The organism is Kitasatospora sp. NPDC088160 (assembly GCF_044741445.1).
GTDB lineage: Bacteria > Actinomycetota > Actinomycetes > Streptomycetales > Streptomycetaceae > Kitasatospora.
In genome coordinates, this window is the sequence record NZ_JBIUSS010000021.1 from 28,865 (window position 1) to 83,770 (window position 54,906).

The following is a 54,906-nucleotide window of genomic DNA, read 5'->3' on the forward strand; positions in this document are numbered from 1 at the left end:
GCCGGGCGCGCGCGGGGGGGGGGCCCCCGCCCGGGGGGGCCGCGGGGGGCCCCCCCCCCCCCCCGGGCGCGCCGGGGGGGGGGGCGGGGCGCCCCCCCGGGGGGCCCCGCCCCCCGGGGGGCCCCGCGGCCGGCCGGGTGCAACGCCCCGCCGGCCGCGGGACGGTCAGTGCCGTCCGGTCACGAACCCGCAGACCTCGATGTCCTTCGCCGTCCGCAGCAGCGCCGTCACCAGCGCGGCACGCTCCCAGCCGATCGGCCCCTCGGCCACCACGGCCCACAGCAGCACCGGCACCACCAGCACTCCGCTGAGCCGCGCAGAGAACCCGACCGCACACAGCCGGGGCGTTCCGTCGCCCAGCCTCCACACCCTGCTAGCGTGGAGAATCATCGCGGGCATGATCGCTCGGTCCCGAGCGGGTCGTTCAAGCATTTCTCAGTCCTTGCTTCGATCGGCCCTTCGTCGTGGTCGGTGTTTGCCCACCGGCCACGACACCCCCACCAGTACGGTGGGTTGCGGCCTCGATGCGAAACGCTACCCCCGCTCTCAGGGTGGACCGCGCCAAAATCGGCCTCGTGCAAACGCGGGCAAAAGGCGGCCGAGAATGTCGCGTTTGTCTACCCGTTGCCCAACTTGATCTTCAAACAACAGCCCCGAACGGGCTTGCGAACTTGATCACTCGTATCGGTAACTGCCATACACAGAGGCGGCCTTCGGCTGATCCTGTGCTCCGGCCAAGGAACGCGCAAGACCAGAATGAAGACCTGGGCATGAATGTGCTGACGAGGGTGCCCGTACGGAGGGGGTCGCTGAACTCTCACGCTCCCGAGGTGAGTTCTGTGCCTGTTCGACGCGGCGAGGGATGCGATGTTCGAGATGGCCGACGCGGTGCTGTGCGCCGACGGGCCGGTCAGGTCGCTGGTGGAACCCTCGCTGGTCGGCGAACACCGTCGCGGCCGCGGTGGTCTCCATGATGCCTTGGCCCGCGGTCGCCTCGATGCCGACCGGCTGCGGTCAGGCGCTCGCGGCAGTGACGCTGCCCCCGCCCGAAGGCCGTCTGCCCCGCCGGCGCACCGGCCACCAGTCGATCCTCCTGTCCGAGCACGGCGACCACCGCTGAGTGGAACCGTCCGACCTGGCCGAGTTCACCGTCTCCTGAACGTCCGATCGTCCCCTGGGGCCGGCGCCCGCACCGTAACCGACCTCGCGCGTCGGAGCCCGCGACCACGCCGCTGCTCCTCCTGTCCTGTGCGACGTTCGAGCCCACTTGTTGAAGATCAAGTTAGGCCGGAAGGCTCGCGATGAACGCGTCCAGACCTCCGGCCAGGTCGAGGGGTTGGAGGTCCACGTCGTAGTCGATCCACCACACAACGGGCACCTGCGGCGCGAGGTCGTGCAGCACCTCGTAGATGACGGTCAGGGGCCCGACGGGCGATCCCCGGTCCTCGAACCCGAACACGCCGTGGCGGAGGTTGAACGACAGCTCCGCCGGCCGCCCGGGTTCGACATCCGCCACGATCTCCAGGAAGCCCTCGAACGCGTTGCTCACCGTGGCGTCCGGCCAGTGACGCCGGACGCTGTCCGCCACCTGGTCGCCGGTGAAGGTCCACGGCCCGGCCTTCTCGCGGTCGGCGCTGATGTAGAAGCTGGATCCCACGGGGTGCTCGTTTCTCTGGATGGTGCGGGTCAGGGTTCGATACGGACGCGGCCGGTGACGCCCTGGGCGGTCATGAGGGACTGGAAGTAGGCGGAGGCCTTGGGGTCGTTCGTGATGAGTTCGAGGTGGTTGACCTTGTTGCGGGGGTCGTTCAGGGCCGACGCGTACTTCTCCAGCTTCTTCGACTCGCCTTCCATGGTGTTCTCGTAGGCGAACTCGAAGACCCCGTCGGCGTTGTCCAGGCGGAACGGGGACTTGCAGCTGTTCTGCTGTCCGATGTACTTGGCGTCGATCGCGGCGCCGTCCTCCGGGCGGACACCGTCGGCGTCCATGCCCAGCTCGCGCCCGGTCGCCGGATCCGTCACATCGGTGTAGAGCCGGTACTCCGTGGACCCGGCCACCCTGACCTGGTAGGCCCGCCTCGCGTTGATCTTCGGATCGGCCTTCGCCGGGGGAGCGGGCGCGTGGGGCCCGTTCGCCTGGAACGTACGGCCGTCCAGCTGCATCTGCGCCATCCACGCCCGGACCGCCGCCTGCTCCTGCGGGGGCAGCAGCGGGAAGGGGCTGGTCGGGTCGTGCGGCAGCGGCGGCATACCGGGGGTCACGGTGAACGGCGGCGGCTTGGGGCCCGGTGCCGCCGCGGCGTCGCCCGCACCGGCCAGCACCACCGCGGCCGTGGCGGCCGTCGCGAGGGCCCCGGCCCCCACCGGGATCAGGCCCGCCGCCGCGGTGTCGACCACGGCCGCCGCCTCCGCGAGCACGGCGAGTTCCGCCGCGCCCTCGACCGCCGCGGTCATCGCGACCGCCGCGGTGCCGGCCTCGGCGACGATCGCGGCCTCGCCGGCGGCCGCGGCGGCGTCGGAGGCGCCGAGGGTGAAGACGGTCAGTGCGATCCCGACGCCCGCGACGACGCTGGCGGTGACGGCGAGGGTCTCCAGGGTGTCGCGCAGGTCCTCCACCTCCTTCGCGTACGCCTCGCAGGCCAGCCCCAGCTTGAAGGCGGCGTTCGTGATGCTGTTCAGCAGCGGGCCCGCGGTGGCGCAGCCGTCGTGCATCTTCGCCCAGTTCTGCGCGAAGCCCGTGATGGCGCTGGAGCTGCTGGACGCGGTGACCCGCTGCACCCGCTTGTCGCCCTCGCCGCCCAGGCGGCTGACGAGGTTCGCGAAGGCCTTCCAGCCCGCCGCGGCCCGGCGGAGCTTGCCCGGGTCGCCCTGCGGCCAGAACTTCCTCAAGAGCTTGTGGATCGCGCCGCCGGCGTTGTGGCCGACGGCGGAGTGGAGCTTGGCCCTGGCCACCTCCTCGTCGCACCCGGGAGCGGCCGACGCCGGGAGTTTCTGCGGGGCCATCAGCGAGGCCGCGACATCGGCCTCGGCCTGGAGGTAGGAGAGCGCCATGGTGTACAGGCCGTTGGCGGTGGCGCCGAGTTGGCCGACGGCCGCCGCCATCGCGTCGACGAGCTTCTGCGCGGCGGGGTCGTACGCGGCGGCGAACTTCCTTCCCGCGTCGTCGTCACCGGCCATGCCCGCGACCTCGTCCATGGAGAACACGAGGCTGCGGTAGATCTGCGCGGCGTCGTTGTGCAGGTCGGTGAACCCGGCGGACGAAAGAACCATGTCCGCCGGTGTGACGTGGAAACTGGTCATCGAGCCCCCGATCGTCCGTCCCCGTTCACGGTAGCAAGGGCAGACACCACCAGATTGAATCTCGGCCCCGTTGACCATCACAGGGGCAGGCCCCAGAGACCGCTCACCATCATGTCGCCCCCACGACCGGCAGCCCGCCCCTTCTCGCTCCGTACGGGACTTCCCGAATTCCCGTGTCCGGACAGTGAGAGATTCGTACGATCCCCTGCAGGCGCCCGCCGAGCAGCAGCCGGGGCCGGGAGGAGAGACCATGAAGCCGATGGGCCTGGTTCTGCTGGCCGTTCTGGCGGCCGGCATACTGGCGCTCCGGCTGCGGCGGCGCTACCCCGGAGGCTGGCACTACGCCCTGAGCCCCCGCTACGCCGCACAGCGCCGAGACCTGGACACCGCCCGCAGCGAACTGAACAAAATCCACCGCACGGTGGAGCGCGAGCTTGCAGCCGCCCGCTCCGGAGTCGAAGACGCCGAGCGCGCCCGCGCCGACCGGATCAGCCGGGCCCGCACGCATCTGAACTGGCTCCGTGAGCCCGGGCGGGGGCGGCAGCGCTCGTCTGTCGGAGGCGTCCTGCGGCTGTACGAGCACGTCCTGGTGGTGGAGGCGGACGGGGCCGACCTCGACTACCCGCTGCACGAGGTCTCGGTCATCGACGAGTACTCCGGCAAGACCGGGCACGTCTACATCTCCCTTCCGGGCGGCCGTCGGCAGATGGTGTCCGTCCCTATCGACGAGGAAACACCGGAGACCGAGCTGCGCCGGTTCGTCGTGGCAGTCTTCAACGCCGTCGCGGAGGAGAAGGTCGCCCGGGTCGAACGGCAGGAGCTGGTGCCGCAGGCCGAGGCGGAGTTGAGCGAGGCCCTGGCCGACACGGCCGGCCGGGAGCAGGCCGCGGAGCGACTGGCTGCGGTGAAGGCCAGGCAGAAGTCGGACAAGCGGATTCCCAGGGCGCGCCGCGAGCTCGACGCGGCGTTCGACCGGTGGGAGCAGCTCACCGGCCACCGCCCGCAGTAGTACTCCTCTCCGGCCGGCGCCTCGGCTGCTCCCCGGGCCGGGTTCTGTGATCCTCGGGACGACCGCTCGCTATTCGATGATCATATGAAAGAACGCCACGGAGGTGACGAAGGCGCCGCCTGCGGCGAGGAAGCCGGTGGCCGGGGCCGCCCCCGAGAGCGAGGTGAGGACTCCGGCGGTTGCGGCGCAGATGACGCCGAGGAGGAAGACCACTGCGGCGCGCTGGCCGAGCAGGGGGCCCTGGCTGTTGTTCATGTCGGCTCCCGTGGGACTGGGCTGAGGGGCGGTGCGGCTGGTGCGCGGTGCCCGTGCACCAGGGGTGTAGGTGGCGCGCTACCCACACCCCTCGCGTGACGTGGATCACATGAAGAAGTTCGTGTCGGGGCGAGGGGTGATTCCTGGCCCGGGCCTACAAGTCATGTGGCGGGCCGTCGGGATTCGGCGTGGAAGTGTTCAGGAGGAGTGGGTGTGGCGGACGAGGTTGCTGACCGTGGAGGCCGTCAACCGGCTTCGGCTGTTCCGGGCACTCAGCCTGCCGACGCCGTGGAACGCGGCCTGAGACTGGCCGCCCTCGAGAGCGATCTGGTCCGGGCGGGCGGCGGGAGTTCCCACGGCCGGGAGGCCCGGCTCGCCGCCGACGCGCAGATCGTGCGCCACCTGCGCCTGGCCGGCTTCCGTGGTGAGCAGTACCAGCGCTACATGGAGCAGGTGATGACCTACGGCTGGAACGTGCTCGCCCCCTGGTGCAAGAGCGGCGAGATTTTCAGCCGGGCCCGCGCGTTCGGCCGGCCGGTGCCCCAGGCCGCGATCACCCACACGTGGGAGGAGGACGACCGTCAGGAGGTCACCACCGAGACGGTCATCGCCGGTGAGAGGCTGTTCCGCAGTCACGCCCTGGTCAACGGCATCTGGACGCCCGAAGGCGGCGCGAGCTTGACGACCTACTACGTGGGCGCCTGCATCCTGGCCTTCAAGGCCGAGTACCTGCGCTGGTTCCGCCACCACAAGGCGCTCCGTCTTCATCTGGCCGGGGACGATGCCGCGCAGGCGCTGGCCGCCCTGCCGGACCAGAGGTCCGTCGACCCGCTCGAAGCGGCCGTCGTGAACAGCCGGGTCGCCGAGGCCCTTTCAGTTCTGACCGATCCCAGGGTGCGCGCCGGTGTCATCCTGCGGGCCGCCGGGTTCAGCCAGTCCGAGGCCGCCGACCGCGTCGACCTCAGCACCAAGGCGCTGGAGAGCCGGCTCGGCCGTGCTCGGGCCAGACTGCGAGACCTCAGTGCGTCGGAATCCGTCAACAAGTAAGGGGGGACGATGACCATCCGGAACGATCAGACGCCGGCCGGACTCGCTGCCGATGAGGCCGCCCCCGACCCGGTCCTCGGGTTCGACGACTTGCTGGCCGCTTCCAGCCTGGGTGCGCCGCACGTGGTGGCCATGATGGCGCCTCTGCCTGCGACGGCCGGCGCACACATCACCCGCCACCTCAACGCCGACATCTGCGACGACAGCGCCGAAGGTGACCGCCGCCGGGCGAACTCCGGCCTGGCGCCACAGCGCGCCGCCGAAGGCTGCCCGCACGACGGAGGCCAAAGGCCCGCCACGAGCGGGCTCCCCGGGCTGACGCTCTGGACCAGGAACCACGATGCCCCGTCGAAGCCGCAGCCCCTGGTGCTCTCAGCCCCCAACGGTTCGGGCAGGTCCGCGGTCACCGCCCTGCTCTGGGCCCTGCTCGGCCAGGAGCGTCTACGCGCACGGCCCAGGGCCGGTGTGTCTGCGCACGAGCTCTTCGACGCCGCGGACCTGATCGGCGCGAACCTGGAGCCGGACCTGGCGACGTGCCATGTGTCCCTCGAGCGGGTCCTGGCACGGTGGGAAGACCGCAAGGAACGGGTTGGCACAGGGCAACCACGCGCAACGAAGGCCACCGGACACCCCGGCAGCGGCAGGACCACCGCTGCCCTGTGGGAACTCGTCGACGACCTTCGATGGACCACCGGTGGGCCTGCTGCCGCCGCCAGGTCTGAGGAGCCGTACCGCACTGCCTTCCAGGAGATCCTCGAACAGTGTGCTGCTGCCCCGGCCATGGTCGGCAGAGATCAGATCCTGCACGCCATCATGTCGCTGCCTCCCCTGCGGACCTGGATCCCCACGTCGGCGGGCACCGGCGGACACGAGGGGACATACGCGATTCTGCGGCAAGCACCTGCAGAAAGGGCCGACGGCAGGCCCTGGCCGCACCGCCGACCCGGCGCCTATGTCTTTGACACCCTGCACCTGTCCGCCGGTCCGGCGTTCGCCGACGATGGCGACTGGCATACGGCGACAGACCTGGACGACGGGCAATGCCACCGTCTCTACCACTACTACGGAAGCGAGGACCAACAGCACGCACCACTGCTGGCCGTGGACATGGCGTCGCGAACCCGTCGTGTGGGCGAGGGCCTGTGGTCGTTCAGCCGGCTTCCCTCTGGAGCGTGCGCCAGCTTCCGGCCCCCGCTCGTCGTTGACGGCAGCGGCCCGGGCCAACCTGCGGCGCCGTTCACCCATGGACTCGCCGACCAGGGCGATCTGCTGGCCTCGACGAATCTGGCGCTTCGACTGAACACACTGCTCCGCTCACCGGACGACGTTGCGGCATCCGCCTACCTGCTCTACCTGGGCAGATGCTCACAGCCGCCTGGCACCGCGTTCCTGCCTGCCAGGACGCCAAGGGCGGGACGTCGTCAGGCCGACGCACCCAGGCCCGAGCCGGCAGCCGGCAACCGCCACGGCCTGTCGGCGCGCGATCCGCGCGCGCGCCTGACCACCGAGGTCTCCGACGCCGGCACCGCGCTTCGGATGCGAGTACGCATGCATCTGCTCACGACCGGCGAACAGCACATCGAGGTGCCCACCGAACTCGTCTACCGCTCCCGCGACCCGTATGCCGTGGAACTGGCCTTCACCATGTCCGGAACACCACCGGTGCACTGGACCCTTGCCCGTGACCTCCTGACCGACGGCCTCACAAGACCAGCGGGCGCCGGCGATGCCCGGATCCGGAGCGACCCGGCCGGCGCGTTCACCCCTGCCAGCGACCGCAGGGTCCACCTGAGCCTGGACCCACCCCAAGGCCAGGCCCATCTCACGATGCCCTGGAGCGACCTTGAGGCGTTCGTCACCGCCACCCGCAAGATCGTGGCACCGGGCAGGGAACACACCCAGGTCGCCGCCGCATTGGAGGACTTCACCGCATCCATTCACCTCAGTACCACGCACCGGTGACGTGCCCTGCCATCCGTCCCCAGGCACGAGCGCCGTTGCCAGTCGCCGTCGGCTGGCAACGGCGTACCCGGCTGTCGGCAGCGCGCTGGAAGGCCTGGAGACGGCTCGGCAACAGAGGCGGGACAAGCAGCGCCACCGTGCCGGCCGACCGGTCGACCGCGACCTGGCAGGTGGCAATGACGGCTCCGGCTCTCCTCGGCAGGGGGAATCCTGACGGCGACGAGCTGCCGAAGGGCTTCGCCGCGGAGGGCGGCCTGCTGGCGGGCTTCGCGGATCCAGCCCGCGACGAGCTCGTTGAACGCGCCCCCGGGCCGGCCCCATTTCGGCATGGCCGCATCGAGGGGGAGCGATGGAACCCAGCCTCGGCCGACGTTCTCCTCCACCCTCCGGAGCCGCGTCGACACCGGGAGCATCAGGGGAACTCCTCGACCCCGCCGCCGAGATGTCCTCGACGACAGTCCGCCGTTCCTCGTCCATCTCCGTGAACCCGCGCTCCGAACGACCGCTCTCATCTGGCAGATCACCATGACCCGGCCGGCCCTGATGTTGTGGACGGACAGCCATCCACGAGCCGTTCGCCCGGCATGTGAATCCGATGGCGCTGCCACGGCGGCCATGCCATGGTGTGAGGCCCCGAAGGAGATCAGGAGGTGGGGGCCCGGATGTCTTCGTGCACTACCCCGACGTCTAGGGCGACGACAAGGAGCTCGGGGAAGGGACCGCGGTCGAGTTCGACATCAGCCAGGGACCGAAGGGACCGCAGGCGGCGAACGTGACTGTCTCCACCTGACCCCCGGTGGGCCCCGGTCCGGCGCCGGCCGGTTTCGCACGCCGCCCGGGCGCCGGCTACCGGCCGGAGTGGTCGATGACGTTGCCGTTGGAGCAGTTGTTGTGGTGGTCGCCGACCCAGTCGCCCAGGACGGGGACGACGGCGACCTCCATCAGGCAGACGGCGGCGGCGGTGAAGTTCCAGTTGTTGGCGGCGTTGACGCCCTGCCCGAAGTTGGAGTCGTTGTCGGCGTGCGCGGGGACGGCCATGGCGGTCGCCGCGAGGGCCATGACGGCCACAGTGATCATCTTCTTCATGCCGGCGACAACGACAGCGCCGTGAAAGGGACACGCGGGCTTCGGCCCATCAGCTGTACCGCTCATTCGCTCTGGTCACGGGGGCGCCAGGGCTCGGGTGGCGCGGGGGCCTTCCGGGTCGGCCGGGCCCCAGCGTTTGGCGCGCCCGGTGCTACAGGCCGCCGATCTTCGCCGAGAACTTCTGGAGCACGGCGGCGATGTCGTCTGGCTTGGCCGGGTCGACGAACTCGACCGGGGCCTTGAGATCGAACATGTCACCGCGCGGGGGGTACTGGGTGAGCCGCTTGGAGGTCAGTGCCCACGCCCGCTTCTCCTTCGGGACGAGCACGAGCCGATTGCTCTTCGGTCGTTCGATCGTCAGCGTGCAGGTGCCCAGGGCGAAGGAGCAGTCGTACAGGGGTGGGAGCTGCTGCGTCACCGTCAAGAGGCCCCTCGCCTCCTCGTCGACGTCGTTCTGTTCGATCGTCAGGGTGCCGCCTCCGGCAACTTCCGGAATCTCCGCGGTGAACCTGAGGCCGACCAGACGCAGGCGCACGCTGTTGATCGGGTCGTCCGGGTTGACGTCGACGCGGGTCTTGAGCCCTCCGCGGAAGTCCACGGTCAGCAGGTCGGTCCCGATCTGCATGGGAGTGCTGAGAGCGAGCGAGCTGCAGGGGATCTCAGCGCCGATCGGCGGAAGCAAGGGCATGAGGAAGTCCTTCACGTAACGGGTGTGGGACGGGTACTCGTCCCACACCCAGCCTTTCGTCCGTTCCCGCCCGAAGCCCGCACCGCCACCCACACACCCCCCACCTTCACCCCTTCGTGGCACGCCACAGGCGCTCCGTCGACGCCTTCGACGAGAGCTCAAGCCGCAACTCCTGTCTGCCCGTCGGCGTGATCCGCGACCGTATGTGGTTCGCGACTGCATCGGCAGGGGTACCGATCAAGGGCTGGAGCCGAGATGCGGCTATGGGTGGCGGCTGGTCGCGCGCCGTGGGAATGAGACGAGGCAGGTACCGATGGCGACAGGCGCTGTGAAGTGGTACGACTCGGAAAAGGGCTACGGCTTCATCGCGGTGGATCCCGAACAGGAGCTCCCGCTGAATTTCACGGGGGATTTGTTCTTCCACTACACAGCGTTGCCCGGCAGCTGGAAGCCGGAAGGTGGTAAGCGCGTCGCCTTCGACATCGAAGACGGCAACAAGGGGATCCAGGCGAAGAGGATCGGCCCTGAGTACTGAGTAACCGAAACGCCGATCCGGCCTGCTCGTCAGCCATGAGGCACTGGCTGCCGGTGAGGCCCTCGCTCAGCGGTGGAATGTGCCGCCCAGGAGCCGTCCGACCGATCACGCGTCGGCGCGGGCACGGCCTGGGCCGAGGCTCGGGCGCCGCTTGCGGAACCGGCAGCTGCCCGACGAGCACCTTGTCCTCACCGGGACGCCCGCCGGGCTTCCTGCCGGGGCCGGTTCCTGAGATCCGGCAACTGGGCGGAACGGGCGGCCGGTTGTCGCTAGGGTTCGTGCGGGAAGAGTGCTTCGGATGCGACGGCGGCGAGGGGAGCGTAGTGCTGCGGCATCCATCCCGGGGACGGAAAGCACGGGATCGGGTTCGGCACCGCCGCGACGACCGTCGGGCAGCCTGTCCTGCCCCGCGGGCGGGGCAGCGAGCCGGCGACTTGCCGACGGACAGGCCCTCTCGGTCGGCTTCGCAACCCCGAGCTACCAAGAGGCCCTGCCTTCATGCCCGCAGTCCGCTGCGATCACTCGATCGAGACTCCCGTTCGACACCCACCCCACAAGATCGGAACGACAACAGCTTCTATGAGCTGCGCTCTCGTCTGAATCCGCACTTCATGTCATCTTGATCATTCCGGATCTCGTGTCATTTGTCCGTGGAGTAGACCCAGGTCGCCCGACCTCGGTTCACACGAGATGGAAGTTGGGCGACCTGGGCCAGAGGGGACCGCGTCAGGCGGGGAAGGGTCAGACCTTCACCAGGTCATACGTACCCGTACCGTCCTGCCTGCCGCTGGAGTACTGGCGGATCAACTCCCCGTCCGCGTACCGGTCGTGGCCCAGCATCGAGCCGGTGTACTTGTTCTGCAGGCCGATCTTCGAGCCGCCAGGTACGTCGCGATAGATGTAGAACCGCTGGAGGTCGTCCTCCCCGCAAGGGGCCGTTGTGAGGTAAGCCTGCTCCTGGTTGGCGATGTTGGCCGGGATGGTCGCGCACCCGCCATTGCCCCAGTTCCACAGGGACGCCTCGATAACCCCGTTGCGCTCCGTCACGTTGCATAGCCGCCAGTTGTCCAGGTGGGCACTGGTCCAGTTGGATTCGCGCAGCCGGATGCCATCGTTGGCCAGGAGCGGTGCGCTCCAGTTCAGGGGCTTGCCGGGGACGTGGATCCTGTAGACGTCAGGCTGGCAGTTCAGGGCGGCCCGCGTGGCGGGCGTACTGGTCCGCGCGGTGGCGGCCTTGCCCGCTGCGCCCTTCGCCGTGTCCATCGCTGCCGCGTTCCTGGCCGCGGTGGCCTTGGCGGAGGCCACCGGCCCTGGTGCGTGTCCGGCCCGGGGCGGGGTCTCGCAGTCCAGGAGACCCTGCGCCTTGCGCATGATGCTGTTGGCGGGCACCTTGTCCTCGCAGCGCACCGCGCCCTCTTCGAGGGTGGTGTAGGTGGTGTAGCTGCCGCTGTCGGGTCCCTCGATCCACTTCAGCGCCCAGCTGCCGTCGCCCTGTTGGACGCGGTTGCAGTTGAGGCTTCCGTAGGTGCCGGTGACCTTCTTGGTGCCCTTGTAGACGCCGTAGTAGCCGGGGTCGTTGAAGTTCCAGCTGACCGAGGTCGACTCGCTGCTGGTGGAGGAGTAGTTCACCTGTACGTTCAGGCCCAGCATCGCGCCGACGGTGCCGAGGGCCTCGACGGCGAAATCGCCCTTGATCTCGCCGTTGAGGCCGACGGACACTGAGATGGTGGTCTGGGTACTGGTGGTGACGTTCTGGTAGCCGGTCGAGCCCTGGGTGACGTACCAGCCCTTGAAGTGCGTGATCGTCGGGGCGACCTCCGTGCTCTTGATGATCGGGTGGCGCTTGCCGAGATCGGCCGCCGTACAGGTGTCGCCGAGCCGGGGCGCCGGCGTGGCGGCGGGCGCCGCAGCCGCCGGCCAGGCGGCAAAGCCCGCTGCGGCAACCGCCCAGGCGGCCGCAGCAGCGGTCACCGCCACGACGGACCTGCCCGTGCGGCTGACGGGTCGTATCGGGCGCGTCATTATCAATTTCCCCCTGGTCGTGTATATGTCAGGTCAAGGCGAATGTAGCGGCTGCCAGGCCGCGGTGTGAGGCCGGAACCGGCCACAAAAGTTCGCGGAGGGTCTTATTCCTCCCCTTGTGCACACCACCGCCGGGCCGGTTCGATCCTCGGTGAACCCGTGCGCCATCGAACAGGGGGACCATCCTTTGAAACGTGTCAGGCAACTGCTCGCGGCCGTAGCCTCACTCGCCCTCACCGCAGCCCTTCTCGCCCTGGGTGTCTCACCGGCCGCCGCCGCAAGCCCCAAGCCCCCCACGTCGGCCCCGGGCATCGAGTACACGGCCAAGCCCGGCGACGGTGCTCAGCGCAGCAGCAATGGCAAGGGGACGGCGGAGATGCCGATAGCCCCCGACAACCCCGCGGGCACCGAGTGGCTGAACGACTGTCTCGGTTCCTCGGACGCCCAAGACCCCGACGGCCGCGTCTACAACCGGTTCAAGTGGTGCCAGGAATACGAATTCAAGAACAGGTACTACAAGAAGGTGGACGGCAAGCCCGTCCTGAAGGGCACCAACACGATCAAGTTCCAGGCCGCCGCCATCGGCTACAACGACACCCGCGCCACCCGCGTCTTCTTCCGCGCCAAAACCGGGCAGGCCAGCTACGACGGGTGGAACCCCGTGGAAAAGCGGACCGTCGCCCCGAACCTGAAGCTGGAAATCACCCCCGAATGCGTGCCGGGCGCCAATCAGCCCACCACTGCCACGTGCGGCGTCGGGCGGTCTCCGGCGATGATGGAATGGGCCCAGTGGAGCAACTTCCCTGACTGGGTCTACTGGGACGTCTCCTCCAACGGTGGCGAGGGCCAGGACCAGGTCGCCTTCCACCAGTGGCGCTTCTACATGAACGGCGCGAGCCCGGGATACGAGCAGGGCACCGAGCGCGGTGAGGGCCCCCCGATCGGTATCCGCTGCGACTCGGCCGACTACTTCGCCCACGGCGTCAAGCGCTACCCGAACGCCTGTATCTACACCGGGGCGCTGCCCTTCCTCACCTACGACGGCAACCACCCCAACATTCGCCAGCACATCCGCGACGCGCAGAACGCCCCGGCCACCGACGGCGTCACCTACCCCAAGGAGAACCACCCCAAGAAGGTCCCCGGCAAGTGGTCGCCGACCGCCGGGTCTCGGGGCGCGCCGCTGCACCGCGTGGTAAGCCGGGGGCAGGGCGGCGCGATCGCCCTGGCGAACGAGGAGGTGAAGAAGGCCGCATGCGGACAGAAAAGCGGGTCCAACCCGTGGGGCCCGGACTACAACGCCGCGACCGGCCTTCCGCCGTACAACACCTCGGTCGATGACTGCGACGAGTACCCCTTCAGCTCCACCTACGAGGGCGCATCGTCGATCGAATGGGACTTTTCGGTGCGCAACATCGAGAACGGCGAGAACCGGTCGGCGGGCACCAAACTCAGCAACTTCTATGTCGACGACCGGATCCTGGCCTGGCCCGTAGAGGACCCGTACTGGGTGAACGTCGACTGACGTCACGATCGGTTGACCGCCGATAACACAAGTGCGGCCACCGTCCCCACCTCCCCCGGGGCGGTGGCCGCCGCTATTTGGTTCAGGTCCACCACCACGTGCGCCCGCAAACCACCGGGCTGCCTGCGCGAGGGCGGCCCGCGTTGGTGCCGAGCAGGGTCCTCAGCACCCGCAGCTGGTCGTGGGTGATGGTGCTGATCCCCGTGTCTCCCAGGCCGGCCATGACGGAGGCCGGAAGCACGTCCCGCGAATCAACGCCCGCTCCGGGGCCTGGTGATTTCCGATACCGCCAGGCCAGTTCGGCGCAGCCCGCTACGGTGGTCGGCGATGAAGCCCTTCACCTACAAGCGTGCCGATGCCCTCTGGCCCGAGGGGGAGACCCTGCTCCACGTGTACGTGGTCGTGGATCTCGCGCGGAACCCGGAACTCGCAGCTCTCATCCGCGGGAGCCGGTCCCGCGCACCGGGGGAAGCTCATCAAGGCGAGGATCAACCCCGCGTGTCGTCGGCGCCGGGCAGGCAGGTCCAGCTGGCCCGAAGTCATGGTCACAGCTGAACTATGCCGTTCGGGCCGACCCTGCGGAGCGCTTTCGACCCAACGGCCTGGTGGAAGAATTCAACCGCCGCTGCGTGACCGACGGCCCTTCAGCTGCCACCGAGAGTGCCCGTGCGAACCGGCCAACCGGATCGCCTCCGTCGCGTGACGGTGCCGCGTAGTGATCCTGTGGAAGCCGCCCCCGACAAGGAGAGCGTCCCTATCCTGTTCCCCGCCGCACCACGGTAATCTGCGGCAAGGGACCGGAGTTGGGAGAGCGATGGCAGCGGAGGCGCGGCCCGGCGCGGTGATCGGCGGACGCTACACCTTGACCCGCCCGCTCGGTGCCGGCGGCTTCGGCCAGGTCTGGCAGGCGCACGATCCGGTGCTCGGGGTGGACGTCGCGGTCAAACAGGTGCGCCTCGACGGGGCGTTGCCCGACGAGGCGCGCGCGGAGCTGCTGGTCCGCGCCGCCCGCGAGGCCCGGCACGCCGCCCGGCTGCGCGACCACCCGCACATCGTCACCGTGTACGACGTCGTCGAGGTCGACGAAGGCCCGTGGCGCGTCCCCTGGATCGTCATGCAGTGGGTCGACGGGCACTCCCTCGCCGAGGAGTTGAAGTGCGACGGCCCGCTGGACCCGGAGCGGGCGGCCCGGGTGGCCGAGGCGCTGCTCGGCGCGCTGGACGCCGAGCACCGGGCCGGCGTCGTGCACCGTGACGTCAAGCCACCCAACGTGCTGCTCGCCGCGGACGGTTCGGTCCTGCTCGCCGACTTCGGTATCGCCGTCGCGCAGACCGACCCCCGGCTCACCCCTACCACCCTCGTCATCGGCTCGCCCGGCTACATGGCACCGGAACGCTGGCAGGGAGCCGAGAGCGACGGCCGCGCCGACCTCTTCTCACTGGGCGTGACGCTGTACGAGGCGCTGGAGGGAGTCCTGCCGTTCCGCCCGGAGAACCCCACCGCCGCGCTGACGGAGGAGCCGAGGCCGATGGAGCGGGCGGGAGCGCTGGCCCGCTGCTCCTCGCCCTCCTGGAGAAGGACCCGGCCCGGCGCCCCACCGTGGACGCGGCGCGGAAGCTGCTGACCCTACCGTCCCGCCCTCCCGAGCGGAAGACGAAACCCTGGGAGCAGGTCCCGCCGGGGGAGTCCGTGACGGTCGCCAACAAACAGGGCGGGATCGCGGTGGCCTACTCGCTGGCTGCGGGGAAGATCGGATGGTACGCGGGCTTCGGGATCGGCGGGGTCCTCGCCGCCCTCACCTTCCCCGACCCGGTCCTGGAGCTGGGGTCGCTGAAGCTCGTCGGCGGCAACCGCCTGGGGAACGCTGCGCTGGGGGCCGCGGTGCTCGGCGGCCTCCTCGGCTTCGTCTGCTGGCTGGTGGGCCTGATTGTTGGAGCCCGCGACAAGTCAGACGTGGTCACCCTCGACACGTACGGCCCGTATTCCTCGGGGGGACGGAAGTCTTGTCACCGTGTGTGGCTCCGTGTGCCGCCAGCTTGGGTGACGAGCCGGGTAGCGGTCTTGTCGTGGTAGCCGAGGGCCTTGGCGATGACGGTGCGGTTCCTGGGGCGGTTCATGCCGGACCCGCGGCAGGTGCCGACGGAGGTGGCGGAGTACCTGGCCGAGCAGGTGAGGGCGCGGGTGCCGTCCGCGATGACCACGCGCCACAGCCACGCCCGGACTTCGGCACGCTGCTCGTCGGTCTCGGTGAGCTGGGCGGGGACGGTGATGCCGTCCAGGACCGTCTCAGTGGCGCTGGTGATGGCCTGGTAGAGGTCGAGCAGGAGCTGGTGGCCCTGCTGGTGTTGGCCCGCTCGGATGTTGAGGCGGGCGAGGTTGACGAGGGGTTCGAGGCCGCGGATGGCGCTCATTGCCGGGAGTGGGCCGCGGGTGAGGTAGAGGGCGGTGTGGCGGTGGCACAGCTCGCGGGCGTAGTCGGAGAGGCCGACGTCGGAGGCGATGAGGGCCGCTTGGTTGAACACCGTGGAGGTCAGGCCCGGGTCGGTCTGCCGGGAGGCTGTGTCGGCCAGCTGCTGGAGCCGGCCGACACGGGCTTTGAGGGGCAGGCACGCGGGCCGGACGCGGGCGACCAGGGGGAACCGCCTGGCTATGGGTCCGATCGGGTGCACGGGGCTACTCCCAGATGACGGTGATGGGGGCGGTCCAGGACGAATCGGCCGGCGACCGGGTCGGTGGGGGCGCCGGAGGCGTCGGGGAGTTCGAACCGGAGGGCGCGGACGCGGCGGCCGGCGGCGCGGGCAGCGCGGCGCGCGGGGCGGGGACGGTGGTGCGGTCGGTCATCTGCACTCCGATGCATCGTCGAGGAGTTGGCCGGTCGTGGTCCACGGGGGCTCAGGGCATCGGCAGTTCCCAGCTCAGCCCGGACCGCCGCTCACCCGCTGCTGGCCGTCGGTCAGCTCCAGTTGGTAGACCGTCGGCCGACCGGCGCCAGCCCAGCGGTCGTGGACCCGTTCGGCGAGCGCCCACAGGCTGCACGGCCCCATTCGCTGGCCGTGGCACCGTCCGGTGCGATAACCGCCCGCGAGCCGTCAGCCCCGACGAGGACCACCTCGCCGCTGCCGGCCGGATCCCAGTAGCGCCGCACCCCGGGCAGCAGATGGCCCACCGCCACCCAGAAGCCGCGCTGTGTGTGCGGGCGGAGGGAGGACGGCGCAGCGGGTGCGGCCCGGGCCGTCGGGCGGCGACGGCACCGGGAGCCAGCCGACGCGGCGCGAGGGCACGTGTCCCCACAGCTCGGCGGTGAGAGTGCCGGTCAGGGCCCCGGCGATGCCCCGTTGCACCAGCGCGGTGGCGTGCCAACCCGGTGCTCCGCCGTTGATGGTCGTGCGCAGCCGTCCGCCCGGCGCGAGGCGGTGCAGCCAGCTCGCCGGGATGGACGGGACGGCGAACGAGGCGGTGATCTTGTCCCAGGTGCCGTCGGGCAGACCGCGTTCCGCGTCACGGGCCAGGAGCCACACGTCAGCTCCGGCCTGCGCGAGGCGGGGCCCGGTTTCGCGCACCAGCGACCAGTCGATTTCCACGCCCGTCACCTGACGGCCGGTCAGCCAAGCCGCGAGCGCGCACAGGTATCCGGTGCAGGCACCGACCTCCAGGAACCGGTCCCCGGGTTCCAGCCGCAGGTCCTGCAGGGCGACGGCGAGCAGTCCGGCTCCCGAGGACATCGCGGTCGGCGCACCGGTGCACTCGGCGCCGACAGACTGCTCCTCGGGTCGGACACCGCCGATCCGCACGACGACCTGGTCCGTCGAGTAGATCAGCTCCAACAGGGCCGCCAGGTCGCCGATTGCGTCCAACAGCCGCCACCGGCGCACGGGCCGCTCGGAGCCGAGCCGCTGGTAGGCGCGCGGGATGAGCACATGGCGAGGTACCTGGGTCATCACGTCGATGCTGCTGCTCGGCCTCGCGCTCGTGAACAGCACAACGGCCACCACGATCGGTCAGCTCGGGGCACCCGGGAACGGAGCAAGGGGGACGGGGTCGTCGCGGCATGAGGTACCTCCGACTGATTGGGGGGATCGCTGAAGGCCGACCAGGCCGGGGAGGTCAAGGAACCCGCAGAAATGCGGAACGGTCCGTCAGCACGGACAGGCGGCAGCAGCATGGGCACGGGGTGATGGGGGTCACGCGGTTAAGGGGTCGGCGGCCCCCTAATCTCCGGACGTCTCAGCCACCCTGGTTCCGACCAGCCCAGCCCATCCCGAGGGGGCCTATGTCCAGCACCGCAGCCACGTTCGCCGCCATCCTGCTGACGCTCCTAGTCGCCCATATGTGGGGTGATCACACCGCGCAGACTGACCACCAGGCAGCGCACAAGGGCCGCCCCGAGGCGGGCAGCAAGACCACCACCGCGCAGTCCTGGCGGGCCATGCTCGGACACCTGGTGACCTATCACGCCGTGATGGTGGTGATGCTCGCCGTCGCGGTGGTCGCGCTTCACCTGCCGGTGTCCCTCGCCGGCTGCGCAGTCGGGGTTGGCTTCTCGGTGATCTCACATGGATTCTGGGATCGACGGTGGCCAATCCGGGCACTCATGGACGTCACCCGTAGCCCCGAGTGGGCGAAGACCGACCAGGGCCGGTACGCAGTCGATCAGAGCCAGCACTGGCTATGCCTGTGGCTGTCCGCGCTGATGGTCGTGCTGGTCTGAGCCTGCTAAGGGCCGAAGTCCACTGAGGTCTTCCCTCTATGACACTCACGACACAGCGGCCACACGGTGTCGTCCGTGTTCTCACCCTCAAGGGCGAGCGGCTGTTGGTGGTCGACGTCGACCAGGACGGCCGGGAAGTCACCGCCGCACAGTCCGCACCGCGCGGGGCCCGCTCGGTCGACCAGCCGGCGAAGCCGTTCCGCCCCGCTGTGGCGACGTGCCACCAGGGCGAGCAGCCGTCGCCGTGCCCGGACGCTCGGGCGAGCTTCGTAGGCCGCGTGGCGTGCCTTGCAGCGTCCCCGGTGAGTCGGGGGCTCGGCGCAGTCAATACAGCGCACAATGCCCCTCGCAGGTAGTAAGCAGGTTGGATCCATGACAGACGAACAGCCCGAGATCGCGCCCGACATGGACCCCGCCGGGGACCTGGTGTTGGCCGTCCGCGGAGACCGCTCCGCAACCGCCGCCGACTACGGACTCCCGCTCGCGGTCGCAGGTGCCCGTACTCCGCCTAGGCCGCAAGTACGTTGCCAGCGCAGCCGGGCTGATCCGCTACAGCGGGCTGACCTGGGTGCGGGAAGTACTCCGGCCCCCGGGGGAGGTCGCCGCCGGGTAGACCGGTCAACGTGCCTACACAACATGGAAGTTAGCTACCCTGTCGGTATGGATGGAACGTGCCCGGACTGCCACGAACCGCTCAAGCACGACCCCGACGGGTCTCGACCGGCAAGGGCTTGTTGCCGAGCCGAGATCCACCGCCGAACCGTGGCGGCAGAGCTAGAAGCGGCGCCCCCGCCGGTATGGGAACCGCCTCTTTGGATGGATGGGCATTCCTGGGGCCGCTGACAGGCGGACCGCAGCATCACGTCTGGCTGTGGCCCCTCCTGGTGCCCGCCCCCGGACTCGAACCGGGATGACACGCGCCGGGGCGCGCTGCCTCGCCGTTTTTGAGGCGAGGCGGTAGGAGTCGGTGCCGGTCTCGATGATGGCGCCATTGAAGGTCAGGCGGTCGATGATGGCCGCGCAGAGCCAGCTACTGACTGGCGATCAGCCAGTGAAGGCCGTCGGGGCGGAAGAGCAGCGGTCGGTGGTCGAGCTCGGCAACCGGGAGCGTGGCGAACCCGCCGCCGGGAACCGTAAGGACCTCGACGCGGTCTACGCGGCCCTCGCCGACAAGTACCTGTCGCGCCACTCCATTCTCGAGCCGTAGCTGGATCCCCAGGCGTACGCCTGTTGCACATCGTTCAGCAGGGCCATTGCCTTGGCCGGGGCAGCGGTGCTGTCTGTGCTGACCGGGATGATGAGCACAACCCGGTCCGCACCGATGCGGCGCCGCCCCGGTTCCCCGTCCCCGCAACGGCGGGGCCGCCGACGCCCTGTGGGGCGTGGGCCGCCCCTACCGGATCGGGCTGGCCTTCTTCACCTACGGCGCGATGAGCCTGCCCAGGCCCAGCCAGGACGAGGCTGAGTGTCAGCCCGCGAGAACACGGTCAGGTCCGTGGGCCCGCGTCCAGGTCCACTTGCGGGCGGCCCACGGGCGCGGGGTGGGACCGGCTATGTCTTGGAGGCATGCCAGGCGGTGGTTGGCCTCGGCTTGAGCCTCGGGGCTGGCGGGGGCGTGGCGCAGGGCGAACAAGGTGGCGCACAGGGAGCGGACGTCGCGGATGAGCCGGTAGCCGGGCCAGGTGGTGACGTCGCTGCCGTAGACCTGGTGGAAGGCCGTGTAGTCATCCGGGTGGGCGCCGAAGGCGTCGCGGTGCCAGGCGGCGGTGGCCAGGTCCCATTCGGGGTGTCCGATCGAGAGCCGTTCCAGGTCGATCAGGTGCGGCCCGGTGGCGGTGGACATGGTGTTGCCGGGGCCGGCGTCGCCGTGGATGACGCAGGTCGATCGGCATCGGAAGGCGGTGGAGGTCGCGCAGGATCCGGGCGACCTCGGCCGGGTTAGCAGGGCCGCCGGTACCGAGGTCGGTCCAGAAGGTGACGGGGCGTCCGGAAGCCATCACGGGCTTGGGCCTGCGCGGCAGGGGGACGGGAATGCGGTTGCCGTACAGCCAGTAGGCGCCGCGGATCTCGTTGCGCGCGCTGGTCTCGGTGCCGGGCTGGTGGACCCGGGCGACGATGCCGCCGGGCAGCCGCCAGATGCCGTTGTCGAGTGCGCGGACCAGCTGAGCGTCGGCGGCGTCGATGCCAGCCTGGGCGCAGGCGTCCATCAGGGCGGGCCGTGTCGCTTCGCCGCTGAACGTGAGAGTGGTGGCCATTGGGTGCCTCTCCTGATCGGGTGGTGGTCGGGGTGCGGGGCCCGGGTCCGCTGCTGGGCTACGGGTGGGCGGCGGCCGGGCGGGTGGCGTGGACGATCTGGCGGGCGGCGCGGAACATCTCGGCGCCGCGGGCGTTGTCGGGGAAGCGTTCGACGACGCGGTGGTGCACGTGCTGGCGGTAGGCGAGTTCGGTCAGGCCGTGGAAGACGGTCATGTCGAGCTGCTGCTGGGAGGCGAAGCAGGCCAGTGCGGCCCGCTTGGCGGCCAGGAGCTCGGGGGTGCCGACGAAGTAGAGGTTGGGCTCGAAGCCTCGGCTGTAGGGGGATCGGAAGTGGACCAGGTCGGCGGCCTCGCGCATTGCGACGGCGGTGACCTCCTCGCCGGTGACGGCGTGGTCGAGGTGCTGGTCGTCCGGGAAGTGGGTGTAGACGATGTCGGGCCGCTTGGCGGCGAAGGCCTCGAACAGGGCGGCGTTGATGCGGCCGCGGTGGTCGGTGAAGCGGGTGTCGGGGATCGAGGAGAAGGTGTAGCTGGCGATGCCGAGGATTTCGGCGGCGGCCAGGCACTCGGCGCGGCGCATGTCGCCGTCGTCCTTCTCGGGGCGTCCGGCGCTCAGGCAGTGGACGCGCACGTGGTCGCCGGCGAGGACGTGGTCGCGCATGCGCATGCCCATGGCGAGTTCGGCGTCGTCGGGGTGGGCGACGACGACGAGGACTGAGCGGCCGGGGCCGGGTTTGGGCGGGGTCAACGGGACTCCTCGGTGGTGGTGATCTGCAGGGCGCTGTGCAGGCGGCGGCCGTCCAGGCCCTGCCAGCGGAAAGGCTCGTGCTCGTGGCGGGGCCAGCGCAGGTAGTGGAGGCTGCCGACGGCGTCCGCCGGGCCGCGGCCGCGCCGGTAGGCGATCTTGGAGGTCTGGCCGCCGTCGAGGTGGAACGCCGTCGCCGGGTCGTGGCCGGCCCGCTCGCACAGCTCGGCGGTCTCCTGGACGGTGGTGCCCTGGAAGGTGTGGGTCAGGGGTGCGCCGTCCAGGACGGTCAGGGTCAGATTCCGGCTGTCGAGGGTGAGCAGGGTCCGGGCGTGGCGGGCGTCGGGGCGGAAGGGAGAGGCGCCCAGGCTGTGGTCCCAGGCGGCGGTGCGGCCGTTGGCGGCGTCGGCGGCGGAGGGGCCCAGGGACAGGGCGCTGTCGATGTCGGCGGTGTCGAGGGTGGCGATGGCGGTGACGTGGACGGGCGCGCCGGGGGCGAGGTGGGCGGGCCAGGGCCGGTGGGCGCGCAGGATGTAGGCGCCGGCGAACAGGTCGGCGCCGCCGCCGGGGTGCAGGGCGGTGATTCGCGGCCCGGTGGGGGTGTGGGTGACGGTGCAGTCGAGGGCCGCCGGGGTGCGGGGGGTGGTGTTGGTGGCCGGGTCGACGTCTCGTCGAAAACCGGTGCGGGGGGCATCGTGGTAGCGGATGCGGCAGTTGGCGGCGCCGAACACGGTGAGATGGTGGGGCCGGGCGGGGAGTTGGGGTTCCTTGGAGCCGGTCCAGGTGTGCGGGTGGCCGCCGATGGTGAGGGTGCCGGTGGCGGCCAGGGTGCGCACGGTCGGGCGGCCGTGGTGGATGAGGAGGGTGGGCTTGGTGATGGTCGGCAGGCTGGCGGTGTACCGGTCGCGGACGGCGAGGTCGAGGCAGGGTTCGACGGGCTGGTAGGCGGGGTCGTCGGAGATGAAGGAGAAGGCGCCGGAGACCGCGGCGACGGCGGGGCCGGTGACGAGGTGGCGCAGGTGGAAGCCGGCCGGGGAGGAGACGGGTCGGCACCGGGCGCGGTCGAGGTCCGCGGTGAGGGTGTAGGCGTTGGTGAAGCAGCCGCCGCCGAGGTCGATCGACCGGGCAGTGAGGACCACGCCGGGTGCCGGGTGCCGGGTCCAGGCCGGGGTGGGACGGGCGAACGGGCTCTGGTCGACGGCCAGCGACTGGACGCTGGGCACCTGGATGCCGCGGGCGCTCAGTTCGGCGAGTGCGACCAGGCCCGGTCGATCGTCGGCCAGGGCGAAGGAGTGGTTCACGCCGTCACCGGCCCGTCGGCGGCGTCCAACAGGTCGGGGACAGTGAACGGCCCGGTATCCAGCAGGTGCCGGAGGCGACGGCGCAACTGGTCGGCGGTCTCGAGTGGGGCGGATAGCGGGTAGGGGACGGCGCGGGCCTCCAGCCGGTACAGCAGCACGCCTGCGGTGACGGTCGCGAGGAGGTCGTCCTGTTGCCACGGGCGGCCCGGGGCGGGGAGGGTGTAGGCGTCGAGGAACGCGGCGGCGAGCCAGCGCTGGGCGGCGGACCGGGTGGCGTGGTGCAGGACCAGGTGGGCGAGGAGGTAGCCGACGTCGAACAGCGGCGCCCCCGTGTGCACGTTGTCGAGGTCGACGAACGCGGTACGCCCGTCGGCGAGGCTGAGGTTCTTCGGGCAGGCATCGCCGAGAACCAGCTGCCGGCCGGGCAGGGCGTCCAGGCGGCGGCACGCCTCGTCGAGGGCTCGGTGGCCTGCGGCGCGCAGGCAGTAGCCGTAGGCGTGCTCGGCGCGGAAGCGGTCGTCGCCGTCGCCGTCGCGCAGCGGCGGCAGGCCGGCGGTGGCCTGGTGGATGCGGGCCAGGGCCCGGCCCAGGCGCGTGCACTCCTCGGCGGTGGCGGCGCGCTCGTCGAGGTGCTCGCGCCAGGTGCGACCGTCAGGGAAGACATCGGTCATCACCATGGCGTGCGCCTCGGGTGCGAACGCCAGGACCTCGGGGAACAGCTCCGGCAGCAGGCCGTGGTGGAGCGCCAGGGCCCGGCGCTCGACGGCGATCAGAGCCGGGTCGGTGGTGATGTGCGCGATCCCGGCGAACTGGCGGCCGCGGACCTTGACGATGACGCGGCCCGCCTCGCCGTGAACGCGGAAGACGTGGCTGACGTTGCCGCCCGTGCACGCCTCGACGTGGGCGAGGCGGCCCGTGTGCGGGCGGCACGCGTCGAGGACCCGGTCCAGGTGCGAGCCGAGGACCGCGGCCAGGTCGGGCGCGGTGCCGTCGGTGGTGAACGACAGGGTGGCCATCACGCTACCCCCAGGGCGGCGAGGGCATGGTCGGTGCGGTCGGCCGAGGCTGTAGCGGGGTGGAAGTCGAGCACCGCCGAGGCTGCGGGCCGGCCGCCATCGCGCCAGCGGCGGGCCATCGACAGGTAGGCGGCGGCCATCAGGCGGGCCGGGCGCCGGTGGTCGGCCAGGTCGGAGGCCATCTGGGCGCGGGGTATGCGGCCGGTGACGTAGGAGAGGAACTCGGTGACCGCGCAGGTGCGGGCCGAGCGCTGGGTCGGCAGCACCGCATCGGGGCCGCTGCCTGCGGTGAGGTCGGCGAAGCCGAGCGTGCAGTGCCGCTCCCAGCCGGGGTACAGCCGGTCGTTGCGGAAGACGTGGAGTTCGATGTGGTCGGCGCCACCCGGCGCCCGGCGATCGATGCCGTCCCTATCGCCGTGGAGGGTCTGCAGGATGTGCAGGTGCAGGGCTTGGAAGGGCCCCTGCTGGATGATGTGGGTCTCCTGCCCGATCCGGCCGTTGCCCTTGTACAGGCCGCCGGGCACGGGGTGGAGCTCGCCGCGCTGGGAGAACGTGGTGTGGGCGAGGCTGTGGCTGCCGAGCGTCATCACCTGCCCACGGCTGCGGTAGGCCACGTTGAGGAACACGTCCACTTCGCCGAAGCCAGCGGTCAGCCGGTGCAGCTCCTGCTCGGTGTACGGATTGCGGTCGGCGAAGCCGGGCAGCAGCCGCTCGTGGTCGGCGACGGTGAGCTGGGCGAGGAAGTCGGCGGGCCGGGTGCACGCGGCATGGACCTCGATCTCGTCGATCTCCTTGCCGGGGCGCTCCCCGGCCGCCAGCCACCACGGCACGATGTCGAAGTGGTGGTACCCGGAGTGCGCGGCCTTGCCGTAGCCGTCCCTGAAGCCGTGGTAGCCCAGGTCGACGAGTTCGTCCGGCAGCCGCCACTGGCCGTCGCCGTGGCTGGACTGGATCGAGGTGACCGGGCAGTTCGTGGCCTCGGCGACCTCGCCGATCAGCTCCCGCACCCGGCGGAACGCGGGGTGCCAGCGGCGCTGGCTCAGCACGCTGACCACCATCAGCGGATCGCGCCGTCGCGCCGCCCGGTACGCATCAAGCAGGGTGTCGAAGTCGTCGGCAATCGCCGACGCCGCGCCCGGATCAGTGGACGCGCCGGGGTGCACGGTCAGCGGCTTGTCCAGCAGCACCGGCAGGCCCCGCTCCATCGCCCACAGCGCGTACGGCAGGTGCACGGACGGCTCGGTCGCCACGACGACGGCCCCGATCCGCTCCTGCTCCACCAGGCCTTCCAGCACCTGCCGCGCCGCGCCGGGCAGCGTGCGCCGGGAGGCGGGGAACGGCTCGACGGGGACGACCGGCATGCGCCGAGGCCAGCCGGGTGTCCCGTACTCGACCGCGGAGGCGGCCGCGTGGGGCAGGTCGACGCCGGTGACCGTCCCGGCCAGGCCCGCGTCCTGGGCGGCGGCCAGTGCCGGGAGATGGTTGAGGCGGGCGTGCGGTCCGACGCCGACGACCAGCACGTTCACAGCGGCGTTCACCGGCCCACCGCCATCGCGCCGGCGCCGAGCAGCGGAAGGACGCCCTCGCCGACCTCGTACGCCTCCTCCAAGTGCGGGAACCCGGACAGGATGAACTCCTCGATCCCGAGCGCCGCGTACTCGCAGATCCGGTCGGCGACCTCCCGGTGGGAGCCGACCAGCGCGGTGCCCGCGCCGCCGCGCAGCAGCCCCACTCCGGCCCACACGTTCGGATACACCTCCAGGTCGCAGGTCCGGCCGCTGTCGCGGTAGGCGGAGTGCAGGCCGCTCTGCCGTGCCTGCCCGGTGGACTGGCTGCCGGCGAGCGTGGCCTGCACCCGGGCCACGTGCACCGGGTCGATCCCGGTCAGCAGGCGCTCCGCGGCAGCCCACGCTTCCTCGCTCGTGTCGCGCGCGACGACGTGGAACCGGATGCCGAACCGCACGCTGCGCCCGGCGGCGTCGGCCAGGGCACGGATGCGCTGCAGCTTGGCGGCGACGTCGGCGGGCGGCTCGCCCCAGGTGAGGTAGACGTCGGCGTGGCGGGCCGCGACCGGCCCGGCCTCGGCGGAGGAGCCGCCGAAGTACACGCCCGGCACGGGGTCGGGCGGGCTGAAGACGGCCGCGCCGCGTACGTCGTAGTGCACGCCCGTGTAGTCGAACGGCTCGCGGTTCCAGGTGCCCCGCAGCACGGTCAGCCACTCGTCGGTGCGCGCGTAGCGGGCGGCCTTGTCGAGGTGGTCGCCGAAGCGGGCCTGCTCGACCGGGTCGCCGCCGGTGACGACGTTCAGCAGCAGCCTGCCCCGGGACTGACGCTGGAAGGTCGCGGCCATCTGGGCGGCCAGCGTCGGCGCTATCGCGTCCGGGCGCAGCGCGACCAGGAACTTCAGGCGGTCGGTGGCCTGGGCGAGGGCGGCGCAGGTGATCCACGGGTCCTCGTTGAACGTGCCGGCGGGGGTGAGGATCGCGTCGAAGCCCATGTGCTCGGCGGCCTGGGCGATCTGGGTGAGGTAGCGCAGATCGGGGGAGCGGTGCCGGTCGGCGCCCGGGCGGGCCGCGGTGGTGTCGTGGCCGGGCCCGTGGGTGCCGCGCATGCCGGTGGTGAGGGTGCGGCCGTCGCTGCCGGTGGGCAGGAACCAGTGGAACGTCAAGGGGTTCAAGGGTGGGCTCCTGATGGTCAGTCGGAGGTGAAGTCGCCGGCGGCGCGGGCACGCAGACGGGCGAGGAGCGGCGCGGAGACAGGGACGGAGCCGTTCGTGCGGGCGGCGGCCTCGCGGGCGCGGCCGTGTTCGCCGGGCAGGCGCCAGGTGCCGTCGGCCGCCGCCGCGGTGCGCAGGTGGTCGGTGAGGCGGCTGTTGGCGGCGGCCGTGCCGCGGTCGGGGTCGGCGAAGGCGGGGTCGAGCGCGATGAAGGCGTAGCCGGTGGTCCAGGTGTCGTGGACGTCGGTGCCCATGGGGAAGCCGAACAGGGATCCGGTCAGAGCCTGGAGCAGCAGGGACAGCGCGAAGCCGCGGTGGTCGCCGAAGACGACCGCGGAGGAGGCCGTTTCAGGGTCGCGGGTGGCGTTGCCGTCGGCGTCGACGAAGCACTGCTCGGGCAGCGGCTCGCCCGAGCGCCGGTGTTCCCACAGGACGCCCATCGGCGCGAGGGTGGTGCCCATGTCCGCGGTCAGCGGCTGGTCGAGGGTGGGCAGGGCGAAGGAGAGGGGGTTGACGCCGAGGACCGGGGTACGGCCGCCGGCCGGGACGGCCTCGGGCCGGGAGGTGTTGGCGGCGATGCCGATCATGCCGTGTGCGGCGATGGCCTCGGTGAACGCGGACAGGACGCCGTAGCGCTGGGTGTTGATCACCCCGACCACGCCGACGCCGAACCGCCGGGCCCGCTCCAGCGCGACGGCGGTGGCGAAGTCGGCGCTGAGCGGCCCGATCTCGCGGTGCCCGTCGACGACGGCGAACACCCCGCGCTCGCGGACCACTTCGGGCGGGGCCTGCCGCTCGGCGAAGAACCGGGACTCGAAGGCGAACTTCGCCAGCCCGTGCGAGGGCTGGCCGCGCAGCTCCCCGGTCAGGAAGTGCCCGGCCACCCGGCGGCCCGCGTTTTCGGGAACGCCCGCAGCCGCGCACGCCCGGGTCATCAGATCCTCGAGTTCGGTGATCGGCACTTGTACGGTTGCCGCGCCGGCGGGCGCGGGGCTGCGGGTGGAGGGGGCGGTGTCGGACATGGATCTCCCGTTCGGCGGCACGGCGGGGGTAGGACCGGACCCAGGTGGACAGCCGGCCAGAGGTCTGGAGGCAGGTCAGGTACGGGTGCGGAAGCGGTGCCAGGCCATGGCGGAGCGCAGTTGCCCCTCCCGCTCCGCGCGGCGACCCGGCGTGCAGGTGGCGGCCTGCTCGGCGCGGCGCCGGGTGAGCGCGGTGACGAAGGTGTCGGCCGCGTCGGCCGACGCGGCGGCCCAGCCGGGCAGCGCCCGGCGGGCCCAGTCCTCGGCGTCGGCCGCTCTGGTGCCGGCGTCGATCAGCTGCGCGAGCAGGAAGCCGGAGCTCAGCCAGCCGGCGCCCCGTCCGGGCCGAGCCCAGTCCAGCAGGACGGCGGTGCCGTCGTCCTGGATGAGGATGTTGCCCGGATTCAGGTCGGTGTGCACGAGCCGGTCCCCGGCCAGCAGGCCGAGGTCCAGGCCCGCACCCAGGTGTGCCCAGCGTTCCTCGGCGCGCAGCCCGGCGGCGTCGGAGGCCGGCAGTTTCGTGAGGCGCCGGAGCGCGTGCGCGGCGGCGTCGCGGTCCTCCGAGCCCTGGGACAGGTCGGCGACCCGGCCGACGATGTGGTCGAACAGCAGCCACCGCCAGCCGTCAGCGGTGCCGTGGTGAAGCAGGCGGGGTGCGAGCGAGCGGACGGCGGGCGCGATGAGCGCTTCGGTGTCCAGGGTGTGGGCGTGGCGGTGGGACTGCGGGGTGGCCTTGAGGAACACGCGCCGGCCGGGGACCTCCAGGGACAGGCGCAGCCGGGCGGTCCTGCCGGCCGCGGCGTCGGTGGCGGCGAGCACCGGGCCGACGGCCGCCTCGACGGCGGAGCGCAGTGGCTGGGGGACGCCGCTGCACACGGTGGACGTGGCGAGGCCGGGTAGGCCGGGGGCGAGGGCCATCGGGTACCTCCTGGTCCGGATCGCTGCGAAAGGGGTGGTCGGGGACGGTGCGCGGGCCCGACGTCGGGGCCGGGCCCGCGCTCCGTTCGGGCTACGGCCGGTAGGCGGCCATCCGGTCGAGGACGAGGCGGCCGCGCGTCACGAGGTCGTCGCGGTCCTTGATCAGGCCGTTGCGCAGGTAGGAGACGCCGAGGCGGACGGTCAGCAGGTGCAGCAGCCTGTCCTCCTCCAAGGTCAGCGGGCGGCCGTAGCCGGTGAAGTACGCCTCGCGCAGGTCTGGACGCCCCGGCCAGAGGGCACCGAACAGCCAGACGAACTCGGACGCGGCGATACCGTGCGCGGCCGTCGAGAAGTCGATCAGGCCGTGCTGGCCGGTGGCCTCGTCGAACAGCCAGTTGCGGGTCTCGTAGTCGCCGTGCCGGTAGACCAGCGGCAGCTGCTCGGCGAGGTCGGCGAGTTCCTTCGACGCGGCCTCGACCAGGGCGAGCCGGTCGGCGCCCAGGTGCGCCGCGACGTGCTCCAGGCAGTCGGCGGCCTCTTGGGCCTTGTCCTGCATGTCGGAGCGCACCGCGGCGCGGTCCGCGTCCGTGCCGGGCTCGGACGCGTCGTGCCAGCGCCGCAGCAGCCGCCCGGCGTCCTCGTGCAGGCGCAGCTCGGTGCTGGTCTCCAGGGGCAGGCCCCGGACGACGCGGCCGGGCAGCGGCGAGCTGAGGATCGCGCGCAGGTGCGGGTCGCAGGCCAGCAGCCGCGGTGCCTCCTGGTCGGTCAGGTGCGCTTCGGCGTAGGCGTATCCGGCGACTTCGCGTTCGAAGTCGAGGTCGTTGGGGCTGATCTTCACGTAGGCGTCCCAGTCGCCCCTCACGTGCCACACGAGGGAGTTGCTGCGCGGCCAGGAGCGGTCCTCGCTCGCGGCCAGGCCGGGCAGATGGCCGGCGACCCAGTCGTGCAGCTCGGGCGGGAAGTGCTTGGCGGGCGTCATGGCGGTGAGTCTCCGAACGGGCGTGGGAGCGGGTGGACTGGGTGGGCCAGGCGTGCGCGGTCGCGCGGGGCGGGCTGCGGTTCAACCGGCTTCTCCTTTCTGCGAGTTCAACGTTCGGCGGGATGGGCGGGGTGTGGTCGGCACTGTCAGAAGTAGTCGGCGAGCCACGGTTCCCGGTCGACGGTGGCTGCGAGCAGGCGGGTGAGCGCCGTGCTGTCGCCGTGGAGGCCGGCCAGGGCGGCGGCGGCCGGGCTGCGGTAGCCACCTGCGTACCAGACCGCGAACTGCCCTGCGGTCAGGGTGACGTCGGCGGCGTCCACGCTGCTGCGGGCGCCGCCGGGGGTGAGCTGGGCCCGGCCGCCCGCGATGCTCAGGGTGTGCCGGCTGGTGCCGTCCGGGGTGGCGAGGTCCAGCACGATCTCGTCGTCCAGGTGTTCGGGCCATCCGCGCAGCTCGATGGCGCGGGCGGGGTCGAGGACGCGCAGCATCCAGGGGTGCCAGGACCTGGCGGCCTGGATGCCGGCGCCCGTGAGGCGTTGCTGCAGCAGCGGGCCGGGCGGCAGGCCGGTGCGCTCGAACAGCACGGTGGGGATACGGCCGTGGTGGCGGCCGAGGAAGGCGAGCATCGCGTCGGCGTCCCGGGCCTCGGCGGCCCAGAAGTCGTGGACGACCAGCTGCCGGCCGCCCGGGGTGCGCTCCGTCGCCACCGACAGGACGCCGCTCGGCTCCCGGCCCGGTTCGGCGAACGCGTAGGTAGCCAGGTCCGGGTGCTGGTCCTGCTGCCAGGTGCCCCACCACGCGGGGCGCTGCCAGGTCCCGTTCCACCGGGCGGCCAGCAGGTCGCGTAGCAGTGCCAGCTGCGCGGTGTCGCCGTGGGTGATCTCCATCGAGTCCGGTGCCGCCTGCTTGAGGGCGACGGTCGGCACCGTCCAGGAGAACACCCGCGCCGGGGCCTCCCAGCCCAGTCGGCGCACGTACCCGTTGGAGGACGTCCATAGCGTGGCGAGGACCGCGCCCTGGTCTTGAAGGGCGCGCAGCCGCTCCTGGAGCAGGCGGGCCGCGAGGCGGTCGCCGCGTTCCTCCGGGGCGACGCAGCCGCAGCCCATGCTCGCGGCGGGCACCGGCCGGCCGCCGAACCACTGCGGCACCAGTAGGCCCATACCGCCGGCGACGACCCGGCCGCCGCGCACTGCCACCCGCCGGTCGGCGTGCGGGCCCAGACGGGCGATGTCGGGCACAGGCTGGCCGTAGGCGCGGCGGGCGAGAGCGTCGTACTCCTCCCACTGGCCGTCGTCGGCCTCGGTGAACTCCACGTCCACGGTTCGGCTCCCCATCGCTAGTAGCCGGTGGCGTCGCGGACGACGTCCGGGTCGGCGGGGACGAAGAAGGTGCGGGTGCCGGTGACGACCAGCTCGCCTCGCTGGTTGAACCCGTCGACGCGGCAGGTGACGATGCCCTCGTCGGGGCGGCTGCGCGAGCGGCGGGCGGACAGGACGGTGCTGCGTGCGGACAGGGTGTCGCCGACGTGGACGGGCTTCGTCCAGCGGACCTCGTCCAGGGCGAGGTTTCCGGTGGTCATGCCGCTGGTGGAGCGGACCGTCATACCGAGCACGATGTTGAGGGTGAGCATCCCGCACACCAGGACCTGCGGGTGCCCGGTGCGGCGGCAGTACTCGGTGTCGGAGTGGACCGGCGCCTCGTTGCCCATCAGCGCGAGGACCTGGACGTGCTCGGTCTCGGTCACCGTCCGCGCCGGCCGGTGCTCGACGACCAGGCCGGGGACGAGTTCGTCGAGGCCCAGGCCGATGACCTCCCGGACCCGGCCGTTCTCGACAGGGCGGAATCCGCGCGGAAGGAGTGAGGTTTGCTGCTGTTCCATCGTCAACTCGCTTTCACGAGAGAGGTGGTGGTGGCCGTAGTGCTGCGGTCGCCCCGACGGACGACGGCGCGGGCAGCCGCGACGAGGGGCGGGCCGACCATTGCGCCGTCCACCATGGTGATGCCGCCGCCCGCGCGGTCCGCTGCGGCCAGCACGGCTCGGGCCGCTTCCAGCTCGCTCGGGCTGGGGGCGAAAGCCTCCTCGATCACCGGCAGCTGGTGCGGGTGGACCGCGACCTTGCCGGCGAAGCCCAGCTCGACCGCCTCCACCGCCTCTGTGCGCAGCGCATCCGGGGCGTCGAGGGAGAAGAACGGGGAGTCGATGGCGGGAATCCCGGCGGCTGCCGCCGCGGTGATGATCTGGCAGCGCGGGTACCACATCGCCCTGGAGGTGATCCGGCTCCCGGCGGCGGCCGCGTAGTCGGCGGCGCCGAAGAGTACGCCCGCCAGGCCCGGGGCGTGCACGATGTCGGACAGGCCGACGATCGCCCGCGGGGACTCGATCAGTGCCCAGATCTTCGTCGCCGGATGCGCGCCTCGTACGGTCCGCGTCACCGCCTCGATGTCGCCACTCGACTCGACCTTGGGCACTACGATCAGGTCCGGCCACAGGTCCCACTCAGACATCGCGGCGATGTCCCGCAGGCCCTCGGTGCTGTCCGCGGCGTTGATCCGCACGCCCAGCAACGGTCCGGCACCGTCCGCCGACCGGCGGGCGGCGAAGGCGAGCACCTCGGTCCGGGCATTGGCCTTCGCCTTGGCGGGCACCGAGTCCTCCAGGTCGAGCAGTACCACCGCGGCACCGGAGGCGACGGCTGTGGCGAACCGCGTCGGCACGATGCCCGGTGTGACCAGCCAGGTCGGCGTCCCGGGCCCGGCGGCGGCCCCGCACGGCCCGGAGCCCGCTGGATCCATCGACAACTGCATGTCGATCTCCTCTCGAAGGTCGGTCGGGTCAGCCGGTGCTCGGATGAGCACGCTGAACCGGCGGAGGGAACGCGAGGTCGTGCGCCGGCCCGCGCGGCCGGACCGGGAAGGGGGCACCCATGGCACCGTCGGCGGTGTGCGGAGCGCGTGCGCCCCTGGTAGGTGTCCCGAATCGCCTCGGCGTGATCGAGTCGTCCGTGATGCCGCAGCCGGTGGGCCGGTGCCGGGGGCGAAGCTGTCGCACACGGCCGCGGCCGCCATCTTGACGGCCTCGCGCAGTTCCTGCGGGTGGCCGTCGGCGGCAAGGAGGGCGGCCTGGGCGCGGAAGGCGGGGGCGGGTGAACTCTTTTGCGCGCGGGGCGCCGGCGAACTGGCGGACGGCCACCCCGGTGGGGGCGGTGTACTCGTCGAGGTTGTGGCGCCTGGCCGGGTCGACGGTCGTGAGCCCAGTCGAGGACTCCGGGTTCGTCTTCGTCGAGTGCACAGTGGTCCCTTCGAGGGTCGCCGGGCACGGCCACGCTCGTGGAGCGCGCCATACCGGCGTCGGGATCGGGAATGGTTCGGGCGGCACCGTTGGGGCTGTCCGGGAACGCTGGCTCTCACCGGTGGAGGGCCGGGACACAGAGGTCTGCCCGGCGTCCGACCGGCGTGCGCGCCGTGCGGAGGACCAAGCAGACACCAGATCGCGGGACGGTGGAAGGCACTTTCAGGGGGGCACTTTTCCACGCCTGCGACATGTCCATGCCATCAGCGCTGGTCGGTGCCGTCCACGCCGGGTGCGCAACCTCAGCAAACCGCGCCGGGACGCGGCGGGGAAGGCGGCCGGGCATGGCCCGCACACGGTGTGCGAGACCCGCACATCCTGTGAATCGGCCCACAGGCCAGCTGGCCCCATTACCGTTGTAGCCAAAGCGAGTTGGGGAGTCGCATGGCTACTGCACCCAAGGGAAGCCGTGGTCTCGGAGCTGTCATCCGCGGTGCTCGCGCCGCCAGGCGGATGACGCAGGCCGAGCTGGGGAAGGAAACCGGCTATTCCGCTTCCGCGGTGAGCAGAATCGAGAAAGGGGCGATGTGGCCGTCGCCCCAGTCGCTCCTGCGTTTCGAGGACGTACTGGAGATCGACCTCAGCACGTACAAACTCGGTGAACCAGTAAGGGTGTTGAGGTCGCAACAAGCCCCAAGCGCCCCTTCCGGCGCTATCGTGGCGGACAGGACGCCGGAACCGGAGGACCCCATGCGCCGTAGGAATTTGCTGCTGCTTGGCTTCGCCGCGACCGCTTCCCTGGCCATCCCGTCGGCATCGGCAGCAGCCTCGACGGAGCCCAGCCGCGCAGACCCGGCCGACAGCCTGGTGGAACTCCTCTACGCGCCGCCTCCACCCGCGTCCGGGACCTCACTCCCACAGCTCGGCCAGGTGCTCGCCACGGCCCGGGCTCACTTCAGCGCCTCGCGCTACCACGACCTCGGTGCCGGCCTGCCGGGTCTGATCTCCACCGCTGAGTCACACCGCGACTCCTCCAGCGGCAGCGCACGCGAGCGCGCCCACGCACTCACCGCGCGAGGCTACGTCCTGGCCACGGAGCTCGCGGCGAAGCGCCATTCCGACCTCGCCTGGGCGACGGCCGACCGGGCCGTGCAGGCCGCCCGGCAAAGCGGCGACCCGGTCGTCATCGGTGAAGCCGTCCGGGTCCTCGCCATCACCATGCGGCGTGCCGGACGCCCCGCCGCAGCCGTCGGCCTCCTGGAGCGTACGGCTGTCGACCTCGACGGCCACGGCCCTGCCGCGCGGGCCGTCGCCGCCAGCCTGTGGATGACCGCCGCCTACACCGCGGCGTGCGCCCACGGCGCCAGCACGGCCTACGACCTACTGGCCGGCGCCGCCGAGGCGGTCGACCGGCTGCCGGCCGGTCTCCCACAGCGTCGGCTGTTCACCGTGGAGGCGACGCAGGCGCAGGTCGACCTGTACCGGATCGGCGTGCACACGGCGCTCGGCGAGCCGGACCAGGCCGTCCCCTATGCGAAGCGAATCAACCCGGCCGCTCTGCCCACCACCGAGCGCCAGGCACGCTGGGGCACCGACACCGCCCGCATGTGGATGCGCCTCGGCGACCAGCAGCGCACCCTGACCGCGCTGCAGTTCGTCGACCGGATCGCCCCCGAGGAGGCCCGCCGCCCCGCTCTGCAGGCGCTGACCTCCGAGCTGCTCTACGCGGCGATGCCCACACCCGGCGTGCGCGACTTCGCACACCGGACCGGCGTTCTCGTCTGAGGAACCCGCGCTCCCGCCAGGACCGGAAGGCCGACGGCCGGGGCGCCCGGGAGGTTCCCCTTGGGCACCCCGACACCACTCAGGTCGACCGCGGGAGATCGGAACGGACCCGGTGCGCGAACTCACGTACCCGCGGATCACCACTCCACGGGTCGAGCCTGCCAACCAGGTCGTAGAGGTAGCTGTGAGCCCGCGGTGAGCGCACTGTGGCAAGAATGTCCACTGCCCGATGCCCGCCGGCCACCGCCTGCTCGAGGTCCCGGTCGATCGCGTGCGTGCTGCCGAGGACGGCATAACGAATGCCGACCGCACGCGTGTAGCGGTCCAGCGGCATCGCGCCGGCACGCTCGGCCCAGCGCCGGGCAGCCGCTGTGAGCCTGAGGTCCCTGTGCGCCTCGGCGCCGTCGGTGGCCATCCGTTCGGGAGTCATGTAGGCGATCCACGGCGGATCGTAGGTGCCCGGACGGATGCCGGACAGCAGGTTCTCGCAGCGCACCAGTGCGGCGGCGGCGCCCGCACCGTCACCGGCCTTGGCCAACGCCCGGGCCTCGGCGAGCTTGCAGAACGCCAGCACCCTCGGAGCGGCGTGGCCTTTGCCCCGCTCGTACGCCGCCTCCGCCATGTCTGCGGCCTCCGACGGCCAGCCTGCCAGGAATGTCTTCAGGGAAACGGTGGCCAGCACGTAGCTGCCCAGCTCCACATCACCGGCGGCCCTGGCCAGGCGCAGGGCCTGGATCAGCAGCCGGTCCGCCGCGCCGTGGTGCCCCGCATCCATTGCCGCCCACCCCAGCACTCTCGACAGCTCCGCGAGGGCGCTGTGCAGCGCCTGCCCGGTCTCCGCGGAGTAGCTGCCGGCCAGCATCGGGGCGGCGGACCGCAGGCAGACCAGCACGTTGCTGTTGCGCCAGTCCCCGCCCCCGTACCGCGAGTCCATGAGCTGGGCCTGAGCAGCTGCCGCCCACACCTCCTCGACATCGGTCTGGCCGACGCGGCGCTCTCCGGAACGCGGGGCTGGGACGTCGGCGGGGACAGCCATCCATCGCATCGTCGCCGAGCCGAGGACGGCGGGCACGGCACTCGGCAGGCGCAGGACATTACGGCGGTGCACGGTCCTCCAACAGGTGATGGCGTTCCCGATCGCGGTCTCGCGGTCTCGGGGGAAATCCAACCCGACCGCGGGGTCGAAAGCCGCCAACTCCCCGAGTCCGGCATCCTCAAGAGTGACGGGTCGGTTCAAGCGTTCGCCCAACAGCCGGACGACCCGCTTGGCCGTCACCTCGTTGGGCCTGGCCCCGTCCAGCCAGCGCTGCACATGGGTATGGGTGTAGGCGGTGGGTTTGTCGTCATTTTGGGACAGCCGGTTGACCTCGCGCGCGAGCCACGAGCGTTTCACACCGGCCTCCGCGATCAACCCTCCCAGGGCAGTGTTCGCCTTGTGAGGCGACGAACCACTGAGCGCCGAGGGGGCCGACGAACCGACGTTACGACCGCCACCCGCCCTGGAGAGCGGTGGCACGGTCGCACCGTGATCCCTTGCATGCATAGGTCACCTCGTCGTGTCAGCCCGTGCGGGTGAAAGGGGTTGGGCGTGGCGGCAGGCCGGGGCTGCCGAAGCAGCCTGGTCTGCCGCAACAGGGGAACCCGCGCAGGAGTTCGAGGCCGCAGAGGGTGCGCTCTGCCAGTGGCACGGCCACTGGGCCGGCGCGAGGAGTGCGCTCGGGCGCTGACCTGCGAAGCCCCGGGGGTCACGCTGTCCGGGCGCGGGTTGACGCCGCTTCCGCAGCCGGGACGGTGGGGTCGGTGCTCCAGTTCCACGGGTGGCGTGCCGGATTGCTGTTCAGGGTCCGGACGCAGTTCAGTCGGCGTGCCGCCTCCGGCCGCCACGCGGGGTCGTGGACAGCTGCCTCCAGCGCGATGACGGCGCCGGTGGCTGCCCGCAGACGGGCGAGCACCTTGTAGGGCGCTCCCTGCCGGTCGGTAGTCACATCCGCTCCGTAGGCGTGGCAGAAACGCGCGTAGCCGGCGGGGTCCTCGCCGAAGCCGTCGCGGCGCCATGCCTCGAAGGCGAGGTCGTAGGCCGCGGGTCCCCTGCTGACCGTTTCGAAGTCGATCAGCGCCGGGCCGGCCGGGGTCACGATGCTGTTCAGGACGTTGAGGTCCCCGTGCAGGACAACGTCACCGCCACAGGGTGTGTTCTTCCACTGCTCGCCGGCTGCGGAGACGTGGATGCTCAGCCAGTGCACATCGGCAGGAGCCAGGACGTCCTCGGGTAGGCGGCTGATCCGGGACAGCAGGGTCCCGGTCACGTCCAGGGCGGGAAGGGCTATGTGGGACGGCAGGGGCAGTGCGTGCAGCTCCGCGAGGAGCCGGCCGAGGCCCTTGAACGATGCGGGCGGTCCGTCGCCCAGGTCCTCGGTGAAGGTGACGAGCAGTCCGGTCTCGGTCGCCGTAGGCCGTTCCACGACGGGCCGGGCTGTCAGGACGCCGCTGCGATGCAGCCATGCGGCGACCTGCACCTCCCGGTGAACCGCCGTCGGGGTGGGGCGGGGCTCGTGGACCTTGGCGACGACCGGGCGTCCCGGCGCCGCATGGGGCAGCCGCACCACCCAGTTGCGGTGGAGTTGCAGTGTCCGGGCGCCTTCCAGGTTGAACCCGGCAGCCGCGGCTGCCTGCCGGAGGGCCGTCCGGGCCCGGCTGGTCAAGCTGGCTTCGTTGATCGGGTTCGGGGGGCGGCGCGCGGTAGCCGGCGGCCGGCTGGCCAAGCGCTGGGTCGTGTGGTTCATGGCAGGTTCCTCGGATTGGGGGTGTGAACAGTGGCAACGGCGATCTGGGCCGGCGCAAGTCCGCTGGGCCCCGGGTAGCCGGTCTCGTCACCACCGCCGGCCACGACGAAGCCGTGCTCCTCGTGCCAGGTGGTGTCCGACCACGCGGCGGTGACCGCGAGTTGGCGGAGGTCGGACGGGAAGGAGCCCCCGGTAGCCGGGATCCAGCCGGGATGGTCCTGCGGTCTTCCGGTGCGGCGCAGCTCGGCGAGGCGGTGGCGCTGGTCGTGATGTCCTCGGCGGGGCCAGCAGGCGCACCAGCGCGAGGGCGTCCTCGTCGTCCCGTGCCTGCACTGGCGGGCAGGCACGGGTATCTCCGGCACCGGTGAGCGGGACGGTCGGCGTGGTCACGACACGTCCTGGTGTACGGCCGGCAGTGCCGGGCCGCCGAGGTGGATGATGCCGCCGAACTCGACCACCTTGGCGAGCTGCCCGCCTCCGGGTGCCGGGTGTTGCCGCTTGGCGGACCATGCGCGCCTCGCCACCGGGCCCGGGGGCGGACCGAGCAGCGGGTGCGGGGTGAGCGCGGCGACGATCTCGGCGCTGCTGCGCACCTGCCCCCACCAGCCGCGGGTCCGTTCCGCGAGGAGGCCGTTGACGGCCCACCTGGTCATGTCGTCGTCGATCGCCCACTGGGAGACAGCGAGCAGGCTCCCCTGGGGGAGCCTGCTGACGATGGCCGCGACCAGGCCGGCGAGGTCGCGCAGGGCGGCGGTGTGCGGGGACGACACCAGGAGCACGCACACGGGGTGCCGCCAGTCGACGCGGTCGTGCAGGACCGGGTGGTCGAGGATGTCCGCGGTGAGGTAGGGCGCCGTGATCACGGGAGTGAGGTGGGTGGCGTCGAGTTCGGCCCTGGCGTGTGCGACCGCCCACACGTCGGTCTCGACGGATACCACCAGCGCCGAGGGGTCGAGGTCGTGCGCACGCTGGTAGATGTGGGGGAGCCGGGGGATTCCGCAGCCCAGGTCGATGATCTGGCGGACCCCCATGCGGACCGCCCTGCGGACGACGCCGGTCTTGAACTCGCCGGCGGCGTGGACAGCGGCACCAAGGCCACCCACGAGCCTGGCGAGGTCGGCGGCGAGCACCTCGTCGACCTGGCGGTTGATCTCCTGCCCCGCGAGGTGGTTGACCATCTGCAGGCCGTTCGGCACGCAGGGGTCCAAAGTACCGGTTTCGGTGTTCGTGCTGTTCATGGACGGCACCTCTCAGTGGAAGAACGGTCGGACGGTGGGCGAAGGTCAGTGCTGTCGGGCACGGGTGTAGCGGGTTTCCTGATTGCGGCGGCTGATCTGGCAGAACGTGATGGCCTGCGCTGCCCAGGAGACGGTGGTGGCGGTTGTCCGGGGGCCCCGGCGGTGCGGGGTGTGGTGCGACGACCTGCGCCCCGCTCGGAGCCTGCACCCGGACGGCGGGCGTCAGGTCCAGATCTGGGCGCCGATGGCGGCCAGGTCGTAGGCGGTGTGGGCCGCTACCAGGGGCAGGAGTCGGCCGTGGCGCAGGAACAGGAGCACCGCCGCGACGGCGAAGAGAGCGCTGGCCGCGCCGGGCAGGCCGAGGTAGAGATGGAGGGTGATCCTGGCGGCCGCGGCGGCGATCAGGATGGCCGGGGTCGGTAACCGGGCCGCCTGACCGAGGACGACGAGACCGGCGGTCAGCGCGCCTTCCTCCAGCACGCCCGCAGTGAGGGCGGTCACGATCGGCATCAGGAGATCACCCCGGTCGAAGCCGAGCTGGATGATCTGCGGCGCCGCTGGCGCGCTTGCCGGTGCGATTCGGGCGACGGCCACCGCCAGGATGCCCGACACCAGGAGCCAGAGCGTGTACTGCGCCCCCATGGACAAGCCGGTCCAGGAGGTGGCGGGCTTGGCCGGGTCGCGCAGCAGTCGCTGCGCCGGTACGCCGGCGAGGTGGCACAGCTCCACGGCCAAGGCGGCGGCCACGGCGGGGACGATCGCGATACACGCGGCGTGGGCCCAGATCTGATGGACGCCCACAAGGGCTACGACCGTCGTCGCTCCGAGCAGTGGGGCGACGGTGAGCGGGTCACGCCACGGAAGACGGCCACCGTGCGCACGGGTGCGGCGGGCACGTAGTCCCGCGCTGGCGACGGCCGCGCCGACAGCTCCCGCGGTGGTCGCCGCGGCCCAACGTGCCGGGGTGTCGAGGAAGGGCAGGCCGAGCGGGCCGGTGAGGAACCGGACGGCGTCCAGGGCGGCGGCCGGGAACGCCGCCACGTACAGGATCAGCGGCAGGAGCCGGCGGCTCCCAAGATGCGGGGCGTGCGCGGCGGAGGGGGAGGTCACGGGTGCTCCAGTCGGATGTGGTCTCGGTTGCTGTGCGGTCGGGAGTCGGCGGCGCGGGGTGGGAGGGCGGGATTCGGGCCGCCGAGGTCAGGGGTCAACGCGGGTGTCCGGCCGGGGGATGCGGACCACGTCTCCGTACTCGATGACGGCGGGGTCCTGGCCGGAGGGCGGGGTCTGACCGTCGGCCGTCAACGCGGCCACGTCGCCGGGGCGGGAGCCGACGCGGCCCGGCGGCCGGACGGAAGGGCTGGCCAGAGCCGGATGCCACCCGTTGGAGACGGGACCGGAGTTCCTCGCGGTCACCCGGCGGCTCCGGTCCGCTCGGCGATCGTGCGATCGTGAAGGTGGATGACGCCGCCGAATTCGACCGGGCCTTTCTGCCTGCCATCGGCGAGTACCCGGGCCTACTCGGGATCGGGTGACAGCCATGCGGTGACGGGCCCGGGAGGCCTCCCGGGCATTCGGTGTCGAGTGAGCGCCGCCGCGATCTCCGTTCGTGCGAGCTGGCTTCCGTCGCGTTCATCGGGCCTCCCGCATTCGACGGAACGAGGTCAGATCCGAGAACGGCCAGGCCCCGCAGGGCATCGGCCCGGCTCCGGCGGGTGTGGGTGCCCCGGCGCCGGCCGGAGCGGCGCGGGGGCTGGCCGTGGGGCTCGGGCCGGACGGCGTGATCCGGGCGATCGCGCCGAGCACCGCTGCCCGGGGCGGTCCGGCGGGCCGGTACGACGACCGGATGTAGTGCGGTGCCTCGACGACGCCCAACGGCTCGACGAGGGGCAGGTCGCGGAGCAGGCCAGCGGTCTGAGCCGGGGTGCGCAGGCGGTCCCACCGGCCGTCGAGCGCGGTGGCCATCACCTCGTCGACCTGTCGGGCGAGGTGGGTGTCCTCGACGGTCAGCTGGCATACCGCCAGGTACCCGCCGGCGGGCAGGAGCCGGGCGAGGTCGGCCGTGAGGGCGCTGGTCACCGTGTCCGGCACCGCTTCCACCGCGGTGCACAGCACGGCCACCGGCCGGGCCGGGTCGAGGCGCGCGGCGACGGCCGGGTGTTCCAGGACGCGGTGCACACCGCTGGCGAGGCCGATGTCGGCGACGGCCACGCGGTCGCTGCCGGTGAGCACGCAGCGGGCGTGGGCGTGCACGACGGGGTCGGCGTCCGCGTACACCGTGCGGCAGGCCGGGTCGATGGTCTGTGCGATCTCGTGGACGTTGCGCCGGGGTGCGTAGTGCGGGAAGCCGTGGTCGGTGTGGATGATCTGCCGCACCCCGAGGTCGCGTACGAGCACGGTGACGGCGTGTTCGGCGAACGCGAGGGCGTCCTGGACCCGGTAGGGCATGTCCGGCAGCAGGCCGAGCAGCCTTCCTGCGGCCGTGCAGCTGGAGAGGTTGGCGTCGTGCCCGCCTGCCAGGACGTCCCGGATCCCGGCGTAGGAAGCCCGGTCCAGCAGCGCCAGGATGCGTTCGCGCTCGGTGTCCTCGCGGTCCGGTTCGGCCTGGGCCGCCGTACTGCTGCCCGTCGGCCAGCCCGTGGCCGGGGCGGTCGTGCGGCCGGTGCGGGTCACGAGCGGCTCCCGGACACGGCATCCGGTGCGGCCGGTTCGGTGGCGGTGCGCTGACCGGGGACCGGGAGCGTGTCCGGGCCGTCCGGCTGGGTGGACAGGTAGGCGCCGCCGCAGGCGGTCAGCCGCAGTGCGGTGTCGATCAGCGGGACGTGGCTGAAGGCCTGCGGGAAGTTGCCGACCTGGCGCTTGAGCCGCGGGTCCCACTCCTCGGCGAGCAGGCCGAGGTCGTTGCGCAGCGCGAGCAGCCGGTCGAACAGCTCGCGCGCCTCCTGCACCCGGCCGATCATGGCGAGGTCGTCGGCCAGCCAGAACGAGCAGGCCAGGAAGGCGCCCTCGTGGCCGGAGAGGCCGTCGACGTTGTTGCCGCTCTCGTCGTGGGTCGGGTAGCGCAGCACGAAGCCGTCCTCGGTGGACAGCTCGCGCTGGATCGCCTCGATGGTGCCGATGACGCGCTTGTCGTCCGGCGGCAGGAAGCCGACCTGGGGGATGAGCAGCAGCGAGGCGTCCAGCTCCTTGCCGCCGTAGTACTGGGTGAAGGTGTTGCGTTCCGGGTCGTAGCCCTTCTCGCAGACGTCCCGGTGGATGGTCTCGCGCAGCTCGCGCCAGCGCTCCAGGTGGCCGTCGGAGGGGGCGTCCTCGGGGGTCTGCTCCAGCAGCTTGATCGTCCGGTCGACGGCGACCCAGGCCATCACCTTGGAGTGGACGAAGTGCCGGCGCGGGCCGCGGACCTCCCAGATGCCCTCGTCCGGCTCCTGCCAGTGGTCCTCCAGGTACTCGATCAGGCGCAGCTGGAGGTGGTGGGCGTGGTCGTTGCGGACCAGGCCGGTCATGTGGGCCAGGTGCAGGGCCTCGACGACCTCGCCGTAGACGTCCAGCTGGAGCTGGCCGGCCGCGCCGTTGCCGACCCGGACGGGCTGGGAGCCCTCGTAGCCGGGCAGCCAGTCCAGCGAGGACTCGGTGAGCTCGCGCTCGCCGGCGATGCCGTACATGATCTGGAGGTTCTCCGGGTCGCCGGCGACGGCGCGCAGCAGCCACTCGCGCCAGGCCTTGGCCTCGTCGCGGTAGCCGGTGCGCAGCAGCGAGGAGAGGGTGATCGCGGCGTCGCGCAGCCAGGTGTAGCGGTAGTCCCAGTTGCGCTCACCGCCGATGTCCTCGGGCAGCGAGGTGGTGGGGGCGGCGACGATGCCGCCGGTGGGGGCGTAGGTGAGGCCCTTGAGGGTGATCAGGGAGCGGATCACGGCCTCGCGGTAGGGGCCCTGGTAGGTGCACTGGGCGGCCCAGTCGCGCCAGAAGTCGGTGGTGCGGGCGAGTTCGTGGTCGGGGCCGACGATGGGTGGGGCGCCGCGGTGGGACTCGCGGTAGGTGAGGACGAACGCGGTCCATTCGCCGGCGGTGACGGTGAACTCGGCGGTGAGGGTGGCGTCCGTGTCGGCGTGGTAGTGGGCGCTGTCCAGCCATATCGCGTCGGGACCGGCGACCGCGGCCAGGCGGTGCGTGATGCCGGGTTCGGTGTCCGGGCGGTCGAGGGCGGGCCGGGTGCGGCCGTAGCCGAAGCGGGGCCGCAGGGTGGAGCGCACCCGCACGGTGCCGGTCAGGCCTTCGACGATGCGGACGATGCGGGGCACCGGGTCGGCGCCGACACGGGCGGCGGCGGGCATGAAGTCGGTCACCCGGACGGTGCCGCCGGGGGTGTCCCACTCCTGTTCCAGGATCAGAGAGTCGCCCCGGTAGCGGCGGCGGTCGGCCGGGCGCGGGCGGTCGGTGGCGGGGGCCAGGTGCCAGGAGCCGTGTTCGTCGGTGCCGAGCAGGCCGGCGAACACGGCCGGCGAGTCGAATCGTGGGGCGCACATCCAGTCGACGGTTCCGTCCCGGTGGACGAGGGCGGCGGTCTGCGTGTTGCCGATCAGGGCGTGGTCTTCGATCCGGCGTGCGGGCGGGTAGGCGTGGGCGTGGGCGTGCACGGGCGTCCTTACGTGGGTGGGAGCGGGGCGGCCGGGGGTCCTGGCCGTGGTGGGTGGTCAGGTGGTGCGGCAGGTGGGGGCGGTGCGGGGGGTGTCAGCTTCGAGCAGCACGCGGGCGGCCGTGCGGCGCAGGCCGGGGGACAGTCCGTCGGGCAGGACGACCCGGTCCAAGGCGCCGCCCGCCGTCCACGGATCGCCGGTGCGCGCACCAGGGGAGTGGGCCAGGGCCCGGCGCAACGAGGGGTCGAGGGCGGCGAGGACGCCGAGTACGGCGGCGGCGTCGGCGAGGTCGGTGTGGGGGTCGCGGCGGCCGGCGGCGGCGAGTTCGAGGGGGCCGGTCAGTACGAGCAGGTCGGGTCCCGGGTGTGCGAGGCCGCGTTCGAGCGCGGCGAGTACGGTCCACGGCATCCGGCCGGGTGCCAGCAGCATCACCGCGTCCACCGGTGTCGGCAGGGGCGAGCAGGTGGCGACGACGGCATGGCTGTCGCGGGCCAGGCGCGCGAGGATCTGCGCGTGCTCGTACGGGGGCTGGGCAGCGGTCAGGCACACGACCGGGCGGGGTCCGCGTCGGCGTGGCGCATCGGGCAGGGCGTGGGCCCGGGCGGTGAACCTGCGCGCGGTGGTGCCGTCGGGACACACCACCACGACACGGCCGATCCCGGGCCGGGCCGCGACGTCGAGGGCCAGGCGGGCGGCGGCGTCCAGGCGCGCGGTTCCGCCGGTGGGCCGTGCCGGGGCGTCGAGCGGCAGCTCCAGGCGCCAGCCGCGGGCGGTGGCCGGGCCCAGCTCGTGCAGCCGGCCGTACCGGGGGCCGGGGCGGGCGGTCCACAGCTGGCCGGCCTGGTCGACCATCGCGGTGGCGGTGGTCTGCAGCAGGCGTCGTGCGGCCGGGACCGCGGCATCCGACAGCAGGTCACCGGCTGCGGTGCCGGCCGCCTGGAGTGCCAGGACGTCTTCGACCAGCAGCAGCTGCCAGGGCCCGAGCCGGTGCGCGCGGTGCGCGTCGGCGACGACCTCGGCGCCCGCGAGCGTGGCCACGGCCAACACCGGCCCCGGGTCCCGGAGTTCGCGCGCCACGGCGATGGGGTCGCCGTGCAGCGTGCTGCCGGCCGGGGCACGACCGACTGCGACGCGCTCGCCGAACCCGTGGACCCCGACCAGCCGGGCACCGGGCGCCGCGGAGGGCTGCCAATGGGAGAGCACGTGGGCGATGTCGCCACCTTGCAGGATCACCAGTGCACGGGCGGCGGCGCCGACGGCGTGCCGGGCCTGGACGGTGAGTGCGGGGCGCGGCCCGGTCATCAGCAGCCGCGCGGCCCTCCCGGTCCTGGCCGGCGTCTGCGGTACCTCGGCCCGGTGGTGGGCCGGGTACGCGGATGCGGTCTGTACCGCGGTCACCGGGTTCCTCCCGGTCGCTGGGACCTCACGCGGCGGGGGGTGGTGCGGACGTGCATCCACTGCGCCGCGATACGTACTTGGCTGATGCTCGTCTGGGCGGAGGCTGCGCGGTGGGCGCGGGTGTCCAGGGCGAGCCCGGCATCCGCTGCGGCGGCGCCGGTGCGGTAGCGGACGCCGTCGGCGGCGATGTCGACCACCAGCAGGCTCCTGGCAGTGGTGGTGATCTCGATCGTCGGCACCGTGGTCGCGAGGGCGGCGAGGGCCACGCGTTCGGCATCCGGCACGGTGGGCAGCACCGTGCTGATCCATAAGGCGTAGTAGTCGGTGGTGTGCAGTCCCAGCGGGATCACGCTGCCGCCGCCGGCTCGCGGCAGGGAAGCGTCGGGGATGACGGTGTGGTTCATACGGTGTCCCGTGAGGTGGAGGGCGAGGGCCAGGTCAGGCGCTGGCGGGCTGGCGGGCTGGCGGGCCTGCGGCCGGTGCGGACGGCAGACCGTGCCGCCGCACGGCCTGCCAGGCACTGAGCCGCAGGCCCGTGGGAGACAGAAGGTCAGGGTGGAGGGTGTCGGTGGCACGGGCACGCTCGGCGGTGTCGCGCATCTCCTCGGCCACGGTGGTGTCCGCCCACGCGCAGACCGCCCGGGCACGCTGCTCATCGGCGCCGGCAGGCAGCGGCAGCGCCAGCTCCAGGCCAGGCCAGCCGCCGCCGGTGGCGCGGGCGCGACGCAGGTCCTTCTTCAGGTCCGGGTCGAGGGCGGCGAGGGCGGCGGTGAGCGTGGACAGGGTCCCCCAGCGGCCGTGTGCGGTGCTGTCGGCGGCGATGAGCAGCAGCGGGCGCTGCCTGCCCGGGCCGACGGGGGTGAGCGCGGCCTCGATGGCGGCGGCGGTCCGGGCTGCGGGCAGCTCACCGGTGGTGTGGATGAGGGCGTCCGCGTCCAGGCCTGCGGGCAGCCGGCCGCCGGTCACCAGCACCCGCAGCTGGTGCGGACCGTGCCGAAAGCGCGACACCACCGTGTTGTGTTCCGGGTCATGGCCGGCGGGTAGGACGTCGATCTGGACCCCGCCGTCGCCGTCGGTGATCGCCTTGGCGAGCCGTGCGGCGTCCCGATCGGTCGCGCCGTGGACGACCACCCGCGCCAGGTGGTGGGCACTCGCCAGGGCGAGGACCAAGTCGCCTAGGCCCTCGCCCCGCAGGCCCGGTGCCGCCGCGGCCGCGAGCCGGTAGGGACGCATCCGCCCCGCCTCGACGGCCTGACATGGCATCAGGTTCGCGGTGATGGGGCCCGTGGTGTACGGATCGCAGCCTTCGTGGCGCGTGCGGCCGGTGGCTGTGAGGCGCGGTGTGGACGTCAGCCGGAGCACGGCGCGCACCGGTGGGCAACTCGGGTGGCGGCCGACCCGCTCCCCTACCTGTGGCAGGTGATCGTCGAGCGCGATCGAGAGATCGAAGGGGTGGTGCGTGTGGGCGGCGGCCAGGATCTCCAGGCCCGCGGGTGTCGTGATGACGGTGGCGGGCAGGGTCGTGCCCACCAGACGGCGCATTCCCCGCAGGCTGGTGGCGACGGGAACTCCCGGCGGCGTGGGCGGGCGGCCCGGCCGCTCGGCTTCAGAGCGTGTCAGGATGACGGCGACGTGCCCCGCCTCGCGGCGCGTCGCGGCCAGCGTCGCCACGTCGCTGGTCCAGTGCTCGCCGTACGGGGTGACGGCCAGGACCCGCGTGCCGGCGTCGGCTTCGCGGTCGGTGACGGCGCGGGCGAGCCCGGCCTGTTCGGCGCGCGGTGCCACCACCAGCGCCCGGCCCGTGTCCGCCAGCGCGCGCCGGGCACGGTCGACAACGGTCGCCAGGTGCGCGGGCAGCGGCGCGGTGGTGTTGTACTCGCGGTCGGGGTACACGTCGGCCGGGCGCACGATCCCGGCCAGACAACCCAGGCCGACGGCCTGGTGGATGCTGGCGAGACCGGTGCTGACCAGCAGGTTGGCGCGGTAGTTGCTGACAGTGGCTCGGGAGTTGCCTAGCTCGGCCGCGATGTCGCCGGTGCTGTGGCCCGCAGACAGGCGCAGCAGCAACAGTTGCTCGGGACCGAGGTCCCCGATGGTGTCGTGGCCTGGTGCGCCGAGGTTGTGCGCCGTCAGGTGGCCCGCCAGGGTGTGGGCGGCGACCAGTGCGGTCCGGGACCGGACGTCGGCCGCCCTGCGCAGGCGGGTCACAGCGCCCGTCACCTCCACGACGTTGCAGGCGAGCTGTTCGGCGATCTCCTCGGCGGTCAGTGGTCCCGCCATGCGCCGTGCCCAGGCCTGTGACGCGGCGTCGTCGAGCGGAGCGGGCACACCGGCCGGGCGGGCCATGGCAGTGCTCATCGCGCACCTGCCCGATTCCGCTCGGCCATGACGCCCCGGGGTGCTCGGGCGACCTGTCCGTCGGTGACCGGTCGTGCGTCGGCGACCGGGGTGGGTGGGATGCGGTTCATGGGCGGTGTCCTGGTGAGGGTCGGTGGTGGCCGGGCGCCGACGTGGGCGACGGCTACCGGGGATGGACGGGGATTGCCGTGGTCACCACGCGGGGCGGATGCTCGCCGCGGCGGTGAGCTCGGAGGCCGTACGCCGCAGCATGCTCAGGCTCGGTTGCGGGTCCAGTGCCCGGGTCGCGCAGCGGTCGACGAGACGGCGGAGTTCTTCGGCTGAGTCCGATCCGCCGATGCGGTAGTGCGCTCCGTGGTGCTTGACCTCGACGACCAGCACGATGCCGGCCGGGCCGGAAAGGAGGAGTTCGACCAGTTCGGTGGTGGGATGGCCGCCGCTGGCGGCTGTCGCGACCTGGACCCGCACCTCGGTGCTCTCGGCGAGATGGACCAGGTGCCGGATCTGCCTTGCCAGGCCGGGACTGGCGCCCTGGCGCAGGACGGCTTCGCCGAGGACCACCGTCCACGGCGGACCGTCCGTGAGAGCGGTGCGCGACAGCGGTGTGGTCAGGGCGGTGCGATCCGCAGGGCTTACCTCGTCCATGAACTGGATGACGGCGGCGCCGTAGGTGCGGGTGCGCAGCCCGATCGGGACGACCAGGGCGGCACTCGCCCGCACCCGCTCGGCTGTGCCGGCGACCAGCATCAGGCGCCCTGCCCATCCGGGTTGGCAGTCCGCGAAGGCCGCGCAGTTTTCCGGATACGCCGTCAGCTGCGCGGCGATAGCGATCAGGCCCGGCCAGTGGTCGCTCGTCTCCGGGGTTGCGTAGGCCGCGAGCAGTCCAGCGGTCTGGCTCGGGCTGGGGACAGCCAGGCCGGTCTCGACGCGCCGAAGGTAGTCAGCCGAGCAGCCGGCCGTGGTCGCGCCGTGGCGCAGCATCCGGTCGGCGCGGGCGGTTCGCAGGCACAGCCCGAGCAGGACGGCGCCCGCCGCTCGGCCACCGTGGCCCAGGGGTTCCGGGCCCGGAAGGCCGGCAATGTCACGCATCGAGCGTCGCCTCGACACTCTGCCGTCCGGTGACGGTGCCCGGGTCCGCGGCGGGCAGCGGCGCGGGCATCCGCACCGGATCGGTGGGGGATCCGGTGTACGGCGGGGCGGTCGAGGTGACCAGGTCGCACGGCACGGTGGAGCTCCAGGGGAGTAGTCAGCGGGAGACGGACGCACGCGGGCGGGGCTGCTGGGGGTAGGCGGCGGCGACCTGACGGGCGAGATCGGTGTGGCCGGCCTGTTCAAGGTCGGCGGCGAGGTCGACGATCGTGCAGCCGTGCAGGACGGCTTCCTGGGCGGAGGCGACCAGCCAGCCCACCAGCGGGTCGTCGTAGGCGATGGCGGCGCTCCGGAAGGGAATCGGACCGTCCGGGGAGGGCCGGTAGAGGGTGCCGCGGTACCCGAACTCGACGTCCGGGTCGGTGACCCGCACCGCGGCCCAGCCCTCGGCCAGGTGACGGCACGCCAGCACGGAGTAGGCCGCGCCCTCCAGCGACAGCGGCGGGTGCAGCGTCCTGACGCCCTCCGGCCAGCCAGCCGGTATGTCCGCGCGGGACCGGGCGTCTTCCAGAAGGAAGAGCACCCCCAGCTTGTTCTCGTCCGCGTCGGCGTAGGTCACCTGGCAGCGCAGGTCGTCCAGGCATTCGCCCTGCCGCCTCGCGTGGGTGTAGCGGTACCGGGGCGCACCGTCGGGGTTCGCGGTGAGCCGCTCCCACAGGACGCTGCGACGATCGCGGTCCTCGTCCCGCTCCTCGGCGTAGCCGATCCCGACCGAAACCCCGTGGCCGTTGGTCGTGTAGACGACCGGAGGCCTTTCCGGGGATTCGCCGTGGCGGATCGTCACGTACGGCACGGGGGCCTGGTCCACAGGCAGCGGAGCGCGTCCCATCAGGCCACCACCGGCATCGGCAGGGCGGCCAGCGCGACCACGGCCCGCCCAGCGCCCACGCGGACCATCGCGGGCAACTCCGCTCGTGCGAGCCGGCCGGCCAGGTCGGTGGTCCCGGCTCCCGGCGGCACCAGCCAGTGGATGCCCTCGTGCGGCGAGGCCGTCAGCGGCGGAATGTGGACGCGTGCCTCCGGGGGCATCGGGCGAACGCCGGGTGCCCGGGGCACACGCTGGCGGAGGAACTCGCCGGGCGGCAGCAGGAGGTCGTGGTAACCGAGCCTGGTCGCGATCACCGGCCCGCAGTCTGGGCCGATTGCCGCCAGCACCGCTGTGGCGGGCCCGTCGTCGATCCGCAGGACCTCGAACACCCGGCCGCACAGGAGACCGACGACGTGCGCCGGCAGCCACACCGGCCGGGCCGAAAGCGACACAACCGCACTCGCTCGTTGCATGAGGCGCCTACCGCTTCCGCGCGACCGCGCCGTAGGCACCCGCCGCCCGAGCCAGCCGCAGGTTGCCCGGCGCCCGCGAGGCGGACCACCGCTGAACGGGGACGACACCGGGCCCCAGCAGCTCCCAGCCGTCGAACAGCGCAGTGAACTCCTCCCGGGACCGCGCGAAGAACGGCAGCTGCATCGCGGTACGTCCCAGAACGCGCCGGCTGACCCTGACGTGGTCCAGACTCCGGTGACTGATCGCCAGCAGGCTCCCCGGCGCCGCGACCTCCGTGTACGCGGCCACCACCCGGCGCGCGTCCTCGACCTCGTGCAGCACGTCGAACAGCGTCAGCGCGACCGGCTCACCCGACGAAATCAGCCCACTGCCCAGCGCCGCCCCCACCTCGGCGAGATCGGCACGCACATGCCGGACCTCCGACGTGCCATTCCCCCTCAGCAGGGCACGGGCGTGCGACATCACGATCGGGTCCCGATCGACGTAGACCACCCTCGAACCAGGTGCCGCCAGCTCGTGGACCTCGCCAAGCAGTCGGTGATGGACCGATCCCGGCATTGCCCTGCCCCACCAGTGCGGCAACGGCAACCCACACCCGAGATCGAGGATCTGCATCGGACCACAGCTCCCGATCCAGGCCAGCACCGCCTTCCGGAAGGCTTTACGCTGCAGCGCGGCCCGCCGAGCCCCGGGCTCCCAACCCCACAGCAGGCCGACCTCCTCCCGATCCGCTGGAAAATTACCGATCCCGCCCAGCAGGTAGTCCTCGACCCGCGCGGACTGCGGCCGATGGAGATTCAGCTCGATCCCGTCGAACTCCTCCACGGCGTCCGGCTGCGCCATCTCATGGGCCGTGGTGATCATGCGGCACGCCCTGCCACGGTGAGGCGGGCCGGGAGGCGGTGAACCTCGTGGAAGGTCAAGGGGCCGCTTGCGTGCAGCGCCCAGCCCTGTTCGAGCGCGGCGAACGCGATCTCGGCGTCCTGCTTGGAGGAGGTGGCGGAGGCCGTACCTTCGCGGGGAACGACCGGGACGTGGGGGTACACGGCGGGACTCCTTCGGATTGATGGACGAGGCGAGATGGGACAGGTGGGCTGGTCAACCGTGGTGGTGAGAGCGGCGACGCCGCCGGACGGGCTCCTGCCAGGTGGGGCGCTCCGGTCGGCCGAAGGCGGCGACCGCCGCCGCGTACAGGCCCTCGGCCGTGGTGGTGCCCCCGGGCGGTACGACCCAGTGCAGGAACCGGCCCGAGGCGTCGGTCAGCGGCGGAACCCTGATCGGCGTACCCGTCGGCAGCTGCCACGCCTTCGGAATGTCGCTGTCAACCCGCGTGCCCTGGGCCAGCAGGAAGTCGTAGAAGTTGGCGGCGGGACTGGCGATCACCGGACCGCAGGTCCTGCCGAGTCGAGCGGTGATCAGCGCGCCGGCCTCGGCTCCGCACCGCACCGCCTCGAAATAGCGGCCGACGTCGACACGCCATGAGGCGGTGCCCGCCGTCGGTACCCAGCTGGGCTGTAGACCGAAGGCGTCCGGCGCCGTCCGGGAGCCGGTGGGGCTGAGCTGGTCGGCACCGCCCGAGGTGAACTGGGCTTGGGCGGGAAGGGCAGGAGCGGTCACTGGTGCACGCCTTCTGAAGTGGGGATGGAGGGAGCGTTGGTGGCAGTCAAGTCGGAGGTCCTTGAGGGTCCAGCCGGTGCGGCGGCCGCACCCAAGTCCCTTGGGCAGCACAGGTTTCGCCAACGCGTGTTGCCCAAGGGGGTGCCGGCCGTCCCCGCCTCGTGCGGGCGGTAGGGACATGTGGGACTCACCCCCGGGGGTCGGCCGTCGAGGCCCGCTGCTGGCGGCTTCGGAGAACGAACCAACCGTGGCCCCAGCTGGGCGGACATCACCAGGCTGTTGGGCGGCCATCTGACGGCCATCTTCGGGCTGCGAACGCCAGAGATCGTCATCAATGAGAGTTATTTGTCCCAGTTTAGGATTCTGTACATGGCTGGCTGCAGGCGGAGATGTCCACCAGATGGCCACCCAACGGCCTGGTGGTGCCCAGCTGGCAGCAGGCACCGTAGGACCCTGGGTGCCATCGGATCGCTTGCTGCGGGCGCGGGGCCCTTGCCACGGCAACTGGCCCAAGTAGGCGGCTGCCAGCGGATCAAGGAATCGATGGAGGAGATCTCGGTGGACGGCGAGGGTCCGCGATCTGGCTATCCTGAGCGCCTGCTTCACCCGGTGACGCGGGCGTCCGCGCCCGACCGGCACTTCCAGGACGGCGGCCCCCTGCTTGATGCGCTCGCCCAGCCGGTCTGCCTGGATCTGGCGCCGCGACGTCTTGCACCTGGCCTTGCCGTCCACCCCCTCGGCCTGGGCTGCCGGTCCATCGGCTCAGATATGACACCTCACGCGGTTCCCGACAGCGAGTGGCTCGACGGCATGCGGAGCGCCGTCGAGCACGGCGCCAACCTCTTCGACGTCGCCGACACGTACGGGGACGGACGCGCGGAGCGCCTGCTCGGTCAAGTGGTCGGGGAGTACGGGAGGCAGGGAGTCACGCTCAAGATCAGCAGCAAGGTTGGGCACCGAGGGACGGCGCCCCATCCCTACGCAGGACCTCACCTGAGGCATCAGCTCGAACAGAGCTTGGAGAACCTGAACGTCGAGCAACTCGACTTGTTCGCTCTGCCCTCCCATGACTTCGGGCCGGGCGACCGCTACCTGGGCCCGGCCGTCGAGGTCCTGCGAGCTATGAAGGACTTCGGGACGATCGGGGCAATCGGCCTGGTCGGACCATCGTCGGGCCCTGCCGCCACGCCTAGCGCAGGCGGCCACGCGCGCTTCGATGAGCTGTTCGCCCTGATCCAGCCTGACGTCGTCATGCTTCCCTTCAACGCGCTGACGCCGCTCGCGCTCCTACCAGGGGGTGGAAAGGGCGAGCTGATCTCCCGTCTCGCCGACAGTGACACCGGGGTGCTTCTCACCTCACCGCTGGCCGGCGGGCTCCTTGCGGGGGCCGTTTCCTGCAGAAACCGTTTGCCGGCGCCGAGGAACGAGACGAGGAACGTCATCGCTCGCGTGCTCGCCCCGCTGCGTGAACGTCTCGGGGGCCACCCGGCGGTTCTCGGTCAGGCCGCGCTGCGGTACTGCCTGTCCCGCGGGCGGGGCACGGCCGTGGTGGCCGGGTTCGGGCGTGCCGATCACGTCATGCTGAACTACGGTTGCCTCGGCCTGGACTTGTCGCCTGAGGACGAGGCGGCTGTCGAGGCCGCATATGCCACGCTGCGCGAAGAGCTCCAGTTGACGCGACCCGAGGTCGTACGGCAGTCCACGGCCGCTGGGTAGCCCGCCCTGCCGGAACGCCGGCATGCGGAACGGCCGGTGGGCTGACGCATCCCACCCATCAGACCAGGGCAACACGCCTGAGAGTTCGCCAGTGGTACTGCCGACCGTGACGGCGCAGTTCGACGAGGTCGAGAGCACCGACGTCCAGCGCCACGGGCGCGAGTACGCGCAGTGGTTCGACGGCGTCGATGAGCGGCCGGGCAGGTCGGGCTACAGGGTTGTACCCGATTCCGAGGTGTGGCCGGAACCGACCGGTCTCCGTTCCCCCGGGCACCCCGAGGCTGCGCCCTGCGGAGGTAAGCTGCTGGTGCAGGTGGACCAGGCCGGTCCAGGGGGAGACCGAGAATCGGACCGCTCCGCGTGAGCCACTGAGCGGATGTGCGGCCAAGGCCAGGCGAGGCAGCTCCAGGCACTCCACCTGGCGCGCCAGCGCGTCGACGGTACCTGTCGGCACGTCGGCGGTGTTGCCGATACGCAGAACGGTGAGGTGCAGGCCCTCGGCCGGCGTGAGGTCGAGGGCCAGGTGCTCAAGAGCTTGCTGGCACTGCACCGCCCGCTCGGCCAGATCGCGGTTGTCGCCGAAGGTCAGCATCCAGTACAGGCGACGGGTGCCGTCGTCCCAGCCCGGCCGCTCCCAGTGGTTCACGAGACGGTCGAGCCCAGCGTAGGCATCCCAGTCGGTGCGCACGATGGCGTTCGCATCGGCGAGGTCCGTCGGCGGCGCGCAGGGGAACGCCGCGGAGTCAGGCAGCAGGGCCATGATCGCTTCCTTCGGCGACTCAGGCGGCGCCCGGGGCCCGGGTGCTCCCGGCGACCGTACCGGCGGACGGGCTGGCGCGCCAGGCTCGAAGACGCTCCGCGTAGTCGCCGACGACGGGTTCATCCCTCCAGCGTTCGGTGCGTTCGTAGAGCTCGAAGCCGCGCAGCCACACGGAGCGGATCGGGGGCGTGGTGCCCGAGCCCAGCGCCTGCTCTCCGCGGTACATCGCCATCTCGAGGTCCGGCTTCGGCTGCTGGAGCAGGGCCGTGGCGATGTCCAGGCCCACCAGCGCGCGGCTCCAACCGGAGTCCGAACTGGCCAGCATCGGCTCGAGGTCCCGGCCCCGGTTGAGAACCTGTTCGGTATCCCCGATCGCCAACTGGGCGGTCACCACGTTGGCCAGCGCCCGGGCGGCTGAGTACGGCTCGAACGCGATGCACGGAGTCAGCCCGGGAGGGACGTTGTGGCGGTCCAGGAGGTCCAGGCCCTGGTCGATGGCTTCGAGCGCCAACTGGTGGCGTCCGGCCCGGGCGAGGGCCCGGGCCCGGCCGTTGATCAGCAGGCGGATCGCCTGGGGGCTGCCTGGAGCGATCGCGACCCCGGCGACCGCCGCTTCGTCGGCCAGGTCGTACTCCCCCTGGTAGTAGTACCCGAGGGACCGCGTGCCGAAGGCCCACATCTGCAGGTCGCGGTCACCGATCTGGTCGGCGAGCTCCAGCGCCTCGGTGCTGTATGCCTGGGCCTCCGTCGGCCGGTCGGCGTTGGTCGCCATATAGCCGAGGAGGCCGGAAACCCGGCCGGCGAGGCGAAACAGCTCGGTTTTGACCCGGGGAGGCTGGTGCCCGGCCAACAGGGTATGGAGCATGCTGCGCAGCAGTTTGGCCTCACCGACCAGCTGGTGCGGCCCCAGACGCTCGTAACGCTCCACGATCCCCGTGATCGCGCCTGCGGCCATCGCGAGGATGGCGGGGTCCGTGTTGGAGGCTGTCAGGAGCCGGGTCTGCTCCCGAACATGCTGAGGATCGTCGAACTCCAGGACAGGCAGGCCGACATCAGGCAGAGTTTCGCCGGAGCCGGCAAGGGGGAGCCCGAGGGAGTCCGGGGCGACCATCTCGAAGATCTTGTCGACGGACATGTTGAACAGGTGCTTGAGGACCAGACCGAGTGCGATGGTCGGGGCACTGCGAACCCCAGCCTGCATCCATCGGTCGAAAGTCTTGCGACTGGCCGTGGCCGTGGCCAACGATGGCCGCCCCTCTCTCTCGGCCGCAAGGCCGGCAGCCCTGGCGAAGTGGGCGTCGAACTTCTCGAAGGGCTCCAGCCCCCGCTCCTTGACGAGAAGCCGGAATCTGGGGATCAGTTCACCCATGACCTTCTCCTAGATGCTGGCGGGCCATCGAGAACGCCCGGAGAACCCAACGTGACCCACGTTGATCGAGCACGCGGCAACCGCACGGGCACGCCTCGTCGGACACCAGAATGTCCGTCAGATCGGCGCGCAGCAATGCGTTTCACCAAATTGATGGCGCAAATTGCCCCCAGGCCGCTTGTCCATGTAGGGCAAGCCCGGGAAGACTGATGCCATGCCCACCAGACAGACCACAACCTCGGCTGCCCGTAAGGAACTCGGCGAGCTGCTGCGCCGCCTGCGCATCCGGCGGGGCATGACCGGGGTCCAGGTTGCCGAGGCCACAGGAATCGACCCAGGCACCCTCAGTCGGTACGAGAACGGGCGTCGCAAGGTCGAGCTGCTGATCGTCAAGACGCTGCTCGACCTGTACGGCGCTGACGAATCCGGACACCGGGCTGCT

Annotated in this window: 55 protein-coding genes and 4 pseudogenes (1 of these 59 running past the window's edge); 14 read left to right on the plus strand and 45 right to left on the minus strand. The window is 71.8% G+C overall.

Translation table 11 applies throughout. The features are described 5' to 3' along the window. Positions 1 to 165 precede the first annotated feature (165 nt). Positions 166 to 390, minus strand: coding sequence for a hypothetical protein (locus tag ACIOGZ_RS29365; protein ID WP_400988217.1), 225 nt, complete (start codon positions 388 to 390; stop codon positions 166 to 168). A 403-nt stretch (positions 391 to 793) separates the two neighbouring features. Between ACIOGZ_RS29365 and ACIOGZ_RS29370 the strand changes: the two are divergent. Next, positions 794 to 1,108: pseudogene (locus ACIOGZ_RS29370) on the plus strand (transposase); the annotation flags it as partial. Between the two features lie 174 nt (positions 1,109 to 1,282). Here ACIOGZ_RS29370 and ACIOGZ_RS29375 read toward each other — a convergent pair. After that, the gene (locus tag ACIOGZ_RS29375; protein ID WP_400988219.1) at positions 1,283 to 1,657 is read right to left on the minus strand and encodes a hypothetical protein; all 375 of its coding nucleotides are present in this window, start codon (positions 1,655 to 1,657) and stop codon (positions 1,283 to 1,285) included. 29 nt (positions 1,658 to 1,686) lie between these two features. After that, entirely contained in the window at positions 1,687 to 3,300 is a 1,614-nt protein-coding gene (locus tag ACIOGZ_RS29380) for a restriction endonuclease fold toxin-2 domain-containing protein (RefSeq protein ID WP_400988220.1), read from the minus strand. A 250-nt stretch (positions 3,301 to 3,550) separates the two neighbouring features. On the opposite strand from ACIOGZ_RS29380, the gene ACIOGZ_RS29385 reads away from it, so the two are divergent. Next, complete coding sequence (locus tag ACIOGZ_RS29385) at positions 3,551 to 4,309, plus strand: hypothetical protein (protein ID WP_400988222.1); 759 nt, start codon at positions 3,551 to 3,553, stop codon at positions 4,307 to 4,309. Between the two features lie 69 nt (positions 4,310 to 4,378). Here the strand turns inward: ACIOGZ_RS29385 and ACIOGZ_RS29390 are convergent, their stop codons facing one another. Then, the gene (locus tag ACIOGZ_RS29390) at positions 4,379 to 4,564 is read right to left on the minus strand and encodes a hypothetical protein (RefSeq protein WP_400988223.1); all 186 of its coding nucleotides are present in this window, start codon (positions 4,562 to 4,564) and stop codon (positions 4,379 to 4,381) included. Positions 4,565 to 4,852: 288 nt separating this feature from the next. Between ACIOGZ_RS29390 and ACIOGZ_RS29395 the strand changes: the two genes are divergently transcribed. The 3 genes and pseudogenes from ACIOGZ_RS29395 to ACIOGZ_RS29405 form a co-directional block, all read left to right on the plus strand. Continuing rightward, on the plus strand, positions 4,853 to 5,611 hold the full coding sequence (locus ACIOGZ_RS29395) for a hypothetical protein (RefSeq protein WP_400988225.1): 759 nt from the start codon (positions 4,853 to 4,855) through the stop codon (positions 5,609 to 5,611). A gap of 9 nt (positions 5,612 to 5,620) precedes the next feature. Then, positions 5,621 to 7,573: an SsgA family sporulation/cell division regulator gene (locus ACIOGZ_RS29400; RefSeq protein ID WP_400988227.1), complete on the plus strand. Its 1,953-nt coding sequence runs from the start codon at positions 5,621 to 5,623 to the stop codon at positions 7,571 to 7,573. Between the two features lie 649 nt (positions 7,574 to 8,222). Beyond that, positions 8,223 to 8,363 (plus strand): annotated as a pseudogene (locus tag ACIOGZ_RS29405) (cold shock domain-containing protein); the annotation flags it as partial. A gap of 56 nt (positions 8,364 to 8,419) precedes the next feature. On the opposite strand, the gene ACIOGZ_RS29410 reads toward ACIOGZ_RS29405, so the two are convergent. Both ACIOGZ_RS29410 and ACIOGZ_RS29415 read right to left on the minus strand, forming a co-directional pair. Beyond that, a complete protein-coding gene (locus ACIOGZ_RS29410; protein ID WP_400988229.1) occupies positions 8,420 to 8,659 on the minus strand; it encodes a hypothetical protein in 240 nt (79 codons plus the stop codon). A 151-nt stretch (positions 8,660 to 8,810) separates the two neighbouring features. Further along, positions 8,811 to 9,362, minus strand: a complete 552-nt coding sequence (locus tag ACIOGZ_RS29415; RefSeq protein WP_400988230.1) for a hypothetical protein — start codon at positions 9,360 to 9,362, stop codon at positions 8,811 to 8,813. A 298-nt stretch (positions 9,363 to 9,660) separates the two neighbouring features. Here ACIOGZ_RS29415 and ACIOGZ_RS29420 point away from each other — a divergent pair, with 298 nt between their 5' ends. Next, positions 9,661 to 9,882, plus strand: a complete 222-nt coding sequence (locus tag ACIOGZ_RS29420; protein ID WP_400988231.1) for a cold-shock protein — start codon at positions 9,661 to 9,663, stop codon at positions 9,880 to 9,882. A gap of 741 nt (positions 9,883 to 10,623) precedes the next feature. Here the strand turns inward: ACIOGZ_RS29420 and ACIOGZ_RS29425 are convergent. Next, positions 10,624 to 11,904, minus strand: a complete 1,281-nt coding sequence (locus ACIOGZ_RS29425; RefSeq protein ID WP_400988233.1) for a hypothetical protein — start codon at positions 11,902 to 11,904, stop codon at positions 10,624 to 10,626. 118 nt (positions 11,905 to 12,022) lie between these two features. Here ACIOGZ_RS29425 and ACIOGZ_RS29430 point away from each other — a divergent pair, with 118 nt between their 5' ends. The 3 genes from ACIOGZ_RS29430 to ACIOGZ_RS29440 all read left to right on the plus strand — a co-directional run bounded on the left by ACIOGZ_RS29430 (position 12,023) and on the right by ACIOGZ_RS29440 (position 15,502). Next, entirely contained in the window at positions 12,023 to 13,429 is a 1,407-nt protein-coding gene (locus ACIOGZ_RS29430; RefSeq protein WP_400988234.1) for a NucA/NucB deoxyribonuclease domain-containing protein, read from the plus strand. 814 nt (positions 13,430 to 14,243) lie between these two features. Next, positions 14,244 to 15,053, plus strand: a complete 810-nt coding sequence (locus ACIOGZ_RS29435) for a serine/threonine-protein kinase (protein ID WP_363633492.1) — start codon at positions 14,244 to 14,246, stop codon at positions 15,051 to 15,053. 65 nt (positions 15,054 to 15,118) lie between these two features. Beyond that, the gene (locus ACIOGZ_RS29440; RefSeq protein ID WP_363633494.1) at positions 15,119 to 15,502 is read left to right on the plus strand and encodes a hypothetical protein; all 384 of its coding nucleotides are present in this window, start codon (positions 15,119 to 15,121) and stop codon (positions 15,500 to 15,502) included. Here ACIOGZ_RS29440 and ACIOGZ_RS29445 read toward each other — a convergent pair. The 4 genes from ACIOGZ_RS29445 to ACIOGZ_RS29460 form a co-directional block, all read right to left on the minus strand. After that, positions 15,436 to 16,098: a hypothetical protein gene (locus ACIOGZ_RS29445; protein ID WP_400988235.1), complete on the minus strand. Its 663-nt coding sequence runs from the start codon at positions 16,096 to 16,098 to the stop codon at positions 15,436 to 15,438. The two genes, ACIOGZ_RS29440 and ACIOGZ_RS29445, sit on opposite strands and share 67 nt — an antisense overlap. Before the next feature lie 4 nt (positions 16,099 to 16,102). Next, complete coding sequence (locus ACIOGZ_RS29450; protein WP_400988237.1) at positions 16,103 to 16,270, minus strand: hypothetical protein; 168 nt, start codon at positions 16,268 to 16,270, stop codon at positions 16,103 to 16,105. Positions 16,271 to 16,344: 74 nt separating this feature from the next. After that, a complete protein-coding gene (locus ACIOGZ_RS29455) occupies positions 16,345 to 16,473 on the minus strand; it encodes a hypothetical protein (RefSeq protein WP_400988239.1) in 129 nt (42 codons plus the stop codon). Between the two features lie 45 nt (positions 16,474 to 16,518). Then, positions 16,519 to 17,367 carry a protein-L-isoaspartate O-methyltransferase gene (locus tag ACIOGZ_RS29460; protein ID WP_400988241.1) on the minus strand — a complete coding sequence of 283 codons (849 nt, stop codon included), beginning with the start codon at positions 17,365 to 17,367 and terminating at the stop codon, positions 16,519 to 16,521. 332 nt (positions 17,368 to 17,699) lie between these two features. Between ACIOGZ_RS29460 and ACIOGZ_RS29465 the strand changes: the two genes are divergently transcribed. Continuing rightward, positions 17,700 to 18,137 carry a DUF3307 domain-containing protein gene (locus tag ACIOGZ_RS29465; protein WP_400811039.1) on the plus strand — a complete coding sequence of 146 codons (438 nt, stop codon included), beginning with the start codon at positions 17,700 to 17,702 and terminating at the stop codon, positions 18,135 to 18,137. Between the two features lie 5 nt (positions 18,138 to 18,142). On the opposite strand, the gene ACIOGZ_RS29470 is transcribed toward ACIOGZ_RS29465, so the two are convergent. From ACIOGZ_RS29470 to ACIOGZ_RS29535, 14 genes and pseudogenes are all read right to left on the minus strand, one after another. Continuing rightward, a complete protein-coding gene (locus tag ACIOGZ_RS29470; RefSeq protein WP_400988243.1) occupies positions 18,143 to 18,544 on the minus strand; it encodes an HNH endonuclease in 402 nt (133 codons plus the stop codon). A gap of 541 nt (positions 18,545 to 19,085) precedes the next feature. After that, positions 19,086 to 19,163: pseudogene (locus ACIOGZ_RS29475) on the minus strand (AAA family ATPase); the annotation flags it as partial. Positions 19,164 to 19,605: 442 nt separating this feature from the next. Then, complete coding sequence (locus tag ACIOGZ_RS29480; RefSeq protein ID WP_400988418.1) at positions 19,606 to 20,082, minus strand: phosphotransferase family protein; 477 nt, start codon at positions 20,080 to 20,082, stop codon at positions 19,606 to 19,608. Positions 20,083 to 20,450: 368 nt separating this feature from the next. Then, positions 20,451 to 21,140: a PIG-L family deacetylase gene (locus ACIOGZ_RS29485; RefSeq protein ID WP_400988244.1), complete on the minus strand. Its 690-nt coding sequence runs from the start codon at positions 21,138 to 21,140 to the stop codon at positions 20,451 to 20,453. Further along, on the minus strand, positions 21,137 to 22,438 hold the full coding sequence (locus ACIOGZ_RS29490; RefSeq protein ID WP_400988245.1) for a phosphodiester glycosidase family protein: 1,302 nt from the start codon (positions 22,436 to 22,438) through the stop codon (positions 21,137 to 21,139). The genes ACIOGZ_RS29485 and ACIOGZ_RS29490 overlap by 4 nt, the downstream gene beginning before the upstream one ends. Then, positions 22,435 to 23,454 carry a phosphotransferase family protein gene (locus ACIOGZ_RS29495; RefSeq protein ID WP_400988247.1) on the minus strand — a complete coding sequence of 340 codons (1,020 nt, stop codon included), beginning with the start codon at positions 23,452 to 23,454 and terminating at the stop codon, positions 22,435 to 22,437. Before ACIOGZ_RS29495 ends, ACIOGZ_RS29490 begins: the two co-directional genes overlap by 4 nt. After that, positions 23,454 to 24,992 (minus strand): Gfo/Idh/MocA family protein, encoded by a 1,539-nt coding sequence (locus ACIOGZ_RS29500; RefSeq protein ID WP_400988248.1) that lies wholly within the window; start codon positions 24,990 to 24,992, stop codon positions 23,454 to 23,456. Before ACIOGZ_RS29500 ends, ACIOGZ_RS29495 begins: the two co-directional genes overlap by 1 nt. Then, positions 24,989 to 26,065, minus strand: a complete 1,077-nt coding sequence (locus tag ACIOGZ_RS29505) for an LLM class flavin-dependent oxidoreductase (protein WP_400988420.1) — start codon at positions 26,063 to 26,065, stop codon at positions 24,989 to 24,991. The genes ACIOGZ_RS29500 and ACIOGZ_RS29505 overlap by 4 nt, the downstream gene beginning before the upstream one ends. A gap of 83 nt (positions 26,066 to 26,148) precedes the next feature. Further along, positions 26,149 to 27,192, minus strand: coding sequence for an Ldh family oxidoreductase (locus ACIOGZ_RS29510; protein ID WP_400988250.1), 1,044 nt, complete (start codon positions 27,190 to 27,192; stop codon positions 26,149 to 26,151). A 75-nt stretch (positions 27,193 to 27,267) separates the two neighbouring features. Continuing rightward, on the minus strand, positions 27,268 to 28,110 hold the full coding sequence (locus ACIOGZ_RS29515) for a hypothetical protein (protein WP_400988251.1): 843 nt from the start codon (positions 28,108 to 28,110) through the stop codon (positions 27,268 to 27,270). Positions 28,111 to 28,201: 91 nt separating this feature from the next. Beyond that, positions 28,202 to 29,089, minus strand: coding sequence for an aminoglycoside phosphotransferase family protein (locus ACIOGZ_RS29520; protein WP_400988252.1), 888 nt, complete (start codon positions 29,087 to 29,089; stop codon positions 28,202 to 28,204). 146 nt (positions 29,090 to 29,235) lie between these two features. Beyond that, the gene (gene eis / locus ACIOGZ_RS29525; RefSeq protein ID WP_400988254.1) at positions 29,236 to 30,408 is read right to left on the minus strand and encodes an enhanced intracellular survival protein Eis; all 1,173 of its coding nucleotides are present in this window, start codon (positions 30,406 to 30,408) and stop codon (positions 29,236 to 29,238) included. A 17-nt stretch (positions 30,409 to 30,425) separates the two neighbouring features. After that, on the minus strand, positions 30,426 to 30,968 hold the full coding sequence (locus tag ACIOGZ_RS29530; RefSeq protein WP_400988255.1) for a MaoC family dehydratase: 543 nt from the start codon (positions 30,966 to 30,968) through the stop codon (positions 30,426 to 30,428). Positions 30,969 to 30,970: 2 nt separating this feature from the next. Next, positions 30,971 to 31,894: an HpcH/HpaI aldolase/citrate lyase family protein gene (locus ACIOGZ_RS29535; protein WP_400988256.1), complete on the minus strand. Its 924-nt coding sequence runs from the start codon at positions 31,892 to 31,894 to the stop codon at positions 30,971 to 30,973. A gap of 928 nt (positions 31,895 to 32,822) precedes the next feature. Between ACIOGZ_RS29535 and ACIOGZ_RS29540 the strand changes: the two are divergent. Together ACIOGZ_RS29540 and ACIOGZ_RS29545 are read left to right on the plus strand one after the other, a co-directional pair. Further along, positions 32,823 to 33,011 (plus strand): annotated as a pseudogene (locus tag ACIOGZ_RS29540) (multiprotein-bridging factor 1 family protein); the annotation flags it as partial. 117 nt (positions 33,012 to 33,128) lie between these two features. Further along, the gene (locus tag ACIOGZ_RS29545; RefSeq protein ID WP_400988422.1) at positions 33,129 to 34,163 is read left to right on the plus strand and encodes a transcriptional regulator; all 1,035 of its coding nucleotides are present in this window, start codon (positions 33,129 to 33,131) and stop codon (positions 34,161 to 34,163) included. Positions 34,164 to 34,242: 79 nt separating this feature from the next. Here the strand turns inward: ACIOGZ_RS29545 and ACIOGZ_RS29550 are convergent, their stop codons facing one another. The 18 genes from ACIOGZ_RS29550 to ACIOGZ_RS29635 all read right to left on the minus strand — a co-directional run bounded on the left by ACIOGZ_RS29550 (position 34,243) and on the right by ACIOGZ_RS29635 (position 50,619). Then, positions 34,243 to 35,574, minus strand: coding sequence for a hypothetical protein (locus ACIOGZ_RS29550; RefSeq protein ID WP_400988257.1), 1,332 nt, complete (start codon positions 35,572 to 35,574; stop codon positions 34,243 to 34,245). A gap of 334 nt (positions 35,575 to 35,908) precedes the next feature. Then, the gene (locus ACIOGZ_RS29555) at positions 35,909 to 36,946 is read right to left on the minus strand and encodes an aminoglycoside phosphotransferase family protein (protein ID WP_400988259.1); all 1,038 of its coding nucleotides are present in this window, start codon (positions 36,944 to 36,946) and stop codon (positions 35,909 to 35,911) included. Further along, on the minus strand, positions 36,943 to 37,293 hold the full coding sequence (locus ACIOGZ_RS29560) for a hypothetical protein (protein WP_400988261.1): 351 nt from the start codon (positions 37,291 to 37,293) through the stop codon (positions 36,943 to 36,945). Before ACIOGZ_RS29560 ends, ACIOGZ_RS29555 begins: the two co-directional genes overlap by 4 nt. A 39-nt stretch (positions 37,294 to 37,332) precedes the next feature. Beyond that, positions 37,333 to 38,184, minus strand: coding sequence for an SAM-dependent methyltransferase (locus tag ACIOGZ_RS29565; protein WP_400988263.1), 852 nt, complete (start codon positions 38,182 to 38,184; stop codon positions 37,333 to 37,335). 222 nt (positions 38,185 to 38,406) lie between these two features. Beyond that, positions 38,407 to 39,294: a type II CAAX prenyl endopeptidase Rce1 family protein gene (locus tag ACIOGZ_RS29570; RefSeq protein ID WP_400988265.1), complete on the minus strand. Its 888-nt coding sequence runs from the start codon at positions 39,292 to 39,294 to the stop codon at positions 38,407 to 38,409. 87 nt (positions 39,295 to 39,381) lie between these two features. Then, a complete protein-coding gene (locus ACIOGZ_RS29575; RefSeq protein ID WP_400988267.1) occupies positions 39,382 to 39,597 on the minus strand; it encodes a hypothetical protein in 216 nt (71 codons plus the stop codon). 216 nt (positions 39,598 to 39,813) lie between these two features. After that, positions 39,814 to 40,854, minus strand: a complete 1,041-nt coding sequence (locus tag ACIOGZ_RS29580) for an SAM-dependent methyltransferase (RefSeq protein ID WP_400988268.1) — start codon at positions 40,852 to 40,854, stop codon at positions 39,814 to 39,816. Continuing rightward, the gene (locus ACIOGZ_RS29585; RefSeq protein WP_400988271.1) at positions 40,851 to 42,815 is read right to left on the minus strand and encodes a glycoside hydrolase family 15 protein; all 1,965 of its coding nucleotides are present in this window, start codon (positions 42,813 to 42,815) and stop codon (positions 40,851 to 40,853) included. The genes ACIOGZ_RS29580 and ACIOGZ_RS29585 overlap by 4 nt, the downstream gene beginning before the upstream one ends. A gap of 57 nt (positions 42,816 to 42,872) precedes the next feature. Then, entirely contained in the window at positions 42,873 to 44,213 is a 1,341-nt protein-coding gene (locus ACIOGZ_RS29590; protein ID WP_400988272.1) for a hypothetical protein, read from the minus strand. Continuing rightward, a complete protein-coding gene (locus ACIOGZ_RS29595; RefSeq protein ID WP_400988274.1) occupies positions 44,210 to 44,617 on the minus strand; it encodes a hypothetical protein in 408 nt (135 codons plus the stop codon). The genes ACIOGZ_RS29590 and ACIOGZ_RS29595 overlap by 4 nt, the downstream gene beginning before the upstream one ends. 34 nt (positions 44,618 to 44,651) lie before the next feature. Then, positions 44,652 to 46,571: a hypothetical protein gene (locus ACIOGZ_RS29600; protein ID WP_400988276.1), complete on the minus strand. Its 1,920-nt coding sequence runs from the start codon at positions 46,569 to 46,571 to the stop codon at positions 44,652 to 44,654. Positions 46,572 to 46,763: 192 nt separating this feature from the next. Beyond that, complete coding sequence (locus tag ACIOGZ_RS29605; protein ID WP_400988278.1) at positions 46,764 to 47,660, minus strand: Scr1 family TA system antitoxin-like transcriptional regulator; 897 nt, start codon at positions 47,658 to 47,660, stop codon at positions 46,764 to 46,766. Further along, positions 47,653 to 47,796: a hypothetical protein gene (locus ACIOGZ_RS29610; protein ID WP_363631131.1), complete on the minus strand. Its 144-nt coding sequence runs from the start codon at positions 47,794 to 47,796 to the stop codon at positions 47,653 to 47,655. Before ACIOGZ_RS29610 ends, ACIOGZ_RS29605 begins: the two co-directional genes overlap by 8 nt. Positions 47,797 to 47,817: 21 nt before the next feature. Continuing rightward, positions 47,818 to 48,549, minus strand: coding sequence for a hypothetical protein (locus ACIOGZ_RS29615; protein WP_400988280.1), 732 nt, complete (start codon positions 48,547 to 48,549; stop codon positions 47,818 to 47,820). Further along, a complete protein-coding gene (locus tag ACIOGZ_RS29620) occupies positions 48,549 to 48,980 on the minus strand; it encodes a hypothetical protein (protein WP_400988281.1) in 432 nt (143 codons plus the stop codon). Before ACIOGZ_RS29620 ends, ACIOGZ_RS29615 begins: the two co-directional genes overlap by 1 nt. A gap of 28 nt (positions 48,981 to 49,008) precedes the next feature. Beyond that, entirely contained in the window at positions 49,009 to 49,866 is an 858-nt protein-coding gene (locus ACIOGZ_RS29625) for an SAM-dependent methyltransferase (RefSeq protein WP_400988282.1), read from the minus strand. After that, on the minus strand, positions 49,863 to 50,048 hold the full coding sequence (locus ACIOGZ_RS29630) for a hypothetical protein (protein ID WP_363631140.1): 186 nt from the start codon (positions 50,046 to 50,048) through the stop codon (positions 49,863 to 49,865). The genes ACIOGZ_RS29625 and ACIOGZ_RS29630 overlap by 4 nt, the downstream gene beginning before the upstream one ends. A gap of 52 nt (positions 50,049 to 50,100) precedes the next feature. After that, positions 50,101 to 50,619 (minus strand): hypothetical protein, encoded by a 519-nt coding sequence (locus tag ACIOGZ_RS29635; RefSeq protein ID WP_400811268.1) that lies wholly within the window; start codon positions 50,617 to 50,619, stop codon positions 50,101 to 50,103. A gap of 543 nt (positions 50,620 to 51,162) precedes the next feature. Here ACIOGZ_RS29635 and ACIOGZ_RS29640 point away from each other — a divergent pair. Further along, on the plus strand, positions 51,163 to 52,335 hold the full coding sequence (locus ACIOGZ_RS29640) for an aldo/keto reductase (protein WP_400988284.1): 1,173 nt from the start codon (positions 51,163 to 51,165) through the stop codon (positions 52,333 to 52,335). Between the two features lie 58 nt (positions 52,336 to 52,393). Here ACIOGZ_RS29640 and ACIOGZ_RS29645 read toward each other — a convergent pair whose 3' ends face one another. Further along, positions 52,394 to 53,095, minus strand: coding sequence for a 2'-5' RNA ligase family protein (locus tag ACIOGZ_RS29645; RefSeq protein ID WP_363631145.1), 702 nt, complete (start codon positions 53,093 to 53,095; stop codon positions 52,394 to 52,396). A 19-nt stretch (positions 53,096 to 53,114) separates the two neighbouring features. Further along, a complete protein-coding gene (locus ACIOGZ_RS29650) occupies positions 53,115 to 54,464 on the minus strand; it encodes a hypothetical protein (RefSeq protein WP_400811266.1) in 1,350 nt (449 codons plus the stop codon). 214 nt (positions 54,465 to 54,678) lie between these two features. Between ACIOGZ_RS29650 and ACIOGZ_RS29655 the strand changes: the two genes are divergently transcribed. Beyond that, positions 54,679 to 54,906: the 5' portion of a helix-turn-helix transcriptional regulator gene (locus ACIOGZ_RS29655; protein WP_363631148.1), read on the plus strand. The gene runs 624 nt beyond the window's last position; only the first 228 of its 852 coding nucleotides appear in the window; it begins with the start codon at positions 54,679 to 54,681; its stop codon lies beyond the right edge, outside the window.

What these genes read in the sequence shown, in the direction of transcription:
- ACIOGZ_RS29410 (WP_400988229.1), bottom strand. Translation starts at nt 8,659, where the DNA reads ATGAAGAAGATGATCACTGTGGCCGTCATGGCCCTCGCGGCGACCGCC.
- ACIOGZ_RS29460 (WP_400988241.1), bottom strand. Translation starts at nt 17,367, where the DNA reads ATGACCCAGGTACCTCGCCATGTGCTCATCCCGCGCGCCTACCAGCGG.
- ACIOGZ_RS29640 (WP_400988284.1), top strand. Translation starts at nt 51,163, where the DNA reads ATGGAGGAGATCTCGGTGGACGGCGAGGGTCCGCGATCTGGCTATCCT.
- ACIOGZ_RS29400 (WP_400988227.1), top strand. Translation starts at nt 5,621, where the DNA reads ATGACCATCCGGAACGATCAGACGCCGGCCGGACTCGCTGCCGATGAG.
- ACIOGZ_RS29385 (WP_400988222.1), top strand. Translation starts at nt 3,551, where the DNA reads ATGAAGCCGATGGGCCTGGTTCTGCTGGCCGTTCTGGCGGCCGGCATA.
- ACIOGZ_RS29600 (WP_400988276.1), bottom strand. Translation starts at nt 46,571, where the DNA reads ATGAGCACTGCCATGGCCCGCCCGGCCGGTGTGCCCGCTCCGCTCGAC.
- ACIOGZ_RS29465 (WP_400811039.1), top strand. Translation starts at nt 17,700, where the DNA reads ATGTCCAGCACCGCAGCCACGTTCGCCGCCATCCTGCTGACGCTCCTA.
- ACIOGZ_RS29505 (WP_400988420.1), bottom strand. Translation starts at nt 26,065, where the DNA reads ATGCGCGGCACCCACGGGCCCGGCCACGACACCACCGCGGCCCGCCCG.
- ACIOGZ_RS29435 (WP_363633492.1), top strand. Translation starts at nt 14,244, where the DNA reads ATGGCAGCGGAGGCGCGGCCCGGCGCGGTGATCGGCGGACGCTACACC.
- ACIOGZ_RS29380 (WP_400988220.1), bottom strand. Translation starts at nt 3,300, where the DNA reads ATGACCAGTTTCCACGTCACACCGGCGGACATGGTTCTTTCGTCCGCC.
- ACIOGZ_RS29515 (WP_400988251.1), bottom strand. Translation starts at nt 28,110, where the DNA reads ATGGCCCTCGCCCCCGGCCTACCCGGCCTCGCCACGTCCACCGTGTGC.
- ACIOGZ_RS29495 (WP_400988247.1), bottom strand. Translation starts at nt 23,454, where the DNA reads ATGGCCACCCTGTCGTTCACCACCGACGGCACCGCGCCCGACCTGGCC.
- ACIOGZ_RS29450 (WP_400988237.1), bottom strand. Translation starts at nt 16,270, where the DNA reads ATGACCGACCGCACCACCGTCCCCGCCCCGCGCGCCGCGCTGCCCGCG.
- ACIOGZ_RS29565 (WP_400988263.1), bottom strand. Translation starts at nt 38,184, where the DNA reads ATGAACAGCACGAACACCGAAACCGGTACTTTGGACCCCTGCGTGCCG.
- ACIOGZ_RS29520 (WP_400988252.1), bottom strand. Translation starts at nt 29,089, where the DNA reads ATGACGCCCGCCAAGCACTTCCCGCCCGAGCTGCACGACTGGGTCGCC.
- ACIOGZ_RS29535 (WP_400988256.1), bottom strand. Translation starts at nt 31,894, where the DNA reads ATGCAGTTGTCGATGGATCCAGCGGGCTCCGGGCCGTGCGGGGCCGCC.
- ACIOGZ_RS29645 (WP_363631145.1), bottom strand. Translation starts at nt 53,095, where the DNA reads ATGGCCCTGCTGCCTGACTCCGCGGCGTTCCCCTGCGCGCCGCCGACG.
- ACIOGZ_RS29365 (WP_400988217.1), bottom strand. Translation starts at nt 390, where the DNA reads ATGATTCTCCACGCTAGCAGGGTGTGGAGGCTGGGCGACGGAACGCCC.
- ACIOGZ_RS29420 (WP_400988231.1), top strand. Translation starts at nt 9,661, where the DNA reads ATGGCGACAGGCGCTGTGAAGTGGTACGACTCGGAAAAGGGCTACGGC.
- ACIOGZ_RS29595 (WP_400988274.1), bottom strand. Translation starts at nt 44,617, where the DNA reads ATGAACCACACCGTCATCCCCGACGCTTCCCTGCCGCGAGCCGGCGGC.
- ACIOGZ_RS29555 (WP_400988259.1), bottom strand. Translation starts at nt 36,946, where the DNA reads ATGAACCACACGACCCAGCGCTTGGCCAGCCGGCCGCCGGCTACCGCG.
- ACIOGZ_RS29390 (WP_400988223.1), bottom strand. Translation starts at nt 4,564, where the DNA reads ATGAACAACAGCCAGGGCCCCCTGCTCGGCCAGCGCGCCGCAGTGGTC.
- ACIOGZ_RS29605 (WP_400988278.1), bottom strand. Translation starts at nt 47,660, where the DNA reads ATGCGTGACATTGCCGGCCTTCCGGGCCCGGAACCCCTGGGCCACGGT.
- ACIOGZ_RS29510 (WP_400988250.1), bottom strand. Translation starts at nt 27,192, where the DNA reads ATGTCCGACACCGCCCCCTCCACCCGCAGCCCCGCGCCCGCCGGCGCG.
- ACIOGZ_RS29545 (WP_400988422.1), top strand. Translation starts at nt 33,129, where the DNA reads ATGCGCCGTAGGAATTTGCTGCTGCTTGGCTTCGCCGCGACCGCTTCC.
- ACIOGZ_RS29425 (WP_400988233.1), bottom strand. Translation starts at nt 11,904, where the DNA reads ATGACGCGCCCGATACGACCCGTCAGCCGCACGGGCAGGTCCGTCGTG.
- ACIOGZ_RS29455 (WP_400988239.1), bottom strand. Translation starts at nt 16,473, where the DNA reads ATGGGGCCGTGCAGCCTGTGGGCGCTCGCCGAACGGGTCCACGACCGC.
- ACIOGZ_RS29530 (WP_400988255.1), bottom strand. Translation starts at nt 30,968, where the DNA reads ATGGAACAGCAGCAAACCTCACTCCTTCCGCGCGGATTCCGCCCTGTC.
- ACIOGZ_RS29625 (WP_400988282.1), bottom strand. Translation starts at nt 49,866, where the DNA reads ATGATCACCACGGCCCATGAGATGGCGCAGCCGGACGCCGTGGAGGAG.
- ACIOGZ_RS29470 (WP_400988243.1), bottom strand. Translation starts at nt 18,544, where the DNA reads ATGTCGGGCGCGATCTCGGGCTGTTCGTCTGTCATGGATCCAACCTGC.
- ACIOGZ_RS29615 (WP_400988280.1), bottom strand. Translation starts at nt 48,549, where the DNA reads ATGGGACGCGCTCCGCTGCCTGTGGACCAGGCCCCCGTGCCGTACGTG.
- ACIOGZ_RS29650 (WP_400811266.1), bottom strand. Translation starts at nt 54,464, where the DNA reads ATGGGTGAACTGATCCCCAGATTCCGGCTTCTCGTCAAGGAGCGGGGG.